At 69.6% G+C, this 56003-nt stretch carries 56 protein-coding genes and 1 rRNA gene (1 of these 57 running past the window's edge); 34 read left to right on the top strand and 23 right to left on the bottom strand.

The genetic code is table 11. From position 1 onward, the window contains the following. The 3 genes from ABGB14_RS47595 to ABGB14_RS47585 all read left to right on the top strand — a co-directional run. On the top strand, positions 1–882 hold the 3' portion of the coding sequence (locus ABGB14_RS47595; protein ID WP_347650498.1) for a hypothetical protein. Its footprint begins 648 nt before the window's first position; the window shows 882 of its 1530 coding nt (coding positions 649–1530); the start codon falls outside the window, past its left edge; it ends in the stop codon at positions 880–882. A gap of 433 nt (positions 883–1315) precedes the next feature. Next, on the top strand, positions 1316–2848 hold the full coding sequence (locus ABGB14_RS47590) for a hypothetical protein (protein ID WP_347650497.1): 1533 nt from the start codon (positions 1316–1318) through the stop codon (positions 2846–2848). Between the two features lie 174 nt (positions 2849–3022). Then, entirely contained in the window at positions 3023–4522 is a 1500-nt protein-coding gene (locus ABGB14_RS47585; RefSeq protein WP_347650496.1) for a hypothetical protein, read from the top strand. Positions 4523–4605: 83 nt separating this feature from the next. Here the strand turns inward: ABGB14_RS47585 and ABGB14_RS47580 are convergent, their stop codons facing one another. Next, positions 4606–5958, bottom strand: a complete 1353-nt coding sequence (locus tag ABGB14_RS47580; protein WP_347650495.1) for a hypothetical protein — start codon at positions 5956–5958, stop codon at positions 4606–4608. Between the two features lie 236 nt (positions 5959–6194). Beyond that, a complete protein-coding gene (locus ABGB14_RS47575) occupies positions 6195–7385 on the bottom strand; it encodes an NADP-dependent malic enzyme (RefSeq protein WP_347650494.1) in 1191 nt (396 codons plus the stop codon). Between the two features lie 272 nt (positions 7386–7657). On the opposite strand from ABGB14_RS47575, the gene ABGB14_RS47570 reads away from it, so the two are divergent. From ABGB14_RS47570 to ABGB14_RS47555, 4 genes are all read left to right on the top strand, one after another. Further along, positions 7658–8512 (top strand): ABC transporter substrate-binding protein, encoded by an 855-nt coding sequence (locus tag ABGB14_RS47570; protein ID WP_347650493.1) that lies wholly within the window; start codon positions 7658–7660, stop codon positions 8510–8512. Between the two features lie 3 nt (positions 8513–8515). Next, positions 8516–9343, top strand: coding sequence for an amino acid ABC transporter permease (locus ABGB14_RS47565; protein ID WP_347650492.1), 828 nt, complete (start codon positions 8516–8518; stop codon positions 9341–9343). Further along, on the top strand, positions 9340–10083 hold the full coding sequence (locus ABGB14_RS47560) for an amino acid ABC transporter ATP-binding protein (protein WP_347650491.1): 744 nt from the start codon (positions 9340–9342) through the stop codon (positions 10081–10083). The genes ABGB14_RS47565 and ABGB14_RS47560 overlap by 4 nt, the downstream gene beginning before the upstream one ends. A gap of 67 nt (positions 10084–10150) precedes the next feature. Then, entirely contained in the window at positions 10151–10576 is a 426-nt protein-coding gene (locus ABGB14_RS47555) for a CGNR zinc finger domain-containing protein (RefSeq protein WP_347650490.1), read from the top strand. A gap of 1 nt (position 10577) precedes the next feature. On the opposite strand, the gene ABGB14_RS47550 is transcribed toward ABGB14_RS47555, so the two are convergent. Next, positions 10578–10958: a S24 family peptidase gene (locus ABGB14_RS47550; RefSeq protein WP_347650489.1), complete on the bottom strand. Its 381-nt coding sequence runs from the start codon at positions 10956–10958 to the stop codon at positions 10578–10580. Between the two features lie 17 nt (positions 10959–10975). Here ABGB14_RS47550 and sodN point away from each other — a divergent pair, with 17 nt between their 5' ends. The 3 genes from sodN (at position 10976) to ABGB14_RS47535 (ending at position 12794) form a co-directional block, all read left to right on the top strand. After that, positions 10976–11377 (top strand): superoxide dismutase, Ni, encoded by a 402-nt coding sequence (gene sodN / locus ABGB14_RS47545; RefSeq protein ID WP_132331356.1) that lies wholly within the window; start codon positions 10976–10978, stop codon positions 11375–11377. A 173-nt stretch (positions 11378–11550) separates the two neighbouring features. Then, positions 11551–11997: an anti-sigma factor gene (locus ABGB14_RS47540; RefSeq protein ID WP_132510121.1), complete on the top strand. Its 447-nt coding sequence runs from the start codon at positions 11551–11553 to the stop codon at positions 11995–11997. Between the two features lie 17 nt (positions 11998–12014). Next, positions 12015–12794: an RNA polymerase sigma factor SigF gene (locus ABGB14_RS47535; RefSeq protein ID WP_171055307.1), complete on the top strand. Its 780-nt coding sequence runs from the start codon at positions 12015–12017 to the stop codon at positions 12792–12794. Here ABGB14_RS47535 and ABGB14_RS47530 read toward each other — a convergent pair. Then, complete coding sequence (locus ABGB14_RS47530; RefSeq protein ID WP_347650488.1) at positions 12791–13174, bottom strand: hypothetical protein; 384 nt, start codon at positions 13172–13174, stop codon at positions 12791–12793. The two genes, ABGB14_RS47535 and ABGB14_RS47530, sit on opposite strands and share 4 nt — an antisense overlap. Positions 13175–13263: 89 nt before the next feature. Between ABGB14_RS47530 and ABGB14_RS47525 the strand changes: the two genes are divergently transcribed. Both ABGB14_RS47525 and ABGB14_RS47520 read left to right on the top strand, forming a co-directional pair. Continuing rightward, on the top strand, positions 13264–14223 hold the full coding sequence (locus tag ABGB14_RS47525; RefSeq protein ID WP_347650487.1) for a diacylglycerol kinase family protein: 960 nt from the start codon (positions 13264–13266) through the stop codon (positions 14221–14223). Positions 14224–14499: 276 nt separating this feature from the next. Beyond that, positions 14500–14754, top strand: a complete 255-nt coding sequence (locus ABGB14_RS47520; protein ID WP_347624499.1) for a WhiB family transcriptional regulator — start codon at positions 14500–14502, stop codon at positions 14752–14754. A gap of 77 nt (positions 14755–14831) precedes the next feature. Here ABGB14_RS47520 and ABGB14_RS47515 read toward each other — a convergent pair whose 3' ends face one another. Then, a complete protein-coding gene (locus ABGB14_RS47515) occupies positions 14832–16301 on the bottom strand; it encodes a histidine kinase N-terminal domain-containing protein (protein WP_347650486.1) in 1470 nt (489 codons plus the stop codon). A gap of 508 nt (positions 16302–16809) precedes the next feature. On the opposite strand from ABGB14_RS47515, the gene ABGB14_RS47510 reads away from it, so the two are divergent. The 6 genes from ABGB14_RS47510 (at position 16810) to ABGB14_RS47485 (ending at position 22764) form a co-directional block, all read left to right on the top strand. Further along, positions 16810–17529, top strand: coding sequence for a GntR family transcriptional regulator (locus tag ABGB14_RS47510; RefSeq protein ID WP_347624501.1), 720 nt, complete (start codon positions 16810–16812; stop codon positions 17527–17529). A 150-nt stretch (positions 17530–17679) separates the two neighbouring features. Beyond that, the gene (gene bioD, locus ABGB14_RS47505; protein ID WP_347650485.1) at positions 17680–18393 is read left to right on the top strand and encodes a dethiobiotin synthase; all 714 of its coding nucleotides are present in this window, start codon (positions 17680–17682) and stop codon (positions 18391–18393) included. Between the two features lie 80 nt (positions 18394–18473). Then, complete coding sequence (locus tag ABGB14_RS47500) at positions 18474–19634, top strand: histidine kinase (RefSeq protein WP_347650484.1); 1161 nt, start codon at positions 18474–18476, stop codon at positions 19632–19634. Further along, positions 19625–20281 carry a response regulator transcription factor gene (locus tag ABGB14_RS47495; protein WP_347624504.1) on the top strand — a complete coding sequence of 219 codons (657 nt, stop codon included), beginning with the start codon at positions 19625–19627 and terminating at the stop codon, positions 20279–20281. Before ABGB14_RS47500 ends, ABGB14_RS47495 begins: the two co-directional genes overlap by 10 nt. Further along, positions 20278–21054 (top strand): hypothetical protein, encoded by a 777-nt coding sequence (locus ABGB14_RS47490; protein WP_347650483.1) that lies wholly within the window; start codon positions 20278–20280, stop codon positions 21052–21054. Before ABGB14_RS47495 ends, ABGB14_RS47490 begins: the two co-directional genes overlap by 4 nt. Before the next feature lie 63 nt (positions 21055–21117). After that, positions 21118–22764: an acetolactate synthase gene (locus ABGB14_RS47485; RefSeq protein ID WP_347650482.1), complete on the top strand. Its 1647-nt coding sequence runs from the start codon at positions 21118–21120 to the stop codon at positions 22762–22764. A 2-nt stretch (positions 22765–22766) separates the two neighbouring features. Here the strand turns inward: ABGB14_RS47485 and ABGB14_RS47480 are convergent, their stop codons facing one another. Then, positions 22767–24284 carry a serine/threonine protein kinase gene (locus ABGB14_RS47480; protein WP_347650481.1) on the bottom strand — a complete coding sequence of 506 codons (1518 nt, stop codon included), beginning with the start codon at positions 24282–24284 and terminating at the stop codon, positions 22767–22769. A gap of 274 nt (positions 24285–24558) precedes the next feature. Between ABGB14_RS47480 and ABGB14_RS47475 the strand changes: the two genes are divergently transcribed. Further along, positions 24559–24948 carry a hotdog domain-containing protein gene (locus tag ABGB14_RS47475; RefSeq protein ID WP_347624508.1) on the top strand — a complete coding sequence of 130 codons (390 nt, stop codon included), beginning with the start codon at positions 24559–24561 and terminating at the stop codon, positions 24946–24948. Between the two features lie 6 nt (positions 24949–24954). On the opposite strand, the gene ABGB14_RS47470 is transcribed toward ABGB14_RS47475, so the two are convergent. The 8 genes from ABGB14_RS47470 to ABGB14_RS47435 all read right to left on the bottom strand — a co-directional run bounded on the left by ABGB14_RS47470 (position 24955) and on the right by ABGB14_RS47435 (position 31411). Then, a complete protein-coding gene (locus ABGB14_RS47470; RefSeq protein ID WP_132336371.1) occupies positions 24955–25170 on the bottom strand; it encodes a biotin/lipoyl-binding carrier protein in 216 nt (71 codons plus the stop codon). Between the two features lie 40 nt (positions 25171–25210). Further along, entirely contained in the window at positions 25211–26575 is a 1365-nt protein-coding gene (locus ABGB14_RS47465) for a biotin carboxylase N-terminal domain-containing protein (RefSeq protein WP_347650480.1), read from the bottom strand. 132 nt (positions 26576–26707) lie between these two features. After that, entirely contained in the window at positions 26708–28003 is a 1296-nt protein-coding gene (locus tag ABGB14_RS47460) for an HD domain-containing phosphohydrolase (protein WP_347650479.1), read from the bottom strand. Continuing rightward, positions 28000–29355 carry an HD-GYP domain-containing protein gene (locus ABGB14_RS47455; RefSeq protein WP_347650478.1) on the bottom strand — a complete coding sequence of 452 codons (1356 nt, stop codon included), beginning with the start codon at positions 29353–29355 and terminating at the stop codon, positions 28000–28002. The genes ABGB14_RS47460 and ABGB14_RS47455 overlap by 4 nt, the downstream gene beginning before the upstream one ends. An 18-nt stretch (positions 29356–29373) precedes the next feature. Then, the gene (locus tag ABGB14_RS47450) at positions 29374–29496 is read right to left on the bottom strand and encodes a hypothetical protein (RefSeq protein ID WP_347650477.1); all 123 of its coding nucleotides are present in this window, start codon (positions 29494–29496) and stop codon (positions 29374–29376) included. 94 nt (positions 29497–29590) lie between these two features. Then, positions 29591–30532, bottom strand: a complete 942-nt coding sequence (locus ABGB14_RS47445) for an NAD-dependent epimerase/dehydratase family protein (RefSeq protein ID WP_347650476.1) — start codon at positions 30530–30532, stop codon at positions 29591–29593. Positions 30533–30542: 10 nt separating this feature from the next. Next, entirely contained in the window at positions 30543–30809 is a 267-nt protein-coding gene (gene rsrA, locus ABGB14_RS47440; RefSeq protein WP_132594015.1) for a mycothiol system anti-sigma-R factor, read from the bottom strand. Further along, positions 30806–31411: a sigma-70 family RNA polymerase sigma factor gene (locus ABGB14_RS47435; RefSeq protein WP_132630305.1), complete on the bottom strand. Its 606-nt coding sequence runs from the start codon at positions 31409–31411 to the stop codon at positions 30806–30808. Before ABGB14_RS47435 ends, rsrA begins: the two co-directional genes overlap by 4 nt. 234 nt (positions 31412–31645) lie before the next feature. On the opposite strand from ABGB14_RS47435, the gene ABGB14_RS47430 reads away from it, so the two are divergent. Next, entirely contained in the window at positions 31646–32386 is a 741-nt protein-coding gene (locus tag ABGB14_RS47430) for a methyltransferase domain-containing protein (protein WP_132336385.1), read from the top strand. A gap of 24 nt (positions 32387–32410) precedes the next feature. On the opposite strand, the gene ABGB14_RS47425 is transcribed toward ABGB14_RS47430, so the two are convergent. Both ABGB14_RS47425 and ABGB14_RS47420 read right to left on the bottom strand, forming a co-directional pair. After that, on the bottom strand, positions 32411–32743 hold the full coding sequence (locus tag ABGB14_RS47425) for a TraR/DksA C4-type zinc finger protein (RefSeq protein WP_347650475.1): 333 nt from the start codon (positions 32741–32743) through the stop codon (positions 32411–32413). Between the two features lie 157 nt (positions 32744–32900). Continuing rightward, the gene (locus tag ABGB14_RS47420) at positions 32901–33701 is read right to left on the bottom strand and encodes an SOS response-associated peptidase (protein ID WP_347650474.1); all 801 of its coding nucleotides are present in this window, start codon (positions 33699–33701) and stop codon (positions 32901–32903) included. A 97-nt stretch (positions 33702–33798) separates the two neighbouring features. Here ABGB14_RS47420 and aroA point away from each other — a divergent pair, with 97 nt between their 5' ends. The 3 genes from aroA to hisN all read left to right on the top strand — a co-directional run bounded on the left by aroA (position 33799) and on the right by hisN (position 37266). Continuing rightward, complete coding sequence (gene aroA / locus ABGB14_RS47415; RefSeq protein ID WP_347650473.1) at positions 33799–35070, top strand: 3-phosphoshikimate 1-carboxyvinyltransferase; 1272 nt, start codon at positions 33799–33801, stop codon at positions 35068–35070. 174 nt (positions 35071–35244) lie between these two features. Continuing rightward, complete coding sequence (rsgA, locus tag ABGB14_RS47410; protein WP_347650500.1) at positions 35245–36288, top strand: ribosome small subunit-dependent GTPase A; 1044 nt, start codon at positions 35245–35247, stop codon at positions 36286–36288. Positions 36289–36483: 195 nt separating this feature from the next. Then, positions 36484–37266, top strand: a complete 783-nt coding sequence (gene hisN, locus ABGB14_RS47405) for a histidinol-phosphatase (RefSeq protein ID WP_347650472.1) — start codon at positions 36484–36486, stop codon at positions 37264–37266. Here the strand turns inward: hisN and ABGB14_RS47400 are convergent. Further along, positions 37256–38962, bottom strand: coding sequence for a right-handed parallel beta-helix repeat-containing protein (locus ABGB14_RS47400; RefSeq protein ID WP_347650471.1), 1707 nt, complete (start codon positions 38960–38962; stop codon positions 37256–37258). The genes hisN and ABGB14_RS47400 overlap by 11 nt on opposite strands. 64 nt (positions 38963–39026) lie before the next feature. Between ABGB14_RS47400 and ABGB14_RS47395 the strand changes: the two genes are divergently transcribed. Continuing rightward, on the top strand, positions 39027–39869 hold the full coding sequence (locus ABGB14_RS47395) for a TetR/AcrR family transcriptional regulator (RefSeq protein ID WP_347650470.1): 843 nt from the start codon (positions 39027–39029) through the stop codon (positions 39867–39869). Here ABGB14_RS47395 and ABGB14_RS47390 read toward each other — a convergent pair. Together ABGB14_RS47390 and ABGB14_RS47385 are read right to left on the bottom strand one after the other, a co-directional pair. Next, the gene (locus ABGB14_RS47390) at positions 39866–40711 is read right to left on the bottom strand and encodes a fructosamine kinase family protein (protein ID WP_347650469.1); all 846 of its coding nucleotides are present in this window, start codon (positions 40709–40711) and stop codon (positions 39866–39868) included. The two genes, ABGB14_RS47395 and ABGB14_RS47390, sit on opposite strands and share 4 nt — an antisense overlap. Continuing rightward, on the bottom strand, positions 40698–41183 hold the full coding sequence (locus ABGB14_RS47385; protein ID WP_347650468.1) for a low molecular weight protein-tyrosine-phosphatase: 486 nt from the start codon (positions 41181–41183) through the stop codon (positions 40698–40700). The genes ABGB14_RS47390 and ABGB14_RS47385 overlap by 14 nt, the downstream gene beginning before the upstream one ends. A 120-nt stretch (positions 41184–41303) precedes the next feature. Between ABGB14_RS47385 and pstS the strand changes: the two genes are divergently transcribed. From pstS to ABGB14_RS47360, 5 genes are read left to right on the top strand one after another with little or no spacing between them, the layout of a single operon-like run. After that, positions 41304–42401 carry a phosphate ABC transporter substrate-binding protein PstS gene (gene pstS, locus ABGB14_RS47380; protein ID WP_347650467.1) on the top strand — a complete coding sequence of 366 codons (1098 nt, stop codon included), beginning with the start codon at positions 41304–41306 and terminating at the stop codon, positions 42399–42401. A 6-nt stretch (positions 42402–42407) separates the two neighbouring features. Next, a complete protein-coding gene (gene pstC / locus ABGB14_RS47375) occupies positions 42408–43388 on the top strand; it encodes a phosphate ABC transporter permease subunit PstC (RefSeq protein WP_347650466.1) in 981 nt (326 codons plus the stop codon). Continuing rightward, positions 43385–44260, top strand: coding sequence for a phosphate ABC transporter permease PstA (gene pstA / locus ABGB14_RS47370; protein ID WP_347650465.1), 876 nt, complete (start codon positions 43385–43387; stop codon positions 44258–44260). Before pstC ends, pstA begins: the two co-directional genes overlap by 4 nt. Positions 44261–44275: 15 nt before the next feature. Then, positions 44276–45052: a phosphate ABC transporter ATP-binding protein PstB gene (pstB, locus tag ABGB14_RS47365; RefSeq protein WP_347650464.1), complete on the top strand. Its 777-nt coding sequence runs from the start codon at positions 44276–44278 to the stop codon at positions 45050–45052. Continuing rightward, on the top strand, positions 45052–45777 hold the full coding sequence (locus tag ABGB14_RS47360; protein WP_347650463.1) for a response regulator transcription factor: 726 nt from the start codon (positions 45052–45054) through the stop codon (positions 45775–45777). The genes pstB and ABGB14_RS47360 overlap by 1 nt, the downstream gene beginning before the upstream one ends. On the opposite strand, the gene ABGB14_RS47355 is transcribed toward ABGB14_RS47360, so the two are convergent. Both ABGB14_RS47355 and ABGB14_RS47350 read right to left on the bottom strand, forming a co-directional pair. Next, positions 45746–46687, bottom strand: a complete 942-nt coding sequence (locus ABGB14_RS47355; protein WP_347650462.1) for a serine hydrolase — start codon at positions 46685–46687, stop codon at positions 45746–45748. The genes ABGB14_RS47360 and ABGB14_RS47355 overlap by 32 nt on opposite strands. A 145-nt stretch (positions 46688–46832) precedes the next feature. Continuing rightward, positions 46833–47987, bottom strand: coding sequence for an ROK family transcriptional regulator (locus ABGB14_RS47350; protein ID WP_347650461.1), 1155 nt, complete (start codon positions 47985–47987; stop codon positions 46833–46835). 243 nt (positions 47988–48230) lie between these two features. Between ABGB14_RS47350 and ABGB14_RS47345 the strand changes: the two genes are divergently transcribed. The 4 genes from ABGB14_RS47345 (at position 48231) to ABGB14_RS47330 (ending at position 53927) form a co-directional block, all read left to right on the top strand. Next, complete coding sequence (locus ABGB14_RS47345) at positions 48231–49844, top strand: beta-N-acetylhexosaminidase (RefSeq protein ID WP_347650460.1); 1614 nt, start codon at positions 48231–48233, stop codon at positions 49842–49844. Further along, positions 49841–51763, top strand: coding sequence for an ABC transporter permease subunit (locus ABGB14_RS47340; protein ID WP_347650459.1), 1923 nt, complete (start codon positions 49841–49843; stop codon positions 51761–51763). The genes ABGB14_RS47345 and ABGB14_RS47340 overlap by 4 nt, the downstream gene beginning before the upstream one ends. A gap of 22 nt (positions 51764–51785) precedes the next feature. After that, positions 51786–53048, top strand: a complete 1263-nt coding sequence (locus tag ABGB14_RS47335) for an extracellular solute-binding protein (RefSeq protein WP_347650458.1) — start codon at positions 51786–51788, stop codon at positions 53046–53048. 441 nt (positions 53049–53489) lie between these two features. Then, positions 53490–53927, top strand: coding sequence for an SRPBCC domain-containing protein (locus ABGB14_RS47330; RefSeq protein WP_347650457.1), 438 nt, complete (start codon positions 53490–53492; stop codon positions 53925–53927). A gap of 451 nt (positions 53928–54378) precedes the next feature. Here ABGB14_RS47330 and ABGB14_RS47325 read toward each other — a convergent pair whose 3' ends face one another. Further along, positions 54379–55266, bottom strand: coding sequence for a phenylalanine 4-monooxygenase (locus ABGB14_RS47325; protein ID WP_347650456.1), 888 nt, complete (start codon positions 55264–55266; stop codon positions 54379–54381). Positions 55267–55393: 127 nt separating this feature from the next. Here ABGB14_RS47325 and ABGB14_RS47320 point away from each other — a divergent pair, with 127 nt between their 5' ends. Beyond that, complete coding sequence (locus ABGB14_RS47320) at positions 55394–55852, top strand: Lrp/AsnC family transcriptional regulator (protein ID WP_347650455.1); 459 nt, start codon at positions 55394–55396, stop codon at positions 55850–55852. Positions 55853–55914: 62 nt separating this feature from the next. Here ABGB14_RS47320 and rrf read toward each other — a convergent pair. Then, positions 55915–56003, bottom strand: a 5S ribosomal RNA gene (gene rrf, locus ABGB14_RS47315); the annotation flags it as partial.

Raw genomic sequence — 56003 nt, 5'->3', positions numbered from 1 at the left:
GTGTCCAAGGCAGAGTGGGACAAGTACGAGGGCATCAAGGATGCCAAGGACGTCGAGGTCAGCCGGGAGGAGTTCCGCAAGGGCAAGCTCGACCCGAACACCTCTGACTACTACTGGCGGCAGAAGGGCAGCAAGGCCGAGCTCACCGGCCCTGACTACCCTGGCGCCGAGGTGTCCAAGGTCGAGGTTTCCCAGGAGCGCTACAAGGCCGCCCGGGTCGGCAAGGGCAACGGTCGCAAGTTCGGCGAGCCCATCGTCGAGAACGTGACCTACAACGAGGCCGCCGCCTACCTGAAGAACCAGAAGGCGAACCCGGACAAGTTCCCGGGCACCGTCAAGCTGGACAGGCGTGGCAACTCCACGATCACGCACTACTACGTGCAGGCGTGGTACAAGCCCGGCAAGGACGCCAAGTTCTTCAAGACCGTCTTCTACATCATCGAGGACTTCGCCAAGGACGCGGGTCGTCTCGGTGACAACGTCGGCGGTCAGGGCTTCGCGTGGAACCAGCCCACCGGCAAGGCCGTCCGCGTGTTCGGCTACCCGGCCGCTCCTCACCCCGACGGCAACAAGAACTACACCGGCATTACTCCGAAGTGGTGCTACGGCAAGACCACGAAGAAGCTGGTCGGTTCGAAGGCCAAGAAGATCGAGGAGCACGTCGCCCTCAAGTGCGCCATGACCGAGGGCGCCGACGGTGGCCCGTGGCTGTACAAGTACAGCAACGCCAAGCGTCTCGGCTACGTGAACGGTGTCATCAGCACCTTCAACGACCAGGACGGCAACGGCCGCGTTGACTACATCTCGTCGCCGTACTTCGACGGCGAGACCAACACCGTCTACAAGGCCGCTGCGGCCTCGTGGTCCGGCAAGGTCGTCTAGGTAACCCATAGCGACCGGCCATAAACCGTTCGTCAGGCGTTACAAGCAAGGGGCTCGGCATCTGCCGAGCCCTTCTGCTTTTCCGGCACAGAAGTGAAGGCGTTTGGACGCATGGGACCGCGAGATGGTGCCATACATGCGTTGTGATCTGTGTCACACAAGTCCGTTGGCCTTGATCCGCGCAGCCCTCGCGACTCGCTGGTCACACTGACAACGCACTCATGTTGATCAGGGCAAACGACAACAACATGAGCTTCGCTCAGCTCCTGCGACTCAGCCAGTTAAACATCACGAAACGATCACGCCCGACTTGTCGCAGCTTTTCCTAGCAAAGCGGCTACCGGTCATCAAGATCGACACTGTATGTTCCTGGCTATCCCTTTACTGACGCATGGGACGCAAGAGGCGTTCCACGACAGCGCAAGGAGTCATTGTGAAGCGCATCCTCATCCCGGCTGGTGGCGTGGTTCTGGCCACCGGTCTTCTGGCTGCCGGCCTGGCCGGCACCGCTCAGGCCGCCGACAAGACCGTCGCCAGCGACGCTCTTGCTGCGAACGCGCAGAAGGCGGCGGAGACGCTCGAGTTCTGGACCAAGTCCAACAACGCTGCCCTCAAGGGTGCCGTGGCGTTCAGCCCCGACGCTCTCGAGGTCAAGAAGATCCAGAGCAGCGGCGGTTATTCCGCGGACACCAAGCCCGGTTCGACCGCGCCGATCGGCGAGGAGAAGAAGTCCTCCTCCAAGACCCAGAACGTCAACTTCCCGAAGTCCATCGGTAAGGTGTTCTTCGAGGGTCGCGACGGCAAGCTGTACTGGTGCTCGGGCACCTCGATCCAGTCGAAGTACCGCAACCTGGTCGCCACGGCCGGTCACTGCGTGTACGACATCAAGGCCAACCAGGAGACCGTGTCTCGCTGGGTCTTCGTCCCGGGTTACTACCAGGGCAAGGCTCCTTGGGGCGTCTACGTGGGTAAGCAGGCCTTCACCCACTACGACTTCGACGTGTACGAGGACTTCGACCGCGACTACGCGTTCGTCACCGTCTACGACGGCATCGGCGGCACGCTGAACAAGCCGAAGCAGGTCACCAAGGCCGAGTTCGACGCCTACAAGGGCGAGAAGGAGGCCAAGGACGTCGAGGTCAGCAGGGACGAGTTCCGCAAGGGCAAGCTCGACCCGAAGACCTCCGACTACTACTGGCGTCAGAAGGGCACCGACGCCGAGCTCACCGGCCCCGACTTCCCTGGCGCGGAAGTTGCCAAGGTCGAGGTCAGCGAGGCTCGGTACAAGGCCGCCCGGGTCGGCAAGGGCAACGGTCGCAAGTTCGGCGAGCCCATCGTCGAGAACGTGACCTACAACGACGCCTTCGCCTACCTGCAGAACCAGAAGAAGGACCCGGCCAAGTTCCCCGGCACCGTCAAGCTGGACCGCCGTGGCAACTCCACGATCACGCACTACTACGTGCAGGCGTGGTACAAGCCCGGTGCGGAGAAGAAGTACTTCCGCACTGACTTCTTCATCATCGTTCACGAGGTGAAGAGCGTCGGCAAGCTCGGCGACAACGTCGGCGGCCAGGGCTTCGCGTGGAACCAGGCGCCCGGCCAGACGGTCCGGACCTTCGGTTACCCGCAGGGCGCGCACCCCGACGGCAACAAGGCCTACACGGGCGTTACGCCGAAGTGGTGCTACGGCAAGACCAGCAAGAACAGCTACAAGATCGCCCAGTACCGGGTCGAGGAGCAGGTGGCGCTGAAGTGCGCCGTCACCGGCGGCTACGCCGGTGGCCCGTGGCTGGCCAAGTACAGCAACGCGAAGCGTCTCGGCTACGTGAACGGTGTCACCAGCCTGATCGTCGACAGCGACGACAACAAGCGCTACGACACCATCACCTCGGCGTACTTCGACGGTGAGGCCAACACGGTCTACAAGGCCGCTGCGGCCGCGTGGTCCGGCAAGCTCATCCCGTAGTGAGCTGCGGTACCTGAGCGAGGACTTGTCTTCGTTCACCAGCACGACCAGAGGGCTCGGCATCCAGCCGGGCCCTTTGCCCTTTATTAGCGTGAAAACCGTGATTCCCCTTACAAGAGTGACTCAAGGGTCGATAGGGTTCTTACGCCCGTTTTGACAACTGTGGAGCCTCCCGTGAAGCGCCTGCTCATCCCCCTAGCCGCCGCCGGCCTGAGCGCCGTGACCCTTGCCGCGCCCGCCAGCGCCCAGCCGCACTGGGCGTCCGACGACCTCCAGCCCAAGCCCGCCGACGCCTACGGCGCCGCCTTCTTCTGGCTCGACTCCAACGGAGCCGCGCTGAAGAAGGCCACCCAGTACACCCTGGACACCAAGTCCGTGCCGAAGATGGTGACGTCGGGCGGCAGCGGCACCACGGACAACGGCAAGCCCGGGAGCACCGCCCCCACCGGCACGACCAAGAGTTCCGCCAAGGTCTCGAACGTCAACCTGCCCAAGACCGTCGGGAAGGTCTTCTTCCTCGACAAGGCCGGCCGCTACCGCTGGTGCACGGCCACGTCCATCCAGTCCAGGAACCGCAACCTGGTCGCCACCGCCGGGCACTGCGTGTTCGAGAACGGCAAGGACGACGTCTACGACAAGTGGATCTTCGTCCCGGGCTACTACCAGGGCAAGGCTCCCTGGGGCGTCTACGTCGGCGCGTACGCCTACACCGCGTACGACCTGGACACCTACGACGACTACGACGGCGACTACGCCTTCGTCGCCGTGCACAACGGCTTCTCCCTGGGCCCGGACAAGGCCGTCTCCTTCAAGGAGTTCAAGGCCTGGGCCGGCGACAAGTGGGTCAAGCCGCGCGAGATCAGCCGCGAGGAGTACCTCAAGTGCGTGCTGAACCTCGGCGAGTGCTGGTCCGAGGGCAAGACCACGCCCGCCGACCTGGTCGGCCCCGACTACCCCGGCGCCGTCCTCGAGAAGGTGGAGGTCAGCGCGGCCAAGTACAAGGCTGCCAGGGTCGGCAAGGGTCAGGGCTTCAAGTTCGGTGAGCCCGTCGTCGAGCACGTCACCAAGCCCAAGTGGGCCGCCTACAACGGCCCCGGCGACAAGGGCAAGGGCCCCGACGCCCTCGGCAACTACAAGATCACCCACTACTACGTGCAGAAGTGGGTCAAGCCCGGCACGTCCCGTAAGTACTACGAGGCGCAGTTCATCATCGGCATCGCCAGGGACATGGGCCGGCTCGGCGACACCGTCGGCGGTCAGGGCTTCGCCTGGAACCAGCCGCTGAACCAGAAGGTCATGGCCTTCGGCTACCCCTCCGCCCCGCACCCCGACGGCGACAAGCCCTTCACGGGTGTGACGCCGAAGCACTGCTACGGCAAGACCGGCACCAAGACGACCCAGGTCAACATGTTCAGGGTCGACACGCACCAGACGCTCAAGTGCTCGATGACCCCCGGCGCCGACGGCGGCCCGTGGCTCATGAAGTACAGCAACGCCAAGCGCGTGGGCTACGTCAACGGCGTGACGAGCATGTTCCACGACACCGACAAGAACGGCCGGATCGACCACATCAGCTCGGCCCTCTTCGACAGCGAGACGGCCGACGTGTACAACAAGGCCAACTACGCGACCACCAAGAAGATCGTCGGCCCGAACGGCGAGCTTCTCAAGTAAGAGGTCCAGCGCGACGGCCCGGATCGCCCGTGAGGGCGGTCCGGGCCGTTCCGTGTCCGGACGGCACTGTGAGAACGGCGGGTCTAGACGGCGGTGGACAGCTCGCGCTCGCGCAGCGCCCGCACGGGCCGCTCGTTGCGGTGGGGCTTCAGGCGCCGCCGGAGGTCGCCGGCGTAGGAACGGGACCTGGCCGACTGCAGCTCGCCCGACAACGCCAGCGCGCTGGACGCGACCTTGCAGGCCTCCTCCAGCTCGCCCGACTGCAGCAGCCCGGCGGCCAGCAGCGACAGGTTGAACATCCGCCCTCGCACGTAGCGGGAGTCCATGTCGAGCGAGCGGTGCGCGTGGCGGACGACCTGCTCGCCCTCTCCCAGGTCGCGAAAGCAGTGGGCGAACTTGGCCGACAGGTAGGCCTCGTCGAAGTAGCTCAGCCACGGGGGCTCGTCGGCGGGCCTGCGGGCGTCGAAGGCCCGCTCCGCCTCGTTGAGCGAGGCGGAGCAGGAGCGGGTGTCGCCCATGCCGGCGTGGGCGTGGGCCTCCAGGACCTGGGAGGAGGCCAGCAGGGTTTTGACGCCGGCGTCGCGAGCCGCCATCTGGGCGGCCCTGGCCAGGTCGAGTGCGTGCGCCGGCTGGCCCATGTAGATGGCCTGGTGGGCCATGCCGGCCAGGATCTCGCCGCCCAGGGTCTGGTCGTCGGCTCCCCTGGCCAGGCGCAGGGCCTGGATGAGGTAGCGCTGGGCGAGGCCGTGCTGCTCCATGTCGTAGGCCATCCACCCGGCCAGCCGGGTCAGCTCGGCGGCCGCGGAGGCCAGCTGCTTGCCGGTGGCGTCGTCGTAGGAGCCGTCCTTGAGCAGCGGCGAGACGGCGTTGTCGAGGTATCTCACCACGGACGAGCGGACGCGGCCGCTGCCGAAGCGGTTGTCGAGCTCACCGAACGATCGGGTGACCTCGCGGATGGCGACGATGTCCGCGCGGCCCACCCGCCGCGCGCCCATGCCGCTCGGGCGCCCCTCGGTGGGGGACGTCAGCCAGCGTATGGCTCCTACGGAGCCGGCTCCGATCGCGAATGTCGAGTCGATCAGGAACCTTCGTCGCTCTACATCGGCACGCCATAGCGCCGTCACGGTCGCGACCCCCTCCTGCCAGGTGTGCGTGAACTCCTGTCCGAGATCGAGGGGGGAGATGGCCGGCATGCCCAGGTCGTCAGAGGTGACCCGCCTGCCCAGCCGTAGCGCGAAGATCTCGGTGAGCAGACTCGGCACGGGATCGCGCGGCTTCTGGCCGCTGATCCAGCGCAGCACGGAACTGTGGTCGTACTTGAGGCCTGGTGTCCCGCGCGCGGCTCCCAGATCGTTGAGACGTCTGGCCAGTCCCTTATGGGAGAACCCCGCCTCCGCGATGAGTTGCTGCAGCAGACGGTTAGGCTCGCGTTCCATCGCTCTCCTCGTTGCAGGAGCCGGCGCCCACAATCTTTACAGAGAGCTACAGTTATAGCACCTAGCGTAAAGATTTTATGGAAGTTCGCTGACCTCGACCAGACTCCGTCCCGCACCCGGCCGTCGGCGATCCCCCCTCATGGAGAAGATCCGCCGCTACCCGCCGTCGCAGGAGACAACCGTGGCAAGAAGAGAGCGAGGGCCGTCGGGCCCCCGCTCTCAGGAGTTGCCGCAGGTCAGGCGCGGGCGACGCCGTCGGCGCGGGCCTGGGCGGCCACGGCGGCCGTCACGGCGGGCGCTACCCGGTCGTCGAACGGGCTCGGGATGACGTACGTCGCCGACAGGTCGTCACTGACGACGGTCGCGAGCGCGGTGGCCGCGGCCACCTTCATGTTCTCCGTGATGGTCGTGGCCCGCACGTCGAGGGCGCCGCGGAAGACGCCGGGGAAGGCCAGCACGTTGTTGATCTGGTTGGGGTGGTCGGAGCGCCCGGTGGCGACGACGGCGACGTGTTTGGCGGCCACGTCGGGCTCGACCTCGGGCGTCGGGTTGGACAGGGCGAACACGACGGCCTCGGGAGCCATGGACGCGATGGCCTGCTCCGGCACCGTCGACCCCGACAGCCCGATGAACACGTCGGCGCCCGCGAGGGCGTCCTCCGTCGACCCGGCGTGCCCGGCCCGGTTGGTCTGGCGGGCGAGCGCCTCCTTGACCGGGTTGAGGCCCTCCCGGCCCTCGTAGATCATGCCCTTGGAGTCGGCGACGGCGATGTCACCGACACCCGCCTCCAGGAGGATCTTGGTGACCGCGACGCCGGAGGCGCCCGCGCCGGCCACCACGGCGCGCAGGTCGCCGAGCGCGCGGCCGGTCAGGCGGGCGGCGTTCTGGAGCGCGGCGAGCACCACGATGGCGGTGCCGTGCTGGTCGTCGTGGAAGACGGGGATGTCGAGCAGGTCGCGCAGCCGGTCTTCGACCTCGAAGCAGCGCGGGGCGCTGATGTCCTCGAGGTTGATGCCGCCGAACGAGGGCGCGAGCCGCACGACGGTCTCGACCAGCGCGTCGACGTCGGTGCAGTCGAGGCAGATCGGCACGGCGTCGACGCCGGCGAACTCCTTGAACAGCAGGGCCTTGCCCTCCATGACCGGCATGGCGGCCGAGGGGCCGATGTCGCCCAGGCCGAGCACGGCGGTGCCGTCGGAGACGACGGCGACCACGTTGGGGACCCAGGTGTAGTCGTCGGCCAGCGCGGGATTCTCGGCGATCGCGGTGCAGACCCGGGCGACGCCGGGCGTGTAGGCCAGCGACAGGTCGTCGGCGTCACGGACGGGAACGGTGGAACGGACCTCGAGCTTGCCCCCGCGATGCAGCGCGAAAGCAGGATCGGCGTCGAGCGTGTCAAGTGAAGAAGAAGCGGGCTTGGCAGCCACAACGACCCCTGTGTGATCGGTAGCGGAAGAGACCTTCGGCGGACGAGCGCGAGCGGGCTGGCCTCGGTAGCTGCCAGGATCCCCTCGTCGGTCGTCTCGGAGGGGGTACGGGGGTCACCCGTGTGCCCATCTTGCCACATGGTGAGATGGTGTCGGCGCCGACGCCGTTCCGTTGACGCATTGTTAAATCACAGATGACGTACCTGCACAAAACCCCATTTAAACTGCACAAAACGCAAGTTTCGTGGCTTTTCACTCCTAGGAGGCCGTTCATGGCCCTCAGCCTCAGAGGCCGCCGTGGCTACGCCGCCGGCGCGCTCGCCCTGACCGCCGCTCTCGTGCTGACAGCGTGCGGCAGCGAATCCGGCTCGAGCTCCGGCACCACGAGCGCCAGCGCCTCCGCAGCCGGTGGCGCCCAGCTCGTCCAGCCGGGCAAGCTCACCGTCTGCACCAACATCCCGTACGAACCCTTCCAGTTCAAGGACGACACCGGCAAGATCGTCGGGTTCGACGTGGACATCGTCGACCTCGCCGCGAAGAAGCTCGGCGTGGAGCAGAACATCGTCGACATCGACTTCGCGGTGATCAAGAGCGGCGCCGCCATGGCCGCCAAGAAGTGCGACGTGGCCGCCGCCGGCATGACCATCACCCCGGAGCGCCAGCAGAACATCACCTTCTCCGACCCTTACTTCGACGCCACGCAGGCGCTGCTGGCCAAGAAGGGCACGGGCGCCACGTCGCTGGAGGACGTCAAGGCCAAGGGGCTCAAGCTGGGCGCGCAGGCCAGCACCACCGGCCTCGACTACGTCAAGACGCACGGCCACAACCCGACCGAGTACGCCGACTCGTCCAAGGAACTGCTCGCCCTGCAGGCCGGCCAGGCCGACGTGATCGTCCAGGACCTGCCCGTCGTGCTCACCTGGCTGAAGAAGCCCGAGATCGCGGCCAAGTTCGAGATGATCGCCAGCCTCGACACCGGCGAGCAGTACGGCATCGGCCTGAAGAAGGACGCCGACCCGGTGCTCCTCAAGACGATCAATGAAGAGATCGCCAAGGCCAAGCAGGACGGCACGTACGAGAAGATCTTCGTGAAGTGGTTCGACAAGAAGCCGGGCGAGCTGAGCTGATCCATGGCCGACCAGCCGACGACGGCTGAGCCTGTCCGCGCCAGGTTCAGCCCCCGGAAAAAACAGCAGATCAGCCGCGGCGTCCAGTACGCCATCCTGGTCGTGGCGCTCGTCGCCGTGGCGCTGTACGCCGACTGGGGCAGCCTCGCCGAGAACTTCGCCAAGGTTCAGGTGGCCGAGCAGGCGCTGCCAGACCTCTTCACCATCGCGCTGCGCAACACGATCATCTACGCCGTCGGAGGGTTCGTCTTCGCGTTCGTGCTGGGCCTGGTGCTCGCGCTCATGCGCCTCTCCCAGGTCAAGCCCTACCGGTGGATCGCGATCCTCTACATCGAGATCTTCCGCGGCCTGCCCGCGCTGCTGATCTTCCTGATGATCACCTTCCTGCCGCTGGCGCTGCCCGGGTTCGAGGTGCCGTTCGGCACCTACGGCCAGGGCATCCTCGGGCTCGGCCTGGTCGGCGCCGCCTACCAGGCGGAGGTGTTCCGCGCCGGGCTGCAGGCCGTGCCCAAGGGCCAGACCGAGGCCGCCAGGTCGCTCGGCATGTCGGCGACCAGGGCACAGGTCACGGTGGTGATCCCCCAGGCCGTGCGCATGGTCATCCCGCCGACGACCAACCAGTTCGTCTCCCTGCTCAAGGACTCGTCGCTGGTGTTGTTCCTGGGCGTCTCCGGCGAATATGTCGAGCTGGCCAAGTTCGGCAACGACCTGGCCTCCCAGTACGCCAACGCCACGCCCATCATGGTGGCGGGCGTGACGTACCTGATCGTCACGATCCCGCTGGGATACCTCGCGTCCCGGCTGGAGGGACGTAAGGGGAGGAACCGATGACGCACGCCATCGAGCTCAAGGACCTGCACAAATACTTCGGCAAGAACGAAGTGCTCAAGGGCATCGACATGACGGTCGAGCCCGGGCAGGTGGTCTGCGTGATCGGCCCCTCGGGATCGGGCAAGTCCACCCTGCTGCGCTGCGTCAACCTGCTGGAGCAGCCCACCAAGGGCAAGGTGCTCGTGGAGGGCACCGAGGTCACCGACCCCGACGTCGACATCGACGCCGTACGCCGCCGCATCGGCATGGTCTTCCAGCAGTTCAACCTCTTCCCCCACATGACCGCGCTGCAGAACGTGATGATCGCCCAGCAGCGGGTGCTGAAGCGCGGCAAGCGCGAGGCCGAGGTCGCCGCCAGGGAGAACCTCGACAAGGTCGGCGTCGGCGAGAAGTGCGACTCGCTGCCCGGCCAGCTCTCGGGCGGGCAGCAGCAGCGGGTGGCCATCGCGAGGGCGCTGGCCATGGACCCCAGCCTGATGTTGTTCGACGAGCCGACCTCGGCGCTCGACCCCGAGCTGGTCGGCGACGTGCTGACCGTCATGCGCAAGCTGGCCGAGGAGGGGATGACCATGCTCGTGGTCACCCACGAGATGGGCTTCGCCCGCGAGGTGGCCGACCGGGTGGTGTTCATGGACGGCGGCGTGGTCGTCGAGGACGGCCCTCCGTCCCAGGTCATCGGCGACCCGCGGCACGAGCGCACCAAGGCGTTCCTGCACCGGGTGCTGCACCCCGAGGGATAGCCGCGGCCGGCGGGGCGTCTCCCCGAGCCGCCCCGCCGCACCGGCGGCCATGGTGTAATGAACCAGAATGGACCTGACCTCTTACGCCGAGTGGGCTGTCCGGCTGGCCGACGATCCCGCCCCGCCGCCCGACCTCGCTCGCCTGCGCGACGAGCTGGCCGCCGTGTTCGACGCGGCCGGCGACGACCGGCGGGTGGTCGCGCTGCTCAACACCCTGCTCGTGCACTATCCCGTACGCCCTCAGCTCTCCGACCACGACGGCCGGCCCTGGCATCTCCACCTGGCCGACGACTACGCCGCCTGCGCCGTGATGGGCCTGGCCGCGGTCGTGGCCGAGCTGGGCGTCGACCGGCTCGGCCGGTGCCTCGACCCGCGCTGCGGCAAGGCGTTCCTCGACACCTCGTCCAACCGCTCGCGCCGCTACTGCTCGGCCCGCTGCGCCAGCCGCGCGAACGTGGCCGCCTTCCGCGCCCGCCGCAAGAACGCCTCCTGACTCACCGCACCGGCGAGCGTGCCCGGCGCACCAGTGGCCAGTAGCGCAGCACCACCCGGCCGACGATGTCGTGGACGGGGCCGAAGTCCCAGCTGTCGCGCCGGCCGCCGGCCCGCTGGTTGTCGCTCTCCAGCCACCACCCGTCCGCCCCGTGCCACCGCGCCCGTTTCACGATGAGGCGTTCGGGGTCGCCGGGGAGCCTGGCCACCACGAGGTCCCCCGGGCGCACGGTCGCGCCGCGCCGGACGAGAAGCCAGTCTCCCGGCGCCAGCGCCGGACGCATCGAATCGCCTTCGACACGCACTCTCATGGGCTGCGACCCCCTACTCCACGGGCACTGGGACCCGAGTAAGGTCGGTTGTGGACCAAGCTGATTCAGCATCAAGGAAGGACTTTCCGATGCTCGCACGACTGCTACGACCCAAGCATGTCGCATCCGCACACTGCGACCTGCCCTGCGGGGTCTACGACCCCGCTCAGGCCCGCATCGAGGCCGAGTCGGTCAAGGCGATCATGGAGAAGTACGCGGCCAACGAGGACCCGGTCTTCCGGGCCCGCGCGGTGACCATCAAGGAGGAGCGCGCCGAGCTGGTCAAGCACCACCTCTGGGTGCTCTGGACCGACTACTTCAAGCCGCCGCACCTCGAGCAGTACCCGCAGCTTCACCAGCTGTTCTGGGACGCGACAAAGCTCGCGGGCGCCGCCGGCGCCAAGGGCACGGTCGACGTCGGCAAGGCCGAGGATCTGCTGGGCAAGATCGACGAGATCTCGAAGATCTTCTGGGAGACCAAGGCCGCCTAAAACGGCACCTAAGGCTCTGCGCGGTCAGCGGCCGCGCAGAGCCTTTTCCATTGATGGCGAGTCTGAAGCGTCCAAGCACCGCTCAGGGACGGTAAGTTGCAGTTGGCGTCGGATACGGTGGGTCGCGGTCAGCGGCCCGCCACGTGGCGGTTCCCACGTACGCGAGGAGGAACGTGACCGAGGAAACCGAGACCCGCGCGGAGGGCGTGGCCGGCATTCGCGACGTGGTGAGCATCAGGCTCCCCGCCGCCAGTGCCTACTTGTCCGTGCTGCGCACGGCCACCGCCGGGCTCGCGGCGCGGCTCGACTTCACGCTGGACGAGATCGAGGATCTGCGGATCGCGGTCGACGAGGCGTGCGCCATGCTGCTGAGCGAGGCGGTGCCCGGCACCGACCTGACCGCCGAGTTCGAGCTGACCGGCCAGGAGATGCAGGTCAGGGTCGAGGTGGCGACCGTCGGCAGCTCCGCTCCCAAGCGTGACGACTTCGCCTGGATGGTGCTGACGGCCCTGGCCGATGACGTGGACGCCGTGGCACCTTCCCAGGGCTTCCCCGATCGCATGGCGATCGTCCTGCGTAAGCGCCGAGGCGCGGCCCAGAGAACGGCGGGGCCGGCGTGACGGAAAGGACTGGAGCCATGGCCACCAGCGAACACGCCGTGCCCGACAGGGTCCGTGCCCGCAGGCTCTTCGCCGAGCTGGCCGAGCTGGGTCCTGAGGAGCCGCGCCGCCAGCGCATCAGGGATGAGCTGGTCGAGCTCCACCTTCCTCTGGTGGAATACCTGGCGCGCCGCTTCCGCAACAGGGGCGAGTGGCTCGACGACCTCACCCAGGTCGCCACCATCGGCCTGATCAAGTCGATCGACCGGTTCGACCTCAACCGGGGCGTCGAGTTCTCCACCTACGCGACGCCCACGATCGTCGGCGAGATCAAGCGGCACTTCCGCGACAAGGGCTGGGCGGTGCGCGTGCCGCGCCGCCTGCAGGAGCTGAAGCTCTCGCTCACCAAGGCCATCAGCGATCTGTCGCAGCGCGAGGGCCGGGCGCCGACGGTGTCCGAGCTGGCCTCCTACCTGAAGATGACCGAGGAGGAGGTGCTCGAGGGCCTCGAGTCGGCCAACGCCTACTCGACCGTGTCGCTCGACGCCCCCGACTCCGGCGACGACGACGCTCCCGCGGTGTCCGACTCCCTCGGCATCGTCGACGAGTCGCTGGAGGGCGTCGAATATCGCGAGTCGCTCAAACCACTGCTGGAGCGGCTGCCGCCGCGGGAAAAACGTATCCTGCTGCTGCGCTTCTTCGGCAACATGACGCAGTCGCAGATCGCGACCGAGCTGGGCATCTCGCAGATGCACGTCTCGCGCCTGCTCGCCCGCACGCTGGCCCAGCTGCGCGAGGGCCTGACCGCCGACGACTAACCGTCTCCGTAGAGAGCGTGGGTGGTGGGGGGCGCCAGCAGGGTCACGAGCCCTGTCACGGCGACCACGATCAGCGGGATGCCGAGCTGCGGCTGGTCCGACTGGATGAGCGTGACGGCGATGACCAGCATGAAGATCTGCGTCAGCACGGCCGGTGACCTCCCCCACCGCTCCATCCTGAACAGACCGCCCAGGGCCACCCAGAGCAGCCCGGCGGCCACCAGCAGCGCGAACCCCGACTCCGCCAGGGCCGTCGTCACGTTGGCCGGCGCTCCCGTCAGCGTCTGCACCGCGACGAGCACGCCGAGCCCCAGTGCGACGAGCCCTTCCAGGGCGACGACGGCGGCGGCGATGAGAAGGGTAAGCGGGCGACCGTTCACGTCCGTACCCTACCGCCAGGGCCGTACGGTCCGAGAAATAGGACGTTAGGCCCACAAAGCGGACGAGCTTAACCGGCTACGCTGGCGATATGCGCGCCATGCTGCTGGTCAACCCCAAGGCCACCACCACCAACGCTCGCACGCGTGACGTGCTGATCCGCGCGCTCGGCGCGGCCGTCGACCTCGCTGTCGAGGAGACCCGCTACCGCGGTCACGCGGCTTCGCTGGCGTCCACGGCACGGGCCAAGGGCTACGACCTGGTGGCGGTGCTCGGAGGCGACGGCACGATCAACGAGACCGTCAACGGCCTGCTGAACCCGGTGGACGGCGAGCCGGCGGCGGACGACCCCAGCACCGGCCGCCCCGGCCTGATCGTCATCCCCGGCGGCAGCGCGAACGTCTTCGCCCGTGCCCTGGGGCTGCCGAACGATCCGGTCGAGTCGACGGGCGCGGTGCTGGAGGCGCTCAGGGAGGGGCGGCGCAGGACCGTGGGGCTCGGGCAGGCCCTCTGGGAGGGGCAGAGCCGCTACTTCACCTTCTGCTCGGGCATGGGATACGACGCGGAGGTTGTGCGGGCCGTGGAGGGCCTGAGAGGCGCCGGGAGGAAGGCTACCCCCACGCGGTATGTGAACACGGCTCTGCGGCACTATCTGGCCACGGACAAGCGGCATCCCGCGATGACGCTGACCGGCCCCGGCATCCCTGCCACCGAGGGAGTGTTCATGGCGATCATCTCCAACACCTCGCCGTGGACGTACGTCGGCACGCGACCCGTGACGCCCACCCCGTGGGCCTCCTTCGAGACCGGGCTCGATCTGCTCGGGCTGCGGCGCATGAGCCCGATCGCGCTCGCGCCGGTGATCCGGCATATCCTCACGGAGAGTGACGTCCTACCGTCGGGCCGGCACCTCGTCCAGCTGCACGACGAGCCCGAGTTCACGCTCACCGCGGGCCGCCCGGTGGCCTTCGAGCTGGACGGCGACTACCTGGGCGAACGCGAAACCGTGACGTTCCGGTCCACGCCGAACGCATTACAGGTTCTGGTCTAGTTGGTTACATTCGGTCATTGTGTGACGCATCCGACATCCATAACAGCCAAAACTTCGCGTCAACCCTCTTGCGTGCACTGAAAGTGACTGAAAGGCTCAACACTGACGTCGGAACGTAGGACCTTTCGCAACCCAGAGGCCCTCCAGGCGTCAAGCGGGCGGCCCCCGGTCCTCAACAGGATCCCGGGTGATCGTTCGCGCGAGTTAGTGAAACTCTTCACAAAGTAGTAGCCGCACGGAGCCGACCTAGAGGCTCCATCTACTAAGGAGTGACGCATGGACTGGCGCCACCGAGCTGCCTGCCGTGACGTGGACCCCGAGCTCTTCTTCCCGATCGGCAACACCGGCCCCGCCCTCCTGCAGATCGAGGAGGCCAAGCAGGTCTGCCGGTCCTGCCCCGCCGTCGAGGCCTGCCTGAAGTGGGCGCTGGAGTCCGGACAGGACGCCGGCGTCTGGGGCGGACTGAGCGAGGACGAGCGCCGCGCCCTCAAGCGCCGCTCCGCCCGCGCCCGCGCCCGGCTCTCCGCCTGACCCGATCACACCCCCCCTGCTCCGGTGCGTCCGCACAGGATGTGCCCGCCGGCAGCTCGGACGCGGATTCGCCCGGGTCAGCTCGGCGGGAGCGGGATCGACATCACCACCTCCGTGCCGCCTTCCAGCCGTGGCTGGATCGACAGCCGGCCCGACAGCTCCCCCACCACGAGCGTGCGTACGATCTGCAGCCCCAGGCTGGTGGAGCTGTCGAGGTCGAAACCGCTGGGCAGCCCGCCCCCGTCGTCCCAGACCGTGAGATTGAGCCGGTCGTGCTCCGGCTCCACCACCACCTCCAGCCGCTTGGGCCTCCCGTGTTGCAACGCGTTCTGCAACAGCTCGGTCAGCGCCATGGCCAGCGGCGTGGCGATGAGCGACGGCAGCACGCCGAAACCTCCGACGCGCCGCGGTGTCACGGCCGCCTCCGCCGCCGACACCTCACCCGCCATCGCGATCACCCGGTCGGCGATCTCGTCGAAGTCGACGAACTCCTCCGGCGCATGAGAAAGCGTCTCGTGCACGATCGCGATCGACCCGACCCTGCGTACCGCCTCCTCGAGCGCCTCCCTGCCCTCCGGCACCTGCAGCCGCCTGGCCTGCAGCCGGAGCAGGGCGGCGACGGTCTGCAGGTTGTTCTTCACCCGGTGGTGGATCTCGCGGATCGTGGCGTCCTTGGTCATCAGCTCGCGCTCGCGCCGGCGCAGCTCCGTGACGTCCCTGATGAGCACCAGCGCGCCGATGCGGCCGCCGCCCACGATCAGCGGGATGGCCCTGAGCTGCACGATCGTGCCGCCGGACTCGACCTCGGTGCCCTTCGCCGCCCGCCCGCTGGCCACGATCATGAGGTCTTCGTTGATGGGCTCGTCGGAGTAGCACAACTGCGCGGTGACCCGCCCCAGCTCCGCCCCCACCAGATCGGCGTGCAGGCCCAGCCGCCGGTAGGCGGACAGGGCGTTGGGCGAGGCGTACGTGACGCGCCCCGCCCGGTCGAGCCGGAGCAGGCCGTCGCCCACGCGCGGCGAGCGGACCAGGATCGGCTCGTCGCCGGAGAACGGGAACCGGCCCTCCGCCACCATCTGCGCCAGGTCGGAGGCGCTCTGGAGGTAGGTCAGCTCCAGCCGGGAGGGCGTGCGGGCGGAGGAGAGGTTGGTGGAGCGCTGGATCACCGCGAGGAAGCGGGCCTCGCCGCCCTCGACGGCGCGCCGCACGGGGATCGTCTCCTCCCTGACGGGCACGCCGGTGGACCAGTCGGGATCTCCCTCGCGGCAGATGCGGCGTTCGTTCCAGGCGGTGTCGATGAGGTAGCGCTCGCCCTTGGCCGCCACGGTGCCGACGATGTCGTCGTGGTAGACGGTCGGGCCGGTCGTCGGCCGCATCTGGGCGATCGCGATCCAGCCGTTCTCCCCCAGCAGCGGCGCCCACAGGACGAGGTCGGCGAAGGACAGGTCGGCCAGCAACTGCCAGTCGGAGACCAGCGAGTGCAGCCAGTCGAGATCCGCCTCGTCCAGCGCTGTGTGGCGGGCTACGAGGTCGCTCAGTGTCGGCACGAGTGCATCATGCGTGCTTTCCCCCGCAACAGCCAAACCGGCCGTCGGGCGGCGGGCCCGCTGAGGTGGGCATTTGACCGCATAGCCGGTACTCGGGCACAACCCCGTACGAGTGCGGGCGTACCGCGCCATCCTCGTACAGTGCTGACACCGTGCCCCCTGGTGACCGTTTCGTGAAATCTCACATGGTGAGAAGCATCACACCGCCGCCACCGCTCAGCTGCAGGAAAAGGGCTGCGCGCCACCAGCCGGAGGTGATCCGCACGGGCGGGTGGTTCCTCCGCGACACGGCTGGTGGACCGGCCTCGGTTGCGATCGCGCACATCGCTGTGGATATCCTTCACCATCAACCTGAGCAGCCCGGATCCGTGCGTGCCAGCTGTCGTACGCGCTCGGCGCCGGTCGGCGGCTCCGGCCCGCGGTTGACCGCTCGGGCCGAAGTGAGTTCCGATGATCTCGCGGTGACCAGACACGCCCTCACCGCCGTGGCAGAAGTGAAGGTGAGAGCGTGACTGACGACAGCCCCCGCGTTCCGAAGTACTACGACGTGAAACGGAGCCTGCTCGAGCTCACCAAGAGCCTCTCGCCGGGCACGGCGCTGCCGCCCGAGCGCACGCTCGCCGTACGCTTCGAGACCTCCCGCACCACGGTCCGGCAGGCGCTGACCGAGCTGGTGGTGGAGGGCAGGCTGCTGCGCATCCAGGGCAAGGGCACGTTCGTGGCCCAGCCGAAGGTGGCCCAGGTGCTCCAGCTCACCTCCTACATCGGCGACCTGCGCACGGCCGGTCTGGAGCCGGACACCAAGATCCTGGAGATCGGCTACATCACCGCCGACGAGGCCCTGGCCCGGCGCCTGGCCATCAACCCCGGCGGGCGCGTGCTGCGCATCCACCGCCTCAGGCTGGCCAACGGCGAGCCGGTCTCCATCGACACGACCCACCTGTCCGCCCGCCGCTTCCCCCGGCTGCGGCGCGAGCTGGAGGTGCACGCGTCGCTGTACGAGACCCTGCACAACGCCTACAACGTGCGGCTCACCGACGCCGAGGAGATCATCGAGACGGTGCTGGCCACCCCCTACGACGCCAAGGCCCTGGGCGTCGACGTCGGCCTGCCGATGCTGCTGCTCACGCGCCACGCCTTCGACGCCGACGGCAACCCCGTCGAGTGGGCCCAGTCGCTCTATCGCGGCGACCGGTACAAGTTCGTCACGCGCCTGCGCCGTCCGTGAAGAACCTCATGCGTTACGGCAGGCCACCCTGCCCGGACCCGCCGACGCCGGCTCGCCTCCGTCGAGCGCCGGTCGTGAAGGCTCACGGGGCACTCGCCGTGACGAGCGCGCCGCGGGCCGTGTTCTTCGCTGACTCCTAGGCTGACGTCCATGAGCATTCTCGTCGTCACCGGCACCGGCGCCGGGGTGGGCAAGACCGTGGTGACGGCGGCCGTGGCCGTGTTGTCGCTGGCGCGCGGGGCGGCGACCGCCGTGGTCAAGCCCGCCCAGACCGGCGTGGCCCCCGGTGAGCCGGGCGACGTCGACCACGTGATCCGGCTGTCCGGGGTGGCCACCACCTTCGAGCTGCGCCGGTTCACCGACCCGCTCTCCCCCGCCGCCGCGGCGAGGGCGGCGGGCATGCCGCCCGTGTCGCTGGCCGGGGCCGCCACGCTGGTGCGGGAGCTGGGTGAGAGCAACCGGCTGGTGGTCGTGGAGGGCACCGGAGGGCTGCTGGAGCGCTTCGACGAGGACGGCGCCACCGTCGCCGACCTCGCGCGCTCCCTCAACGCGCAGGTGCTCGTCGTGGCCGGGGCCGGGGGCGCCGCGGTCAACCACACCGCGCTCACCCTGGAGGCGCTGGCCCACCGCGGGCTCGACCTGGCCGGCCTGGTCATCGGCCGGTGGCCGCGGCGGCCGGGGACCGCCGCGCGCAGCGGCGTGGCCGACCTCGAGATGCTGGCCGCGCGGCCACTGGCCGGGGCGCTGCCCGACGGCGCGGGCGACCTGGACAGGCAGGCGTTCGCCGAGGTGGCGCGCAAAGGGCTGGGCGCCACGCTGGGCGGCACGTTCGACCCCGCGGCCTTCCGGCGGCGGGTCCTCTGACAAGGGTGGGGCTAGCCCCACCACGCACCAGCACACCAGGCCCATTTCGCGGCTTCCCCGCCGGTCAATACCGTTGGGGCATGACAGTCCCCCGTCCGTGGTCGGCACGGGCCTGGCTCGACACGGCTCACGTCATGACCGGCCTGCCGGTCGCCGTGCTGCTCGGCGGGCTGACCGTCCTGCTGGCCGTGGTCCCTCGCCTGCTGTGGCAGGCCCTGCCGTGGTTCACCCGGGTGCAGTGCTCCCGGTTCGCGGCGTTCCAGGGGGTGCGCATCCCGCCCACACCGCCCCTGGCGGGATGGCGGAGCCCCACAGCGTGGCGGCAGATCGCCTACCACCTGCTGTCGCCGTTCGTGGGCGCCGCCGCGGCGTTCCTGGTGGCCGTGGTGTGGGGCGGATCGTTCGTGGGGCTGCTGTCGTTCCTGCCGCCGCGGCTGGTGCCCGCGCCCATGGTGTTCGAGTTCAACCTGCGCGACGGGCGCGTGCTGGGGATCTTCATGGGGGTGGGGCTCGCGCTGCTCGTCCTCGCTCCCTTCCTGGCACGCGGCATGGCGGCGCTCGACCTGGTGGTGGCGCGTACGCTTCTCGGGCCCAGCCGCTCGGAGCTGGGGCAGCGGATCGAGACGCTGACCGAGAGCCGGGCCGGCGTCATCGACGCGGCCGACGCCGAACGCCGCAGGATCGAGCGTGACCTGCACGACGGCGCGCAGCAGCGGCTCGTCTCGCTCGCCATGAACCTCGGCCTGGCCAGGGCCACCCTGACCGACCTGCCCGAGCCGGCCCGCCAGGCGATCGAGCAGGCTCACGAGGAGGCCAAGCAGGCGCTCAAGGAGCTGCGCGACTTCGTCAGGGGCCTGCACCCTGCCGTGCTCAACGACCAGGGCCTGGACGCGGCGCTGTCCGGAGTCGCCGCCCGAGCGCCCGTGCCGGTCAAACTCCGGGTCGACATCGAGCGGCGTACGAGTCCGACCATCGAGGCGGTGGCATTCTTCATCGTGTCCGAAGCACTGACCAACATCGCCAAACACGCCTCGGCCACCAAGGCCGAGGTGAACGTGCGGCGTGAGCGCGACCGCCTGCACGTGGAGGTCTACGATGACGGTTGCGGCGGCGCCACGCTGGACGGAGGCACCGGGCTGCGCGGCCTGGCCCAGCGGATCGACGCGGTCGACGGCTCGCTCCGGTTGTCCAGCCCGCTGGGCGGCCCGACGACGATCGAGGTGGAACTGCCGTGCGAGTAGTGCTGGCCGAAGACTCCGTGCTGCTGCGGGAGGGCCTGATCCGGCTCCTCGACGCCTCCGGCATGGACGTGGTGGCGGCCGTGGACGAGGCCGAGGGGCTGCTGCGGGCGGCCGAGGAACACCGGCCCGAGCTGGTCATCACCGACGTCAGGATGCCGCCCACGCACACCGACGAGGGGCTGCGGGCCGCACTCCTGCTGCGCCGCCAGCAGCCGGGCCTCGCGGTCCTCGTGCTCTCCCAGTACGTCGAGGAGCGCTACGCCGCCCAGCTGCTGGCCTCGGCCGCGACCGGCGGCGTCGGCTACCTCCTCAAGGACCGGGTGGCCGACGTGGCCGAGTTCATCGACGCGCTGCGCAGGGTGGCCTCCGGCGGCACCGCCCTCGACCCCGAGGTGGTCGCCCAGCTGCTGCTACGTGGCAACAGCGACCCGCTGGAGCGCCTGACGCCGCGCGAGCACGAGGTGCTGCAGTTGATGGCGGAAGGCCGGTCGAACGCGGGCATCGGCCAGGCGCTGGTGCTCAGTGAAGGGGCGGTCGGCAAGCACATCGGCAACATCTTCACCAAGCTCGACCTGTCACCCGCCGAGGGCGACCACCGGCGAGTGCTCGCCGTGCTGCGCTTCCTCAGGATCAGGAGCCTGCCATGAGAGCGGCCTGGCTGATCGTGGGCGCGCTGACGACCACGGTGGCGCTGCTGGTGTCCACGGCGGGGCTCTGGCACGTGTTCGCCAAGGCCAGGATGCCCGAGGACGTCAAGCTACGGTCCATCCCGTTCACGGAGAGCAGGATCCAGATCAACGCCGCCAGGGGCGACGTGCACGTGTCCATCCTGCCGGGCGACGCCGGCGAGGTGTTCATCCACAGGTCCCTGCGGTGGACGCGTGACCGGCCCGCCGTCACGGAGGACTGGGACGCGCGTACGAGCACCCTGCGGCTCGAGGCGGCCTGCCCCGGCGCCGACCAGCCGGACGGGCCCCTCTGCATGGCCGACTACGTGCTCTTCGTGCCGCCGGAGACCGACATCGAGGCCGGCACGACCGGTGGCCGGCTCAGCGTCGGCGACGTGTACGGCGACGTGCGCCTGACCTCCGTCACCGGCGACGTGCGCGTCGACGACGTCGCCGGCTCCCTCTGGGCCAGGGTCGGCACCGGCAGCGTGCACGCCGACGCGCTCAACTCCGAGGAGACCGATGTGGAGGTCGGGGCGGGAAACGTGAGCCTGTCGTTCGTCAACCCTCCGGCGACCGTGAAGGCCGTCGTCAGGACGTCCGGCGACGTGCAGGTGCACGTGCGCGAGGGCTCGTACGACGTCTCGGTGGTCGCCCGCAACAGCACCCTGAACATCGGCAAGGACCCCAGCTCGCCGCGGAAGATCAGCGCGAGGGCGCCGGACGGCAACGTCACCCTGTGCTGCCGCTGAAGATCACCCGTGTCCGGGCCTTAAGGTCTGTTTACTCTTGTGACTGGTTGGTAAGTTCCCGGCATGGAGTCTGCGAAGCACGCCGGTGACGCCGCCGTCGCCGTGTCCAAGGCCTATGGCGTCGAGACCATGTTCACCCTGTCGGGAGGGCACGTCTTTCCGCTCTACGACGGCGCCGTGCACGAGGAGATGCGCATCCTCGACGTACGCCACGAGCAGAGCGCGGTCTTCGCCGCGGAAGCGACGGCCCGGCTGACCAGGAAGCCCGGGCTGGCCGTGCTGACCGCCGGCCCCGGCATCACCAACGGCGTCAGCGGCGTCGCGACCGCCCACTTCAACGGCTCCCCCGTGGTCGTCATGGGCGGCCGGGCGCCCCAGTCGCGCTGGGGCAGCGGCGCGCTGCAGGAGATGGACCACCCGCCGCTGCTCGACCCGATCACCAAGCTGTCGTTCACGGCGAGCGGCGCCGAGTCGGTCGGCCACGAGGTCGAGATGGCCTTCCGCACGGCGGTCGCCTCCCATCGCGGCCCGGTGTTCCTCGACTTCTACATGGACCACCTGTTCTCTCCGTCGCCGGTGCACGACGTGCAGACGCAGACGCCGTCGCCGCTGGAGCCCGACCCCGGCGACCTGGCCGGCATCGCACGGCTGCTGGCCGAGGCCGAGCGGCCCGTGCTGGTGTACGGGTCCGACGTGTGGATGGAGCGCGCCGAGGAGGCCGCCCGCGACTTCGCCGAGACGTGGCGGCTGCCGGTCATCCCCAACGGCCAGGGCCGCGGCATCCTGCCGTCCGGGCACGAGCTGCTCGTCACCCGGGCGCGCGGGCTCGCCTTCTCCCAGGCCGACCTGGTGATCGTGGTCGGCACCCCGCTCGACTTCCGCCTCGGCTACGGGTGGTTCGGCGGCAAGGACGGCGCGCCGCTGGCCCGCGTGGTCCACATCGCCGACGCGCCGTCGCAACTGGCCACGCACATGCAGCCGGCCGCGTCCTCCGCGGGCGACCTGTCGGTGGTGTTCTGGGGCCTCGGCGCCGCCTGTGGCGACGCGGGCGTCAAACCCGACGCCTACGCCCCCTGGGTGACGAGGTTGTCCGACACGGCCGCCGCGGCCATCGCCGGCGACGCCGAGTTGCTGGCCTCCGACTCCGACCCGATCCACCCCATGCGCATCTACGGCGAGCTGGGCAAGATCCTCGCCGACGACGCCGTGGTCATCGGCGACGGCGGCGACTTCGTCTCCTACGCGGGCAAATACGTCGAGCCCCGGCAGCCGGGCAACTGGCTCGACCCGGGCCCGTACGGCTGTCTCGGCACCGGCCTCGGCTACTCCATCGCCGCCCGCCTGGCCAGGCCGTCCTCACAGGTGGTGCTGCTGCTCGGCGACGGCGCCGCCGGGTTCTCCCTGATGGACGTCGACACCCTCGTACGCCACCGGCTGCCGGTCGTCATGGTCTGCGGCAACAACGGCATCTGGGGCCTGGAGAAGCACCCCATGCAGATGTTGTACGGCTACGACGTGGCGGCCGAGCTGCAACCCCAGTGCCGCTACGACCAGGTCGTGACCGCACTCGGCGGCGGCGGCGAGCTCGTCACCAAGCCGTCCGAGATCGGCCCCGCGCTGCGCAGGGCGTTCGACTCGGGCATCCCCTACATGGTGAACATCGCCACCGACCCGCAGATCGCCTACCCGCGCAACACGACGGGGGTGTGACGCTACTGCTTCGGGCTGGCCGACGGGGTGGGGTTCGGGCTGCCGGTCGTGCAGGGGCTGTCGACGACGACCAGCGTGATCTTCGCCCCTTCGTCCGCCTGGGTGCCGCCCTTGGGGTTCATGGCCTTGACGGTGCCGCAGCGCAGGCCGGCGGTGGTGGTGGTCTGGTCGTCGAGGTCCACCTCGAAGCCCATCGCCAGGAGGATGTCCTGCGCCTCGAGGAACCTCATCCCGACCACCTTGGGCACGCGCTTCTTGCCGGCGGTGGGCGTGGGAGAGCCCGACGGCGTCGTGGTGGGCGTCGGCGTGCGGGTGGGGGTCCTGGTCGGCTTGGGCTCCGGGGTCGTCGGGTCGGGCCTGGGCGGCCTGGTGGTCGGCTTGGGCTCCGGGGTCGTCGGGTCGGGCCTCGGCGGCCTGGTGGTCTTCGTCTCGCGAGGGGGCTGGATGGACGACGTGTCGCCCCGCGGAACAGCGGTCTCGGTGATCTGCGGCTCGCCGGGGGTCATGCCCGTCAGAGCGACCGCGCCGGCCCCCGCGCCGAGCACCACCGCGACCGCGATGCCCGTGATCAGGCCGGTCCTGCGCGGCGCCTTCGCCGCCCGCCGGCTGCCGCCACGGCGCTCGGACACGTTCGTGTCCTGGGATGCCTGCTGGTGCGCACCGGTCTGGTACGCCTCCATCGGCGGAGCGGCCGTGCCCGTCCCGGTGGGGGGCGCGTGAACCGGCTCCGGCACAGGCGAGGGCTGCCCGTTGGCGGCCGCGTGGGCCGCCTCGCTCATGGCTTTGGCCGACGGGTAGCGCCTGGCCGGGTCCTTCGACAGCGCGACCTCGACCAGCGTGCGCACCGCCTGGGGGATCTCGGCGGGGAGCGGCGGCGGGGCCTCGCGGATGTGCTTGAGCGCGATCGTGACCGCGCTGTCACCGTCGAACGGACGCTGCCCCATCAGGCACTCGTACGCGACCACGCCGAGCGCGTAGATGTCGACCGCGGGCGTGACGGGCGCACCCTCGGCCTGCTCGGGGGCGCAGTAGGCGGCCGTGCCCAGCACCATGCCGGCGTCGGTGAGCCGGTTGGCCAGATCGGACCTGGCGATGCCGAAGTCGGTCAGCACGAGCGTGCCGTCGCGCTGCACGAGCAGGTTGCCCGGCTTGACGTCGCGGTGCACGATGCCCTGGTCGTGCACGGCCTGCAACGCCGAGGCGGCCTGGGCGATCAGGTCCATGGCCTGCTGCGGCGCGATCCGGCCCAGCCTGGACAGTAAGCGGTCGAGCGGCTCGCCGTCGACGAACTTCATGACCAGGTAGACGGTGTCGCCGCTGACGCCGTAGTCGTAGACGTCGACCACGCCGCTGTGGTTGATCGTGGCCATCGCCCGCGCCTCCCCCTGGAAGCGAGCGACGAACCCCGGGTCCTCCATACGGCCTGGCAGCAGCACTTTGACGGCGACGGTGCGGGCCAGGACGATATCCTCGCCCCGCCACACCTCGCCCATGCCGCCGGCGCCGATGCGGGTATCCAATCGATACCGCCCCGCCAGCGTCGTCCCTTGTGCCACCATGACGCCCCCGTTACCCCCCTACTTCAGTAACCTCTCCCACCCCGCGAGTCTCCAACAAAGCGAACTTTCATCGCGGTAAGGTAACACAGTGGTCACGGAAGTCAGAGAGTGTACGACTCACCTGTCCCACATGCCACTCAAATGCCTCAAGCCGTACAAACTCTATCCTGCGGCCTCACGACGGGCCTTGTCCGCGTTTCGCGGAACTCAACGGCCGGATCGCTAGGCTGATCCCATGACGCTCGCACCTGGCCTTCGCGCCCAGTCGCTCATCGTGGTCGAGATGGACGACACCGCCAAGAGCGTGGGCAGCGGAGACGTGCCCGTGCTGGCCACGCCCCGGCTGCTCGCGCTGGCCGAGGCGGCGACCGTGCGCGCCGTCGAGCGGCACCTCGCGCCGGGCCAGACGTCCGTCGGCACCCGGGTCGAGCTGGAACACGTGGCCGCCAGCCCGCTCGGCACGCGCGTGCAACTCGGCGTCGAGCTGACGCGGGTCGACGGCCGTCGCCTGACCTTCGCCTTCGAGGCCCACGACGAGCACTCCGTCGTGGGCAAGGGCACGATCGAGCGCGTCCTCGTCGACCGCGCCAGATTCCTGGCCGCGAGCGAACGGCGCACGACGTGAGGGGCGCTAGTCGTCGATGACGGCGATCAGGTCGCCTTCCTGGATCACGTCGCCCTCGGCCACCTTGAGCTGGGCCACCGTGCCGTCGTCCTCGGCGAGCACCGGGATCTCCATCTTCATCGACTCGAGAATGACGAGCGTGTCACCTTCGGAGACGGTGTCGCCCTCGCGGACGACGACCTTCCACACGTTGGCCACCATCTCGGCGCGTACCTCAGCCACCGCGACTCCCCTCTTTCCATGATCCGATAATGTTCACGACCTAGGCGCGCATGCGCGCGACCAGGCCGGTGTCGTAGTCGCCGGCGACGAACTCCGCGTTCTCCAGCAGCTCCGCACAGAATGGCAGATTGTTCTTCGGTCCCTCTACGGTGAACGCCGCCACCGCCTTGCGGCCCTTCTCCAGCGCGTCGGCGCGGCTCTCGCCGCGGACGCAGAGCTTGGCCATCAGCGGGTCGTAGAACGGGGTGACCGTGTTGCCCATCTCATAGCCGGAGTCGACCCGCACGCCGTCGGCGACCGGCTCCTCCCACGCCGAGATCGTGCCAGGACCGGGGAAGAACCGCTTCGGGTCCTCCGCGTAGACGCGGAACTCTATCGCGTGCCCGGTCGGCTCGGCCGGCACCTCGGGGCTCTCGCCCGCCGCGACACGCAGCTGCAGCTCGACCAGGTCGACACCGGTGACCAGCTCGGTGACCGGGTGCTCCACCTGCAGCCTGGTGTTCATCTCCAGGAACACGAAATCCTGCCGGTCGGCGTCGACCAGGCACTCGACGGTGCCCGCACCGGCATAGCCGACGGCCTCGCCGGCCCGCACGGCGGCGGCGAGCATGCGCTCGCGCAACTCCGGCGTGATGCCGGGGGACGGCGACTCCTCGACGACCTTCTGGTGGCGGCGCTGCACCGAGCAGTCGCGCTCGCCCAGCGCCACGACCCGGCCGTCGGGCAGGCCGAAGATCTGCACCTCGACGTGGCGGGCCCGCTCGATATAGCGCTCGAGCAGGACGGCGGGCCCGTCGAGCGCGTCGCCCGCGCTCCCGGCGAACCTCGCCGCCGCCCTGGCCGCCTGGTCGTACGCCTTGCTCAGGCCCTCGTCGTCGTAGGCCACGCTCATGCCGATGCCACCGCCTCCGGCCGCGGTCTTGACCATGACCGGATAGCCGATGGACTCCGCGGCCCGCAGCGCCAGCGACAGGTCGGTGACCGGCTCGCGGGTGCCCGCGGCGACGGGAACGCCCGCGGCCTCCATGAGGTTCCTGGCGTTGATCTTGTCGCCCATCCGGTCGATGGCCTCGGGCGCGGGCCCGATCCACACCATCCCCGCCTCGATCACGGCCCTGGCGAACGCGGCGTTCTCGGCGAGGAACCCGTAGCCCGGGTGCACGGACCGCGCGCCCGTCGCCCGCGCCGCCTCCAGCACCTTGCCGGCGTCGAGGTAGCTCTGCGCGGGGTTGGCCGGGCCGATCAGCACCGCCTCGTCGGCCTCGCGGACGAACGGCAGGTCGGCGTCGGCCTCGGAGTGCACGGCGACGGCACGCAGGCCCATCCGTCTGACCGTGCGGATGATCCGCCGCGCGATCTCACCTCGGTTGGCGACCAGAACGGGTCCGAGCGTCTCAGTAAGCACGCCGACCACCTTATGGCCGTCACAGGCTTGACCCCTTTCCCCCGAAACCACCGAAGCGGCCAGCACGATCTGTAGGAACCCCACAATCAGGAGCGCTCCACGGGCCGGTGGCTGCGTGCGGGCGACAACAGCTTAGACGCGGCCGCGGTCGATCACACGCCCTAGCGCCTCGATCGCGTGGGGGTCGTAGGAGCCGCCAGGGGACTGCCGGACGCGCTCCAGCGCCGCCCCGGCGCGGTCGCGGTCGGTGGAGGGCCCCACCAGGTCGTCGTAGGCGTTGGCGACCTTGATGATGCGGCTCGACAGCGGCGGGTCCTCGGTGATCGGGTCGCACTGCCGTCTGACCACCTCCGCCACGCGGTCGAGCACGCCCGTCTGCCGGATCACCTCGGCGCCCAGCTCGGCGATGCGGCGGGCCTGCTCGGGCTCGGTGAGCACGGTGGCGCCGCCGGGGATGGGATCGCTCAGCGACAGCTGGCCGATGTCGTGCATCAGCGCCGCGTATTCCAGCTCCAGCAGCTCGGGCTCGGCCATGCCCAGCTCTCTGCCGATGGCCACGGCCAGCCGGCTCACCCGGCGCGAATGCCCGGGCTCGACGTAGCCGCCGACCTCCGTCACCCGGGACAGGGCACGCACGGTCTGCAGATAGGTGGCGCGGATGCCGGCGTATTTCCTGAAAGCGACCTGGGTGACCAGCAGCGGGGCGGCGAACACCAGCAGCGCCACCAGGTCCATGCTGTGTGTGGCCAGCGCCAGCAGCACGCCCGACGAGCCCACGGCGGCGCCCAGCGGGAACGCCATGTTGATCTCGTCGCGCACCGCCACCCGGAACGCGGTGCGCACCTGCTCCGCCCTGAGCAGGGCCGCGATCAGCACGTCGATCAGCAAGGTGATCGTGATGAGCGTGGCCATCGCCGCAAGCGCCGGCCACCACGTGCTGGTCGGCGGCTTGGTGAGCTCGTGGAGCGGGTCGGCCAGCGGCCGGAACGCGAACGCCGGCAACGCGCCGATGAGCAGCCGCCTGGCCATCGCGTCGAGCCGCGGCGGGCGGCCGACGGCCAGGTGCGGCAGCGCTCCCGCCGTCATGCCGACCGCGATCACGGCGACCACCTGCAGCGCGGGATGGCGCAGCGGGTTCTGGCTGAGGTCGAGCAGCAACGTGTAGCCGAGCGCCGCGGCGGCCCCGATGGGCGCGACCTCCCTGTTGCCCGGCATGGTGAGCCTGGCCAGCTCGCCGACCGCGATCAGCGCGCCGAACCCGACCGCGACCTCCGGGCGTTCGAGCCCGGCGGCGGCGGTGTAGCCGACCCCCGCCACCGCGACCAGCCCGGCCACGCAGATGAGCAGGAGCTGCCCCGAGTCGAGCCGGCGCAGCACCGTGCCCACGGACCGCTCGGCCCGCCGCCGGGGACGTGCTGTGGTGATCATTGACCGGTCACGACCTCGATGGGCATGGTCGGGTCGTCGTGGTCCTTGATCGGGGACCCGGCGGCCTCGGGGGGCGGCGGGTCGACGCGGCGCGGCGGCTGCCACGGCTCGCGGTCGAGCGCTCTGATGAAGGCCGCGACCATGACCGGGTCGAAATGGCTGCCGGCGCATTTGCGCAGCTCTTCCACGGCCACCGGCACCGGCCTGGCGCCGCGGTAGGAACGGTCGGAGGTCATCGAGTCGAACGCGTCGGCCACCGCGATGACCTTCGCGAACTCGGGGATCTCGTCACCGGCCAGCCCCATCGGGTAGCCGGTGCCGTCGTGGCGCTCGTGGTGGTGCATGATGCCGGCGTAGGCCTCGTCGAGGAACCCGATGCCGCGCACGATCTCCAGCCCGCGCATCGGATGCAGCTGGATCGCGGCGAACTCCTCCTCGGTGAGCGGCCCGTCCTTCTGCAGCACCTTGGTGGGCACGCCGAGTTTGCCCACGTCGTGGAGCATGCCGGCGTAGCGGATCGCCCGCACCCGCTCGACCCCCATGCCGATCTCCTGGGCGATCATCGAGGAGGCGTGCGAGACCCGCGTGCAGTGGCCGCGCGTGTAATAGTCCTTCGTCTCCACCGCCTGGCAGAGCGCGGCGATGGTGGCGTCGTAGGAGCGCTGCTGCGCGTGATACTGGCCGAACGCCCACCGCGCCACGAAGAGCGGCACCAGCACCAGCACCGCCGAGATCGACGCCACGGTGGCCCACAGCCCCGCCACCAGCAGCCCGAACGTGCCGTAGCCCAGATAGGACAGCAGGAACTGGACCATGCCGCGCATCGGCACCTCGGTGGCGCGCGACCCCGTGGCCAGCGCGATCACGGTGAGGGTGAGGACGATGTTGAGCGGCACGAAGACCGCCGTGGCCGCGACGTAGGGGCCGATCAGGTCGTCGAACGCGTTGACCTGAGGCACGCCGACCTGCCCGTCGAGCGCGACGTAGAGCCACCCGGCAGCGAAGCCGCAGATGGCGAACTGGGCACCGTTGAACAGACGTTTGATCAACGGCAGCCCCGGCCGCACGCTCACGATCGCGGTCAGCCCCACCAGCGCCGCCCCCTCGGGACCGAGCAGCACCACGGCGGCCAGCGAGGCCGAGAAGCTCACCGAGACGGCGAACTGCTCCACGTTGAGCAGCGTCGGCATCGACTCGCACACCAGGAACAGCAGCGCGAGCACGAGCAGGATGTCGAGGTCCTCCGGAGCCACGGGGGCGCCGGAGACCACGACGCCGCGAACGATGAGAGCGGCCGCCACCCCGATCACAGCGACCAGATAGGCCCTCGCGGGCCACGGCAGATCACGCATTGCGGCCCCCCACGGCGGTCAGGTCCAGGAAACCCCGGGTGGGATCGCTCCCTCGAACACGCCCCCGAACACCATGACCATCGGAGCGGCCAGCACGGCGGCCATGAACAGCCGGGCGACCATAGCCTTCAACATACGCATGCCTCCACGGTCGACTTGTGGAGTTTCACGCTACAGAAGAGGGCGTGGTCGCACCGCCCGAGTGTGAAATAGCAAGCAAAGCGTAATCAAGCCACTACGAGACGCGATGTGCGGCGGCCCACTCCACGGTCTTCTTCACGCCGGTCGACAGGTCGGTGCGCGGCTGCCAGCCGAGCCCGTCGTGGGCCGGCACCGGGTCGACCGCCATCGCCGGCAGGTCGCCCACGCGCGGCTGCGCGAACCCCGGCTTGTCCTGGGCGCCCGCCGCGTCGGCGATGAGCGAGTGCAGCCGGCGGTCGCTGGTCTGGATGCCGGTGCCGAGGTTGAACCTGCGGCCGTTGCCCTCCGCCCCGCACGCCCTGACGAAGCCGTCGACCACGTCGTCGACGTAGATGTAGTCGCGGGTCTGGGTGCCGTCGCCGTAGAGGACCGTGGGCGTGCCCGACAGCAGGGCGTCGGTGAAGATGGCGACCACGCCGGCCTCGCCCTCGGGCGACTGGCGCGGACCGTAGACGTTGGAGAGCACCAGCGTGGTGTATTCGAGACCGTAGAGGGCCCGGAACGTGGCGAGGTAGGTCTCGCCGCTCAGCTTGGACGCGGCGTAAGGGGAACGCGGGTCGGTCGGCGCGTCGCCGGGCACCGGGATCGCCGACGGCCTGCCGTAGACCGCCACCGACGAGGCGAACACCACCTTGCGGGTGCGGCCCTCGTGGGCCGCGGCCAGCACGGACGCCGTGCCCGCGACGTTGACGCCCGCGTCGTGCACCGGGTCGGCGACGCTCTTGCGAACGCTGATCTGCGCGGCGAGGTGGCAGATGACCTCGGGTTGCAGGTCGGCGACCAGGGCGATCAGCGCGGGATCGCGCACGTCGATCTGGTGCAGCCGGAAGCGGTCGCTCCCGCTCGCCTGCGCCAGGTTGTCCCGGCGCCCTGAGGACAGGTCGTCGACGACGTCGACCTCGTGCCCGTCGCCCAGCAGACGATCGACGAGATTCGAACCGATGAACCCGGCACCCCCGGTGACCAACGCGCGCATGCGGTCGATCCTAGTCGGCCAGCTCCGACCTCACTTGCGCGATGCGGGCCAGGACCTTGGATCGCAGGTCTGCCGGGACCGGATCGCAGCCGCAGTGTTTGTGCACAAGCGCCTTGACCGCTTTGTCCAGATCATATTCCTGCAGGCACGGGCTGCACTCGTCGAGATGCACGCGGATGTCGGCGACGTCGCTCTCGGTCAGCTCGCCGTCGAGATAGGCGTAAACCTTGTCGAGCACCTCGCGACAGTCGGTGTCATGCGGGTTGCCACAGCTCATTTCGATCCCTCCGCCGGGACCAGGCCACGCTCGCGAGCATAGTCCTCAAGGAGGCCCCGCAACTGCCTGCGTCCCCTGTGCAGCCTCGACATCACGGTGCCGATCGGAGTGCCCATGATGTCGGCGATCTCCTTGTAGGGGAAGCCCTCGACATCAGCCAGGTAGACGGCGATCCTGAACTCCTCGGGCAGGGCCGCCAGCGCCTCCTTGATGTCGCCGTCGGGCAGGTGCTCGAGCGCCTCGACCTCGGCCGACTTCAGCCCGCTCGACGTGTGCGACTCGGCCCGCGCGAGCTGCCAGTCCTCGATCTCCTCGGCGCCCGACTGCTTCGGCTCGCGCTGCTTCTTGCGGTAACTGTTGATGAAGGTGTTGGTCAGGATCCGGTAGAGCCACGCCTTGAGGTTGGTGCCCTGCTGGAACTGGTGGAACGACGCGAACGCCTTGGCGAAGGTCTCCTGCAGCAGGTCCTCCGCGTCCGCGGGATTTCGGGTCATCCGGAGCGCCGCGGAGTAGAGCTGCTCGAGATACGGCATGACATCGCGCTCGAATCGCTCGCTCCGCTGCTCCAGCGTCTCCGCGCCTGTCGCGGGCACCGGACCCACCCCCCTAAGATCACCGGTGGCCGATCGTGGCGGAACACCGTACTCAGGGGAGGATACCCGCTGGCCCGTGACCTCCTGGTCAGCGGGTTGGGGGCTGAGCAATGTGAGCATGCTCGTCGCAACACACCCGCGCCCTCGTCTGTTCCCGCAAGATAGAAGGTACGAAGGACCCGGTGCGGGGAACGTCATAACGTACCGGCTGGTAGCCCTTTTTCCGTAACCCAGGAGTCGCGTGTGCTGCCCATTCCGGCCGAGGAACTGAACGGCTCAGGGACGCTCGGGCCGTACTGGACCTTCTATCGCGCCGTCGCCGCCGAGCAACTGAACCGATGGCTTCCCAGCCAGCCCTCCGTGATCCTCGACCTGTCCGGCGGCCGCGGCCGGTGGTCCGGCCAGGCGGCCAGGGCCGGGCACCGGGTGATCGAGGTGCTCGACTTCCGCCGCACGGTCGACGCGCAGTCCCGATTGCGCGACGCCGACCGCGTCCGCCACGTGCGCGCAGACGATCTGTCGTTCCTGCCCGACGAGAGCGTGGACGCCGTCCTCGCAGAAGAGCGCGCGATGTCGGTCGAGCTGATGGCCGAGTCGGCGATGAGCGACGTGGCCAGGGTGTTGCGCCCCGGCGGCCGGGCGCTGGTGTGCGTCGACTCGCTCGTGCTGGGCATGGCGATCCTGGCCGAGCAGGGCCAGTGGCAGCACCTGCGCCAGACCGGCGAGGTCATGCTCGTGCCGTGGCCCGACGGCAGCATCACGCGCTGCTTCAGCAGCGGGCAGCTGCGCGAGTTGCTGGCGGGCACCGGGCTGGAGGTGGAGTGGATGCGGCCGCGCACGGTGTTGTCGCCGTCCACGGTCGACCACGTGCTCTCGTCCGACGCGCGCGCCCTGTCCTATCTGGTGCGTACGGAGCTCGAGGCCCATCCCGACGACGACGACACCGTCGGCATCCACCTGGTGGCCAGCGCCCGCAAGCGCTGAGCGCCTGCCGGCGGCCCGGCGCGGTCAGCGGCGGCGCTCCCGCTTCCCCTGGCACTGCACGCACCGCGCGGCCTCCGGGCGGGCCTCCAGCCGGCCCTCCGGCACGGGCTTGCCGCAGTCGACGCACCTGCCGTAGACGCCTTCGTCGATGCGCCCGATCGCCTCCACCACCGCGCGGCGCTGCGCGGTGGCCACGGTCAGCATGGCCTGCGCGCGGTCGGCGTCGGTCAGGTCGGAGCCCGCGTCGGCCGCGGAGTATTCCCGCACCGCGACGGGGTCGCCTCTGAGGACCCCGATCGAGCGGTCCAGTTCGGCGAGCATGTCCTTCAGCCGCTCACGAGCGGTCGTGACGTCCACGAATCCGCACCTCCGGGTGAATGAGGGAAGCCTGCGGCCAGGACTCCCCGGATGTCCCCGCCGGCGCGATCAATGGGGGCCTATGTGGCGGTGACACCGAGTGAACGGTTGCATCGCTTTCCTCACCGAATGCCCACTTACCGCGCTTCTTACACCTTTAGAACAGCGCGGACTCCCCCGCCTCGGGGAGCGGTTCGATGAGGTGGGGGCCGTTGTTCCTGACGTTGTTCACGTCCGTGGCGACCGCGTACGCCGTGAGCCGCCCCGACTCGGCGGGCACCAGCAACTCGGAGGCCCGCCCGGTGTCGGTGAGTTCGGGGTCGAGCCATTCGGCCCAGCGGTCGCGCTCGATCATCATGGGCATCCTGTCGTGGATGCGGCCGAGGTGGTCTTCGGCGTCGGTCGTGATGACGGTGCAGCTGACGAGCCACTGGAGCGGGTCGTCGTCGGCGCGCGACGGATCCTTCCAGAACTCGTACAGGCCGGCCATGGCCAGCACCCCGCCGTCCGCGGGATGGATGAAGTACGGCTGTTTCTTCTTCCCCTGCTTTTGGCCGCGCCCGCTTCGGCCCTCGCTCTCTCCGTCCGGGCTCGTGCGGTCCGGCTCGACCGGCATCCACTCGAAATAGCCGTCGGCCGGGAGCAGGCATCTGCGCTTGGCGAACGCCCGGCGGTAGGACGGCTTCTCCGCCAGCGTCTCGGCCCTGGCGTTGATCAGCCGCGAGCCGATCGACGGGTCCTTCGCCCAGGCGGGGACCAGGCCCCACTTGAGGATCCTCAGCTGGCGGACCGCCCGCTCGGCCTCGTGGGGCACGCGGCTCAGGACGGCGTAGACGTTCTTGGTCGGCGCCACGTTGTAGTCGGGGCCGAGCTCCTTGTCGGGGTCGCCGTCCTGCTCGATCTGGAACTCCTCGAGCAGCTCGTGCTTCTTGCGCGCCGAGGCATATCTACCGCACATGACACCACACTGCCATGTCCTTCCCCCACTCGCGTGTCCGCCCGGCGGCGGCGCGCGGACTTCGACCGCGTAGCGCCACTCCCAGTACTCTTTGACCATGCCCGCTCCGCTCTGGCCCGCACCGACGGCGACGACCCCCGTCAGCGCCACCGTCTCGCTGCCCGGCTCCAAGTCGGTGACCAACCGCGCGCTCCTGCTCGCCGCGCTCGCCGACGGCCCCGGCGTCGTGCGTGGTGCGCTGCGCAGCCGCGACGCGGACCTGATGGCGGCCGCGCTGCGGGCGCTCGGCACCACGCTGGTGGCCGGAGGTGAGAGCGCCGCGGGGGTCGACTGGCACGTGACGCCGGGCCCGGTCCGCGGCGGCGTGAGCATCGACGCCGGCCTGGCGGGCACGGTCATGCGGTTCGTCCCACCGATGGCCGCGCTGGCCGACGGCCCGGTCCACTTCGACGGCGACCCGCACGCGCGCAAGCGCCCGATGGGGCCCATCCTCGACGCGCTGCGCTCGCTGGACGCGCGGGTCGACAACGACGCACTGCCGTTCACGATCATCGGGCCCGTCACGGGCGGCGAGGTGACGCTGGACGCGTCGGGCTCCTCCCAGTTCGTCTCGGGGTTGCTGCTGGCGGCCGCGCGCTTCGAGAAGGGCGTCACGATCCGCCACGTGGGCCCGCCCGTGCCCTCGCAGCCGCACATCGAGATGACGGTGCAGATGCTCAGGGCGGCCGGCGTCACGGTCGACGACGGCGAGCGCCACGTGTGGCGCGTCGAGCCGGGCCCGATCGCGGCGAGAGACGTCACGGTCGAGCCCGACCTGTCCAACGCGGCCCCGTTCCTGGCCGCCGCACTGGTCACGGGCGGCACGGTCACCATCCCGGCATGGCCCGCCGAGACCACCCAGCCCGGCGACGCCCTGCGCGGTCTGCTCACCTCCATGGGCGCCACGGTCACCCGCACGGCCGACCTGGTCGTCACGGGCACGGGCGAGATCACCGGCATCGACGCGGACCTGCACGAGGTCGGCGAGCTGACCCCGACGATCGCCGCGCTGGCCGCGCTCGCGCGCACCCCGAGCCGCATCCGGGGTGTGAGCCACCTGCGCGGCCACGAGACCGACCGCCTGGCCGCGCTGGCCACCGAGATCAACCGCCTCGGCGGCGACGCCGAGGAGACGGACGACGGCCTGGTCATCCGACCCCGCCCGCTGCGCGGCGGCACCTTCCACAGCTACGACGACCACCGCATGGCCACCGCTGGAGCGGTGATCGGGCTCGCGGTCCCGGGAGTGCGGGTGGAGAACATCGCGACGACCGCCAAGACCCTGCCGGAGTTCGTCCAGATGTGGGCGGCGATGCTGGACTCCCGATGACGACGGCCTTCCGGCCGCTGCCCGCCGCTGGTTTCATGGGGGAAGCCCCGGGCACGTCGGAGAAGGGCGAGACGTGACCGCGCGCTGCCCGCACCCACCCGCCGCACCCGGCCCGCGTCACCGAGCACCCTGTCACCGACCGCAGAGGGGAAGCGAGCGTATGGGAGCGGACCGCTGAGAAAGCGGGAGTACGACGAGGACGACGTACGGGTCAGGCCGGGCAAGGGGTCACGGCCGCGCACCCGGATCCGTCCTGCGCACGAGGACGCCGTCGGAGGGTTCGTGGTGGCCGTCGACCGGGGCCGCTACACCGTCCTGGTCGAGCCGGAACGCCCGAAGGGGTCGGCCCAGAAACGCAGGCACCAGCCTCAGCGCCGCCTGGTGGTCGCCATGAAGGCCCGCGAGCTCGGCCGCAAGGGCATCGTCGTGGGCGACCGGGTCGCCCTGGTCGGCGACGTCTCCGGCCGTCCCGACACCCTGGCGAGGGTCGTCCGCGTGGAGCCGCGCAGCTCGATGTTGCGCCGCTCGGCCGACGACACCGATGACACCGACGGCATCGAACGCCCGGTCGTCGCCAACGCCGACCAGCTCGTCATCGTGACCGCCCTGGCCGATCCGCCGCCCCGCCCTCGCATGATCGACCGCATGCTGGTGGCCGCGTTCGACGCCGAGATCGAGGCTCTGCTCTGCCTCACCAAGTCGGATCTCGCCCCGCCCGACTCCCTGGTCGCCCTGTACGAACCGCTGGGCGTCTCGCACGTCGTCGTGCGCAAGGGCGGCTCGCTCGACGAGCTGCGCGACCACCTGACCGGGCGCATCAGCGTTCTGGTCGGCCACTCGGGCGTCGGCAAGTCCACCCTGGTCAACGCCCTGGTCCCCGACGCCAACCGCGCGGTCTCCCAGGTCAACGCCGTCACGGGCCGCGGCCGCCACACCTCCACCTCGGCCGTCGCCCTGGAGCTGCCGGAGGGCGGCTGGATCATCGACACCCCAGGAGTGCGCAGTTTCGGCCTGGCCCACGTGTCGGTGGAGACGGTGCTGGCCGGGTTCCCCGACCTGGTGGAGGGCACGGTCGACTGCCCGAAGGGCTGCACACACCTGGGCGACGGTTGCGCCCTGGACGCGTGGGTGGCCGCCGGCAATGCCGACCCCGCCCGCCTGGAGTCGCTCCGTCGCCTCCTGTCCAGCCGCGAGGGCTCACCCGACGACGCTCCCTGACCCTTTTCACGTGCCCTTGCATGCTGCCTTTTCGGCGGTCAATGGACGGGCAAAAAGGACGGATTGCCAGGGAAGATCAGCGATATCTCTCGACATGACGTACTTACCGCTGACAGGGAAAAGGGATACCGGTTACCAGAAAAGAGACGTTGGTGACTGATGTTCGGTATACGACTCACGGTAGCGTGGGCGACCGTGCAGGGTTACAACGATGATCTTCGCCTCGCGCATGTCATGGCGGACGCCGCCGATGACCTGACCATGCGGCGGTTCAAGGCGGTCGATCTGAGGGTCGACACCAAGCCCGATCTGACGCCGGTCAGCGACGCCGACCGCGCCGTGGAGGAGACCATCCGGGGCACGCTGCGCCGTGCCAGGCCGCGCGACGCGGTCGTGGGAGAGGAGTTCGGCAAGACCGGGTGGGGCGCCCGGTCGTGGATCATCGACCCCATCGACGGCACCAAGAACTACGTGCGGGGCGTGCCCGTGTGGGCGACCCTGATCGCGCTCATGGAGTACGGCGAGGTCGTCGTCGGCCTCGTGTCGGCCCCCGCCCTCGGCAGACGCTGGTGGGCGGCCGCCGGGGGCGGCGCGTGGACCGGCAAGAGCCTGACCAAGGCGTCCAGGATGACCGTGTCGTCGGTCTCGACCCTGGAGGACGCGTCGTTCTCCTACTCCAGCTTCGGCGGCTGGGAGAAGACGGGCCGGCTCGACAACTTCCTCGACCTCGGCCGCGCCTGCTGGCGTACGAGGGCGTACGGCGACTTCTGGTCACACATGATGGTCGCGGAGGGTTCGGTGGACGTGTCCGCGGAGCCCGAGTTGTCGCCGTGGGACATGGCGGCGCTCACCGTGATCGTCGAGGAGGCCGGCGGCGTGTGGACCGACGTGGCGGGCGTGAAGGGCCTGGAGGGCGGGAGCCTCGTCTGCACGAACGGCACCCTCCACGACGAGGTCGTGCGCCGGCTCAACGCCTAGGACCGGCCTCGGACTGGATGCCGGCGGTTGCGGCATTCAGCTCCCGTTCATCCTTGTACGTCACATTTCCGCCATACGTGACACCGCTGGGCGGATTGTCATGTCCCAGCGGATCCTGGTCCCAGAAGTTCCCCCGGTAGACCACGTTCTCCAGCGGCGGCCCCACCACGAGGACGGCCGTGTTGTCCGCCCGCAGGACGACGTTGCCCTCCACCGTCACCCACGAGGCCCCGTAGTCGGTGTAGAGCCCGAAGTTGTACGGCGTGTGCGTGTCCTTGATGACGTTCCCCTGGACGAGCGCCTGGTTGTCCGGGGAGTCGCCCTGCGGCCCCGACAGGTAGACGCCGCCCCCGTCGGCCAGCACCTCCATGGTGTCCGCCACGAGGTTGCGCAGGATGCGGGCACCCTGCCCGGAACCCACGACGATCCCGCAGTGGGGCACGTGGGCCACCTCGTTGTGCGCGACCACGCAGTCGCGCGTGCCCGACACGGAGATGCCCGGCGCGCCGCTGAACTCGAGCCCGACGTGGTGCACGCGGTTGTCCTCGATCGAGGTGGCCCGGCTGCCGGAGACCTCGACGCCGGCGCCGGACAACGTGTCGAACGCGCAGCGGCGCACCGCGAGACCGGCGCCGCCGGTGACGCCCAGCCCGGAGGCGCCGAGCCGGGTGAACCGGCACCCCTCGATCGCCACGTTCTCGGTGGCGTCGAAGGTGACGCAGGCGGGGATCGTGACGGAAGCCGCGGGATACGTCACGGACGCCCCTTCCCCGATGACCGCCGTCTCGACGCCGCCGCCCTCGTAGTAGCCGGTGCCGTGGTAGTGCAGGAACCCCTCGGCCGCACTCGGGCGCAGCCAGGTGGCCTCGGCGAACACCAGGCCCCTGAACGACACGTCCCGCGCTCCTGCGACGCTCACCAGGCGCTCCAGGACGGGTGCGACGACCCGCGTACGGGAGGGGTGCTCCCCGGGGCGGGGCAGGTACATCAGCACGTGCCGCCCCGGACGCGACCGGTCGAGCACGAAGGTGCCCGGCTCGGCCAGGAAGGCGGCGTCGTTCTCGATGCGGGTGGGCAGGCCGGGCCCGCTCGACGACTGACCCTCCCACGTCGAGTTGTACAGCTCGCCGGCCCATCCGAAGGCGGGCTGTGCCATGGTGATCACCGTCTCGTCCCCGTCGCCGGAGACTCCCGCGACCCCGCAGCGGGCCTCCGTCCAGGGGTAGACGCCACGGAAGACGAACTCGACGTCCGCGGGGCTGCGCCAGCCGAGCGGCTCGCCGCCGCCGGTGACGTAGCCGGTGGCGGTCACGCGGACCTCGCCGGGCAGCCCGGGGAGGGCGGCCCGCTCGGCCCTGCGCCCGTCGACGTAGAGCTGGCGGCTGTCGAGCTCGCCGACCTCGGCCACCCAGACGCCGTCGCGTTCCTGCCAACCCGTGATGACCCGGCCGCCGCTGATCACGGGCTCCTCCTGCTCGGGGGTGCCGTAGCCGTACGCCTGGAAGGTGATCCCCGAGTCGGCACCGGTGAGCTCGAGCGGCCGCGCGAGCGTGTGCACGCCACCCTTAAGGTGTACGACGGCGTCGCCGCCGGCCTCGCGGGCCGCGGCCCTGGCGCGGTCGAGGGTGGCGAAGGGGCGCTCCGCCGATCCGGGCCAGGAGTCGTCGCCGGAGGGCGCGACATGGAACTGGAACATCTGAACCACCTTTGCTGTTTATGCCGTACACGAAGTATTACACCATAAACGAGGGAGGGCGCACATGGCGAGGGGCAGGGCCGACGACCCCGACCACGGTGTCGAGCTGCTGTGGCGGGCCGGCGACCGCGAGCCGAGGCAGGGCCTCAGCCTGCCCAGAATCGTGCGCGCCGCCGTCGAGCTCGCCGACGAGGAAGGCCTGGCGGGCCTGTCGATGCGGAAGGTCGCCGACCGGCTCGGCTTCACGACCATGTCGCTCTACCGCCACGTGCCCGGCCGCGGCCAGCTCGTCGACCTGATGCTCGACGAGGTTCTCGGCGAGCACCCGCAGCCCATGGAGGCGGGCGGCTGGCGGGCCCGACTGGAGGCCGTGGCCAGGCACGCGTGGGAGATCCGCAAGCGGCACCCGTGGCTGGCCGAGGTGCGCGGCAGCCGCCACGTCCCCGGTCCCAACGCCGTCGCCCACTACGACTACATGCTGAGCACGCTCGCCGGCACGGCGCTGCGCCCCTCGGAGGTCATCGCGGTCGTGGGCATGGTCGGCCGGTTCGTCGACGCCGAGGCCCTCGTCCTGGTCGAGACCCGGCGGGAGGAGCGGCGCAGCGGGGTGTCGGAGGAGGAGTGGTGGGGCTCGCGCGACTCGCTCTACGAACGCCTCGACCGCTATCCGACGCTCTCCCACCTGTGGACCGCGGGCGGCTGGGACCACCCCGAGGACTCCTTCGACTTCGGCCTGCGCCGCCTGCTCGATGGCGTCGAGGTTCTCGTCCGGAAGCGTGATGAAATGCGTGATGGAATGTGTACGGAATGCGGCGGCCCTCTGGAGCCGGCCCCGTCCGGCCGCCCCCGCGTCTACTGCTCACGCGCCTGCCAACAGCGCGCCTACCGCAGACGCAGGAGCGGTTAGAGCGCCAGCACCCACCGCGCCGCGTCCATCAGGGCGTCCCGGTAGCCGCCCCCGAAGAGCACCACGTGCACGAGCAGCGGATGCATCTGGTGCAGCGGCACCCGATCCCGCCACCCCTCCGCGAGCGGCCACTCCTCCCGGTAGGCCCCCAGCACCCGGTCGAGGTACGGCAGCCCGAACAGGTCGAGCATGGCCAGATCGGTCTCCCTGTGCCCGCCATGGGCGGCCGGATCGACCAGCACCCCCGACCCGCCCGACCACAACACGTTCCCGCTCCACAGGTCACCGTGGATGCGCGCGGGCGGCCCGGCCGGCCCCGCCACCTCGGCGAACCGGTCCACCGCCCGCTCGACCAGGCGGACGTCCCGCGCCGGCAGCCGGGCCCGCCGCAGGAACGGCAGCACCCGCCGCGAGGCGTAGAACGACGGCCAGTCGGCCGCGGGGGTGTTGTCCATCGGCAACTCGGCGATGAATCCCGGCCACGGCGCCCCGAAATTGTCCGCGCCCTCGCGGTGCAGCCGGGCCAGCTCACGCCCGAACCGCTCGGCCGCCGCGGCGCCGGGCGGCTCCTGTCGCACCCATGACAACACGAGCCGGTCCGGCCCGGCCTCGATCACCTCGGGCACCGCGATCGCCTCGCCCAGCCAGCGCAGCCCGGCGGCCTCGGAGGTGAACACCTCGGAGCGGCGCCGTCCGTCCTGGCCGCCCTGGCCGCCCTGGCCGCCCGCCACGGAAGCCTCGGAGATCGGGCCGCTCTTCACGAACACCTCGCGCCCGTCGTCCAGCACGCCCCGCTGGAGCCGCCAGCCGTGCGACGAGCCGAGGTCCTCAGCCAGTCTCATCGCCGAGCTCATCGGCGATGTGCTTGGCCACGCCCTCGGATGCCGCCTTGACCAGCGCGAGCACCTCCTCGAACCCCTCGGTGCCCCCGTAGTACGGATCGGGCACCTCGGCACCCTCCGGCGCGGCGGGGTCAAAGGAACGGAACAACCGCACCTCCACCTCGTACGGCGCCATCCGCCGCAAAGTGGACAGGTTGTCCCGATCCATGGCCAGAACCAGGTCATAACGGGCGAACCAGTCGCCCGCGAACTGCCGCGCCCGGTGCACCGAGCCGTCGTACCCGTGCCGCGCCAGGAGGTCGAGTGCCCGCTCATCCATGGGATCCCCCACGTGCCACTCGCCGGTCCCGGCGCTGTCGACGGTGACCCGGTCCCCCAGCCCGCGACCGGCGAGCGTCTGGCGGAGCACCACCTCCGCCATCGGAGAGCGGCAGATGTTCCCCATGCACACGAGGCATACGCGATACGTCATAGCTCCCATCATGAGGGTGACCTGGTGCGTTCACCGAACGTTCACCCTTGCTAGGGGTCCGAGTCACCTTCGCTGCATAGCTTCATGGCGACTAAGGACCAAGTGGGAGGAAACCCAACCGTGAAGTATGCAGGCCGGCTCGCCGCCGTCGCCTTCGTCGGCGCGCTCTCGCTCGCTGCGTGCGGCACAGACAACAACACCGGGGCCACCGGCACCACCGCCGCCACCGAGGCCGCGGCTGACAGCGGTCTGAGCGGCACGATCAACGCCGCGGGCTCCTCTGCCCAGGCCAACGCGATCGACCAGTGGAAGAAGGAGTTCCAGGCCAAGAACTCCGGGGTGAGCATCAACTACCAGCCCAGCGGGTCCGGTGCCGGCATCCAGGCGTTCATCCAGGGCACGGTCGCGCTCGCGGGTTCCGACTCGGCCCTGAAGGACGACGAGCCCGCCAAGGCCGACGCCCGCTGCAAGACCGGCAAGGCCGTCAACATCCCCATGGTGACCGGCCCCGTCGCGGTCGTGTACAACCTGCCCGGCGTCGAGGGCCTGCAGCTGTCGCCCAAGACGCTCGGCGGCATCTTCAACAGCAAGATCACCAAGTGGGACGACCCGGCCATCAAGGCCGACAACCCCAATGCCACGCTCCCCTCCACGCCGATCCAGGCCTTCCACCGGGCCGACGAGTCGGGCACGAGCGACAACTTCACCAAGTTCCTCGAGGCCACCGCCGACTGGCCGTACGAGGCCGCCAAGGCCTGGCCCGCCGAGGCCAAGGGCCAGGGCGCCAAGGGCTCAGACGGCATCGCCTCCTCGGTCAAGGACACCGAGGGCGCGATCAGCTACGTCGAGATGTCGTACGCCGACAACTCCCAGCTCCAGAAGGCCAAGGTCGCCAACGGCTCCGGCGAGTTCGTCGAGCTGACCCCGGAGAGCGCGGCCAAGACCGTCGAGACCGCCGAGATCAAGGGCACCGGCAACGACCTCGCCCTGTCGATCGACTACGCCACCAAGACGCCGGGCGCCTACCCGATCGTGCTGGTGACGTACGAGATCACCTGCGAGAAGGGCCTGCCGGCCGAGGAGTCGAAGCTGGTCAAGTCGTTCCTCACCTACACCGCCAGCGACGAGGGCCAGGCGGCGCTGAAGGACCTGGGCTACGCCCCGCTGTCCGGCGAACTGCTCACCAAGGTCCGCTCCACTGTCGAGGCGATCTCCTAAGAGCTGATGACCACCAGAACGGAAATCCGTGAGGGCGGACCGGCCACGAGCCGGTCCGCCTCGCGGCGCAGCCATGGTGAAGCGCCCTTCCGCTTCCTGTCCACCGGGGCCGGCGTCCTCCTGCTGGGGATCATGGCGGCCATCGCCGTCTTCCTCATCGGGGAGGCCATCCCCGCGCTTCGGGCCGACAAGGGCAACTTCCTCACCGAGCTGACCTGGGACCCGAACAGCAGCCAGGTGTTCGGCATCGGCGCGCTGGCGTTCGGCACCGTGCTCAGCTCGGCACTCGCACTCGTCATCGCCATGCCCATCGCGGTGGGCGTGGCGCTGTTCATCTCCCACTACGCGCCGCGCCGCCTGGCCGGCCTGCTCGGTTACCTGATCGACCTGCTCGCCGCGGTGCCCAGCGTGATCTACGGCCTGTGGGGCGTGGCCTTCCTGGTGCCGCTGCTCAGGGAGCCGTCGCAGTGGCTGAACGAGCACTTCGGCTGGTTCCCGCTGTTCGCCGGCGAGGGCGCGATCGGCGGCAAGACCATGCTCGCCGGCGGCATCGTGCTCGCGATCATGATCCTGCCGATCATCGCGGCCATCTCGCGCGAGGTGTTCCTGCAGGTCCCGAGGATGAACGAGGAGGCCGCGCTGGCCCTCGGCGCCACCCGCTGGGAGATGATCCGCATGGCGGTGCTGCCGTTCGGCCGCCCCGGCGTGATCAGCGCCGCGATGCTCGGGCTGGGCCGGGCCATGGGCGAGACCATCGCGGTCGCGCTGATCTTCCCGGCGACGTTCGGCATCAGCTTCCAGATCCTCACTCCGCAGGGCAACAGCATCGCCGCCAACATCGCCAACGGGTTCGGCGAGGCCGGCGACATCGGCCGTGGCGCGCTGATCGCCTCAGGCCTGGTGCTGTTCGTCATCACCCTGCTCGTCAACATGGCCGCCCGCATGATCATCAACCGGCGCAAAGAGCTCATGAAGGCCGACACATGACCACCATCCAGCACATCTCGACCGGCCGCCGGCTCAAGGACCGCATCGTCCAGGTGCTGGTCTATCTGGCGTTCGCGCTGGCCGTGGTGCCGCTCGTGTCCGTGCTCTGGCTGGTGGTCTCCAACGGCCTGGCGCGCTTCGACATGACGTTCCTCACCCACTCGATGCGCGGAATCGGCGCGCGCGACGTGGGCGGCGGCGCCTACCACGCCATCATCGGCACCCTGGAACAGGTCCTGCTCGCCTCGCTCATCTCCGTCCCCATCGGGTTGCTCACCGCGATCTACCTGGTCGAGTACGGCAACGGCGGCCGGCTGAGCCGGGCCATCAGCTTCTTCGTCGACGTCATGACCGGCATCCCCTCGGTGGTCGCCGGCCTGTTCGTGCTGGCGTTCTGGATCCTGTTCCTGGGCATGCCCTACTCCGGCTTCGCCGGCGCCATGGCGCTGTCGATCCTCATGATGCCGACCGTGGTCAGGTCCGCCGAGGAGATGCTGCGGCTGGTGCCCGGCGACCTCCGTGAGGCTTCGTACGCGCTGGGCGTGGCCAAGTGGCGCACGATCCTCAAGGTCGTGCTGCCGACCGCGTTCACCGGCATCGTGACGGGCGTCATGCTGGCCGTGGCCAGGGTCGCGGGCGAGACGGCGCCGCTGCTCCTGACGGTGTTCTTCACCGACTCCATCAACAACGACCCGTTCAACGGGCCGCAGATGGGCCTGCCCCTCTACGTCTTCGACCAGGCGGCACGTCCCAACGACACCGCCATCGACCGGGCGTGGACCGGCGCCCTCACGCTCATCCTGATCGTCATGCTGCTCAACCTGGTGGCGCGTCTGATCGCCTGGTGGCGTTCACCCGCCAGGCGCCGATAGGGGGTAACCGCAGATATGTCCAAGCAGATCCAGGTCTCGGGCCTCGACGCGTACTACGGGTCGCACAAGGCGATCGAAGACGTGTCGATGACCATCGAGCCGCGCTCGATCACCGCGTTCATCGGCCCGTCCGGGTGCGGCAAGTCGACGTTCCTGCGCACGCTCAACCGCATGCACGAGGTGATCCCCGGCGCTCGGGTCGAGGGCAAGGTCCTGCTCGACGGCGACGACCTGTACAGCAGCAACGTCGAACCCGTCTCCGTACGCCGGATGATCGGCATGGTCTTCCAGCGCCCCAACCCGTTCCCCACGATGTCGATCTACGACAACGTCGCCGCCGGCCTCCGCCTCAACGGCCGCGTCAGCAAGGCGCACCTCGACGACACCGTGGAGGAGTCGCTGAAGGGCGCCAACCTCTGGAACGAGGTCAAGGACCGCCTCAGCAAACCCGGCGCCGGCCTGTCCGGCGGGCAGCAGCAGCGGCTCTGCATCGCGCGGGCCATCGCGGTCAAACCACAGGTGCTGCTGATGGACGAGCCGTGCTCGGCGCTCGACCCCATCTCGACGCTGGCCATCGAAGACCTCATGGCCAAGCTGAAGGACGAGTACACGATCGTCATCGTCACCCACAACATGCAGCAGGCCGCCCGGGTCAGCGACAGGACCGCCTTCTTCAACCTGGCCGAGCAGGGCAAGCCCGGCAAGGTCATCGAGATGGACGAGACGTCCCGCATGTTCACCAATCCGTCCCAGAAGGCCACCGAGGACTACATCACGGGACGCTTCGGTTGATGAACCGACAGCAGACGGCATCCACGATGAACGGGGACACGAGGACCAAACCCGTACTGCTCATCGCCGACCCTGACGGCGCCGTCGTGGACGCCCTGGCGGCCGCCCTCGAACGTGAGGGCGTGGCCGTCACGGGCGCGCCTGACGGCGCCCAGGGGCTGCTGCAGGCCGGTGCCCTGCAGCCTGACGTGGTGCTCGTCTCGGCCACGCTGCCGGTCATCGACGCCGTGGACTTCGTTCGCGCCGTACGCCTCGCGCGGGCCGTACCGGTGCTGCTCGGCGTCGGCGAGGGGCACGCCGAGCAGGCCGTACGCGCGCTCGCGGCCGGGGCGGCCGCCTGCGTGGCCAGACCCTACCGGGTGCCCGAACTGCTGCCGTTCATCCAGGCCGCCTCCCCCGATTCGCACAAGGTGCTGGCGGTGGGTGGGGTCGAGCTGGACGTACAGGCCTACCAGGTGCGCGTGGCCGGACGCACCGTGCACCTGCCGCTGCGGGAGTTCGAGCTGCTGCAGTATCTGATGCGCAACGCCGACCGTACGGTCACCCGCGAGCAGATCATGCGTCACGTGTGGAACGCCGCGGCGTCCACGTCGACCAACACGATCGCCGTGCACGTCAAACGCCTGCGTGCGCGCCTGGGTGACGAGGACGACCAGCTCATCCAGACCGTACGCGGCGTGGGCTACCGCCTCGTCACTCCGAGCATCTCCGGAAATCCCGCATGATGCGCTCGGTGACGCCTTCGACGGTCGCGATGCCGTGCCACACCTCCGGACTCCCCTCGGTGAGCACGGCAACGGCGTAGTCGCGGCCGTCACCCCTGATCAGCCCCACGCTGATCGTGGCCCAGCGCTTGGTCGACACGCGCCTGAGCCACCCGTTCTTCAGCGCCGCGCGCTCACCCTCGCACGTCGCGGCGCTGATCCCCCAGGCCTGGCCGTCGACGACCCGGCCCATAAGGTCGAGCACCTGCTTCCGGTCCTTGGCCCTGAGCGGGCTCTTGCCGGACACCAGTGCCTGCATGAGGCGGATCTGGTCCGCAACGGACGTTCGGGTGATTCCCCAGCAATAGAGGTCGAGGCAGTCCCCCGGAACTCCCTGCGTGTGTTTCAGCCCCAGCTTCTCTCCCGCCCTGGTGAACCCGGGCGCTCCGCCGATGCGCAGCCAGAGGCGGTCGGCGGCGTGGTTGTCGCTGTAGCGGATCATCAGTTCGGCGTCGTGCCTGACGGCCGCGGGGAGCTTCGTCCAGGGGGTGTCGAGCAGGAGCGCCATGAGGATCTGGACCTTGGCGGTGCTCGCCGTGATCAGCCGCTCGCCGGGACGGTAGCGGTAGACCCGCCCGGTCTCCAGCTCCTTGACCATGGCCGTGACCGGTCCCGGACGGCCCCGCAGATAACGGTCGAGACGTTCGGTGATCTCCTTGGCCGGAATCGGCGGCAGCGCCTCCTCGCGCGCGCTCCGCTCGAACCTTCCCCGCGCTTCCCGGTGCACCTCGGAGGACGTGGTCACGTCCAGCACGGCCGGCAGGGCGGCGTGCATCCTCGCGGGCACGGGCCAGGGCATCGGGACCAGCGGCAGGAGCAGGGCGAGAATGATGACCAGTCGTGGTATCGCTCTCACACCAAGCGCGATCATCCGAGCATTATCACGACATATCACAACACGCCGCTAGACCTGCTACGAGCGGGTCGCGCGCCGGGAACAGGACGGCACCTGAGCCCGGCTACTGGTCCGGCTGGCCGAAGACTCCGCCCAGGAGGCCCGTGCCGGAGATCCGTGGTCAGCGCGAGGTGGGCAGGGGGACGTCCGGGGTGAAGTGCAGGTCGTCGATGTGGGCGACGGCGTAGTCGATGGCGCCCATGACCACGCACTCGTCCCCCAGCGTCGAGGCGCGCAGCTCCGGCGGGCGGATGCAGGCGCGCTCCAGGCGTTCGCGCAACCTGGGCAGCAGGACGTCGGCCGAGCGGGAGAAGCCGCCGCCGAGCACGACGACCTGCGGGTCGAGCAGCAGGACCATCGCGCTGGTGCCCACGGCCAGGTCGTCCACGTACCGTTCGACCGCCGCGAGCGCCACCGGGTCGCCGGCGCGGGCGGCGGCCAGGGTGAAGCCGGCGGCGTCCGCCGGAGAGGTGTCCTCGGGGATGACCGGGCAGTTCTGCAGGTGCTCCGAGGCGTCGAACAGTTGCGCCTGCGGCAGCATCGCGATCTCCCCGGCCGCGGCGCCGAAGCCGCGGTGGACCTTGCCGTCGATGATGACCGCCGCTCCCATCCGCCGGCCGACGTGCAGGAACACCACGTCGCTCGCGTCCCGCGCGGCGCCGCGCACGGCCTCGGACTTGGCGGCCAGGCGGCTGTCGTTCTCGACGAGGACCTCGCAGGGGAACATCCCGCGCAGGTGCCCGGCCAGGTCGAGCCCGGTCCAGGCGGGGATCGCGGCGCAGTAGCGGATGCGTCCCTTGGGGGTGACCACGCCGATGGTGCCCGCCGCGACGATCCACACGTCGTCGATCGTCTTGCCGCCCAGCGCCAGGCAGCTCGCGACCGTCCGCTCGATGGCGGCCAGCCGCTCGTCCAGGGGGGTGTCCGGCTGTACGGGCTGGCGGGTCTCGGCGAGGATCTCGCCGTTCAGGTCGGACAGGGCGGCGCGGATGTTGTGGCCGCCTATGTCGAGCCCCACAAGGTGACCGCTCGTCGCACGGAAGCGGTAGCGGCGGGCGGGCCGGCCGATCGTGCCCTGGGCGGGCGGGGTCTCCTCGACCCAACCGAGCCGCATGAGCTCGTCCACGACCTCCTTCGTGGAGGGACGCGACAGGCCGGTGCGCTCGGCCAGGGCCGACAGCGTCAGAGGGCCGGCGCCGCGCAGCGTTCCGATCGCGGCCAGGGCATTGAGCTGCCTGAGCCGTGACAGGTCGCCGCCGCGGAGTGTGGCTGCCATCGTCCGTCCTAACGCAGGTTTCCTGTGCAAGTCGCTTCATTATGCCAGCAGCCGAGTGCGCAAAGATGACCAGGATCGCAAGATCTGCGCAGGAATGAGCATTGACCCGCAATCTGGGCTGGTGCTAATAATGAAAGGCTCCTTCGTAAATATGTGAGAGGTGGAGCCGATGCCGTTCGTGCACGTGGGGAAGGCGGGAAGCGCCCGCGTCCCGGCGCTGGTCCGTTCCGAGGGGACCGGTCGATGATCGTCCCCAAGCCCTTGCGGTACGAGCCGCGTCCCGGCCGTTTCGTCATCGACAGGGAGACCGCGCTTACCGCCGACCCGGTGCTCGGCCCGGTCGCGGCGTGGCTGCGCGGTGAACTCGCCCCGGTGACCGGAGGCGAGCTGCTGCCGTCGAGCGGCCCGGGGCCGGCGATCAGGCTCGCTCTCGGCGACGGCCTGCCGCCGGAAGGCTACCGGCTCACCGTCGACCCTGGCGGGGTCACGCTCGACGGCGGATCGGCGGCCGGGGCCTTCTACGGGGCGCAGACCCTGCGCCAGCTCCTGCCGCCCCACGCCTTGCGCAGGTCAGGGACGGGCGAGGCGCTGGAGCTGCCCGCCGTGCACGTGGCCGACGAGCCCCGCTTCGCCTGGCGCGGCGCCATCCTCGACGTGGCCCGGCATTTCATGACCAAGGCAGACGTGCTGCGCTTCATCGACCTGATGGCCCTGCACAAGCTGAACGTCCTGCACCTGCACCTGACCGACGACCAGGGCTGGCGCATCGAGATCAAGCGCTACCCGCGCCTGACCGAGATCGGCTCCTGGCGCGAGGAGAGCCAGGTCGGCTGGATGGGCGAGATGGACGGCCGGCCGCACGGCGGCTTCTACACCCAGGACGACCTCAGGGAGATCGTCGCCTACGCCGCGCGCCGCCACATCTCGGTCGTGCCCGAGATCGACCTGCCCGGCCACACCCAGTCGGCCATCGCCGCTTACCCGGAGCTGGGCAACGTGGACACCCCGCTGGGCGTGGGCACCACGTGGGGGGTCGGCTCCAACGTGCTGAACGTCGAGGACGCCACGATCACGTTCTTCAAGAACGTCTTCGACGAGGTGCTGGAGCTGTTCCCCAGCCCGTACGTGTGCGTCGGCGGGGACGAGTGCCCCAAGGACCAGTGGCGGGCCAGCCCGTCGGCCCAGCGCCGGATCGCCGAGCTGGGGCTGCGCGACGAGGACGAGCTGCAGAGCTGGTTCATCCACCAGTTCGACGCCTACCTGGCCGAGCGCGGCCGGCGCCTGGTCGGCTGGGACGAGATCCTGGAGGGCGGGCTCGCGCCGGGCGCGGTGGTGGCCGCCTGGCGCGCCGACGTGGGCGCGGTGGCCGCCGCCCGGGCCGGTCACGACGTCATCAACTGCTCCAACACCGCCGTCTACCTCGACTACCGGCAGAGCCCACTGGAGGACGAGCCGCTGCCGTTCAGGACCGTGCTCACTCTTGAGGACGTCTACGCCTTCGAGCCCGTCCCCGCCGAGCTGCGCGGAGACCCGGCCGCGGGACGTGTCCTGGGCGCCCAGTGCGGGATCTGGACCGAGCTGATCGACTCCACCCGCCACGTCGACTACATGGCATTCCCCCGGTTGGCGGCCTTCGCGGAGACCGTCTGGTCGGGGCCCGAGCGGGACCTGGCCGACTTCCGCCGCCGCCTGGAGGCGCACCTGCCGCGCCTGGACGCGATCGGGGTCGAGTACCGGCGCGAGTCCGGCCCGCTGCCCTGGCAGCGTCGACCGGGGGTGCCCGGCAGGCCGGAGGAGCCCGCGGAGTGGCAGGCGACGCTGGACCGCTGGACCGCCAATCTCAGAAACCCCCGATGAGCACCCGGACGGCGGGTCCCCGCGCGGGCTCCGGCGCGGCCCCCGGACTGGCGGGCCGGGCCGCGGACCTGTGGCGGCGCACCGTGCCATGGCGCTGGCTGACGCCGAGCACGGTGCTCATCGCGGGGGTGATCGGATTCCCCGCCCTCTACATGGTCTGGATGTCCTTCCTCGACATCAGCAGGATCGGGCTGGTCACGGGGATGGCGGGGCTGGACAACTACGCCCGCCTGCTCGGCGAGGACGCCCTCGGCCTCGTCGTCGGCAACACGCTGCTGTGGCTGGTGGTCGTCGTTGGGCTGACCATGCTGCTCTCGCTCGCGCTGGCGCAGTTCCTGGCCAAGGACTTCTTCGGCCGCAAGTTCGTCCGGCTCGCGCTGGTGGTGCCGTGGGCGACCTCGCTGGTGATGACGGCGACCGTGTGGCGCTTCATCTACGAGGGCGGCAACGGCCTGCTCAACCGGATGCTGATGGACCTGTCGATCATCTCCGCGCCCGTCGACTGGTACAAGGATCCGGCCACGGCGCTGTACTCGGTGATGGCCGTGGGCATCATCACCTCGATGCCGTTCACCACGTACGTGCTGCTGTCCGGGTTGCAGACGGTGCCGCACGACGTGCTGGAGGCCGCGCGGATCGACGGCGCGAGCGCGTGGGCGACCTGGCGGCGGGTGACGCTGCCGATCCTGCGGCCGTCGATCATGATCGCGCTCGTCCTCAACATGCTGCACGTCTTCAACGCGTTCACCGTCATCTGGGTGATCATGGGCAAGACGGCCGGCAACCACGCCGACACGACCGTGACGTGGCTGTACAAGATCGCGTTCACCGCGCAGCTCGACGCCGGTGAGGCGGCGGCGCTCGGCGTGCTCAACGTCGCCTTCCTGCTGCTGCTCATCCTGGCCTTCGTGCTGGTGCTGCGGCCGCACCGCAGTCCCTCGGCGAGCAGCGCGCCCCCCGCTCCGTCGCCCGTCGTGCCGGAGCCTGCGCCGGTCGCTAGCCAGGCCGGTCCGCCCGCCGGGCTCCCCAGGAGCCCCGAGCCGGGGCGGCGGAGCGGACGGCCGGCGGCGCTCGCGCGGGCGGGGCGCGGGTGGCGGCGGATCCGTCCCGTCGTGCTCCCGTTGATCGGGTTCGCGGTGGCGCTGTTCTTCATCGCGCCCTACGCCGCGATGTTGTTCGGCTCGCTCAAGACCGACGCCGAACTGTTCGCCGTGCCGGCGAACTACCTGCCCGAGACCTGGGCGTGGTCCAACTACGCGGACGTGTGGCGGCGCATCCCGCTGGCGGACTTCTTCCGCGTCAGCCTGACGATCGCGCTGGCCTCCACGGCACTGGTGCTGGTCCTCGCCGCACCGGCGGCGTACGTGCTGGCCCGCATGAGGTTCAGGGGACGCACCGCGTTCCTCAGCGTGATCCTGGTGACGCAGATGTTCCCCGCCGTCGCGCTGCTCATCGGGCTGTACCGGCAGGCGGTGTTCGTCGACGGGATCAACAGCTACGGCGTGATCATCGCCATCAACTCTGCCTTCAACCTCGCCTTCGCCGTGTGGATCCTGCACGCCCACTTCAGCGCGATCCCCGTCGAGATCGACGAGGCCGCCATGATGGACGGTCTCGGCAAGTTCCGGATCATGCTGCGCATGATCCTCCCGCTGGCCGCACCCGGCCTCGTCACCGTGATGATCTTCACCTTCATCCAGGTGTGGAACGAGTTCGTCATCGCCCTGACGCTCTTCAACGACCCGGCCGGCGGGCGCGTGCCCCTCACGGTCGGCGTCCAGCAGTTCATCGGCCTGTACGAGACCAACTACCAGTATCTCTTCGCCGCGGCGCTGATGGCCATCGTGCCGGCGGTGATCCTGTTCGCGTTCATCGAGAAGCATCTGGTGAGCGGCCTGACCGCGGGCAGCACCAAGTGACAACGAGAAAGATCGGTGTGAGATGACCTCCAGAACCAGACCACGGCTCGGCGCTCTGGTCGCGCTCGCAGGTCTCGTGCTCGCGCTGGCCGGGTGCGGCGGCGGGCCGGGTGGCGCGGACGGCGGCTCCGGCGGCCAGAACTCCATCAAGCTGGTCGTCGCCCAGTACACCGAGGGCACCCGCCCCTACTGGGACAAGCTGATCGCCTCCTTCGAGGCGGCGCACCCGGGCAAGAACGTCGACCTGCAAGTGATCGACTGGGGAAACCTGCAGAGCCAGGTGAACACCATGGTGCAGACCAGGCAGTTCCCCGACATCCTGAACATCAACCTCTTCGCCGACTACGCGGAGGCCGGACTGCTGTACCGCGCCGAGGAGGTGGTCTCCAAGGAGGTTCTGTCGGACTTCCTGCCGTCCTTCGCCGAGAACGCCTCCTTCGACGGCGTCCAGTACGGCCTGCCGTTCGTCGCGACCGTCAACGGCCTGTACTACAACAAGAAGATCCTCAAGGAAGCCGGTCTCGACGAGCCCCCGGCCACGTGGGAGGAGTTCCGCGCTGCGGTCAAGACGATCAAGGCGCTACCCGGCGGCTACGTGCCGTACGCGATGGCGCTCGGCGCCGAGGCCGGCGACTACGAGTTCGGCACCTGGATGCGGGCCAACGGCGGCGACTGGCGTACCGGTGACCGGTGGACCGTCAACGACGAGCGCGCCGTCGAGACCCTGCAGTTCCTCAAGTCACTGACCCAGGACGGCTACACCCAGCCGAACCCCGGCCAGACCAACCGCCCCGACGGCACCTGGCCGCTGTTCGCCCAGGGCAAGGCGGCCATGGTGTACGCCTCCTTCGGCACCCGCGCCTTCCTCGACCAGGTGGAGAAGTCGGGCGTCGACTACGGCACCGCGACACATCCCACCAACCACGGCGCCGAGCCGGCCACCCACGGCATCCAGGACTACCTGATGGCCTTCAAGAAGGACGGCAACCAGCAGCTCGTCCGCGAGTTCCTCGACTACTTCTACCAGGCCGACAACTACGCCGAATACCTGAAGGTCGAGGGCCTGCTGCCGACCACGTCGTCCGCCTCGGCGATCATGCGCGAGGACCCGAAGGTCAGCCCCATCGTCGACATGGTGGCCAAGGCGCGCTTCGACCCGACCTCGCAGCCGGTGTGGGCCGAGCTGCGCGGCACGGTGGCCGCCGAACTGGGCACCGCCGTCGGCCCCAGCGGCGACCCTCGTGCGGTGCTCGACAAGTTCCAGCAGATCGTCGAGCCCTCATGAGCCGTTTCACCCGCTGATGGTAGGTATTCGCACTCGATATCCGCACCGCCAGGGCTGGACGCTGCACCAGGGCCCGCTCGGGTCCGTGCCTGGTGAGCTCGCCTCGCCCCGCGCCGAAGGGGGAACAGGCAGCGATGACGCCCAGCGTTTGAACCGCTCATAGCAGGTCTCCAAGGACCGTACCGCTCGAGGACGTCCCGCCGGTCCGCAACCGCCACAGGATAGTGTTGATCACTTCCCGGCGGTCCAGCCAGGGACATCCCCGCCTGGGCCACCTCGCAACCCGTTGGCGGCATGGGTGCGGGTTCCGCCCACACGACCGAAGAGTTACGCCTCGCCGCGTGGTCTGCCTGTAGGGAACGTCCCCATCCGCGGCCTGTGGGAGGCCGGGGACGGCAGGGAGCGTGCACACCATGGGTCAGCGCCACCCATACCGTCGCCGTGCCCGCCGCGAGGGTGTTCGCGGTGCTGGCGGACCCGGCGAGCCACGCCGCGATCGACGGCACCGGCTGGGTGCAGGAAGCCGTCAACCAGGCGCCGCTCGCCGAGGTGGGGCAGATCTTCCGGATGGACATGCATCACGCCGACCATCCGAATGGTGACTACCAGGTGGTCAACAAGGTCCAGGTGCTCGACCCGCCGCGCGCCATCGGCTGGCTGACGGGCTATGACAAGGGCGACGGTCAGCTGGAGTTCGGCGGCTGGATCTGGCGGTACGACCTCACGCCGCTCGGTCCGTCCAAGACCGAGGTCACGCTCACCTACGACTGGTCGGCGGTGCCCGACTCCATCCGGGCATACCTCCAGTTCCCGCCGTTCGGCCCCGACCATCTCGCCAACTCGCTGCACCACCTGGCCGAGCTCGTCTCCGACAGGTGACCGGCGAGCGACCACCCGCACCGGCGACCTTTACCACCCGCACCGGATGCGCCCACCAGCACCGGCGACCTTTACCGCCCGCACCGGATGGCTCGGACCGGCGATGGCCACCGGCACCTGAGACCCCGGACGCAGGCGACACCCTCTGGCTCCACCCCGCTCTGAACGACGCCGCGTGGTCGTGCCCGACCGGTGCGGGCCACCGGTTCACCCATGACGACATCTCACCGGCGGGAGACGTTGATCGCTGCACTCCGGCAGGACACGGCCCAGCCGTGCACATCGGCCGAGGCCGGACGGGCTACCCCTCCGGGCACCGTCCGCCACGCCGAACGCGCACCCCCGGCCCCGCAACACCAGCATCGATTGACGTCGCGCCGCCGGCAACGGAGCGAGGTCAACCATCGAAGCCTGACCACCACCCCAACCCGTTGATCATTCGGTCAGAGCGCTAGACGCGAGCGGCGACCAGCTTCGCGATGGAATCGTCGTCACACGTGTCCCAGAAGTCCCCGACGACGTCTTCCAAGTGCTGGACCGACTCGGCCCGGAACAAGACATCCTGATATTTCGTGATGTCGTAATGCGTGGTGCCCATGGCCGACAGGTCCAGCGGCCTGATGTCCATCCCGCGGAACTCCTCGATCTCCCCGTACGACGACAAGATGCCCGCCCCGTACGCCTTGAGCTCGCCGGTCTCCTGCATGACCCCGAACTCCATGGTGAACCAGAACACCTTCGACACGAACTCCAGCGCCTCCTCCCCCTCGACGCGCCGTGCGGCCTGGCCCGCCAGGCGGTAGAGGGCGGCGTACCTGGGGTGAGCGAGCGCATTGGCATGCCCGATCACCTCGTGGATGACGTCGGGCTCCGGCGTGTAGAAGGGCACGGAGTGATGCCTGATGTACTGCGTCGAGTGGAAGAACCCGTCCGCGAGCACTCCGTAGAAATCCCGCAGCGGCACCAGGCCGGCCGCAGGCAGATAGCGGAAACCGGTCAGCGGCTCCAGGAGCTGGGAGACCTCCTCCAGTTGCGGGATCCTCTCCTGAGGCAGCCCCAGCATGGCGGCGCCGTCGAGATATTCCGCCGTGGCGTACTTGGCGTGTTTGATCCCCAGTTCCCTGGTGACGGTCGCCCACACCTCGTGCTCCTGCTCGGTGTATTCGGCGATCGGGATGGGCGTGCCCGGCTGATAGTTGACCGCCAGCCCTGCGATGGCGTTGCGCCGCGACCGATACACCAGATCCGCGAACCCCGGATGCGAGGCGGACAACTCGACCACCACGGAGCCGTCCGCCTGAGCCGCAACTGGGGCGAAGTACTGCGCTTCCTCGAACATGCCCCACATGACAACAAGTCCCGCTTTCACTGGCAAGAGCGACCAACTTGACTGAGCGATACGCTAGTTCTCGCATGCCAGAACACGCATCTCCTGGACGAATCGCACAGCCGCGGAGGACGCCCTCGTGGACGGTCTAGACGCCCGCCTGCTCGTGACCATGCGAGCCCACCCTCGCATCGGCCTGACCGAACTCGCCCGCCTGCTCGGGGTGGCCAGGGGCACGGTCCAGGCCAGGGTCGAAAAGCTGACCGCCAGAGGCGTCATTGAGGACTTCGGCCCCACCGTCTCACCGGCCGACGCCGGCTATCCGATCCTGGCGTTCGTCTGGCTGCAGATCGCGCAAGGGCGCCTGGAGGAGGCGGTGGAAGCGCTGCGCGCCGTACCGCACATCCTGGAGGTGCACGGGACGAGCGGGCAACACGACCTGCTGTGCCGGGTCGTCGCCAGAACCACAGAACACCTGCAGGAGATCATCGCCCACATCCTGACGTCCCCCGCGGTGCAACGCACGGACTCCACCATCGCCCTGTCCACCCAGATTCCCCACCGGATCGAACCGCTCCTGGCAGACGCCGTCACCTGACGGAAAACACAAAAAGAGGGGTTTCCGACGCGCTCAGCGTCGGAACCCCCTCCACAAAGATTGTCCGGCGGTGACCTACTCTCCCACACCCTCCCGAGTGCAGTACCATCGGCGCAGAGAAGCTTAACTTCCGGGTTCGGAATGTAACCGG

It is taken from the genome of Nonomuraea sp. B10E15, assembly GCF_039871615.1.
GTDB lineage: Bacteria > Actinomycetota > Actinomycetes > Streptosporangiales > Streptosporangiaceae > Nonomuraea.
Note: the sequence above shows the minus strand (reverse complement) of the source record. Positions and strands in the feature narration are given on the sequence as shown.

Bases quoted from the DNA above. Each gene is read 5' to 3' on its own strand.
- ABGB14_RS47580 (WP_347650495.1), bottom strand. From the start codon at position 5,958: ATGGAACGCGAGCCTAACCGTCTGCTGCAGCAACTCATCGCGGAGGCG.
- ABGB14_RS47570 (WP_347650493.1), top strand. From the start codon at position 7,658: ATGGCCCTCAGCCTCAGAGGCCGCCGTGGCTACGCCGCCGGCGCGCTC.
- ABGB14_RS47565 (WP_347650492.1), top strand. From the start codon at position 8,516: ATGGCCGACCAGCCGACGACGGCTGAGCCTGTCCGCGCCAGGTTCAGC.
- ABGB14_RS47560 (WP_347650491.1), top strand. From the start codon at position 9,340: ATGACGCACGCCATCGAGCTCAAGGACCTGCACAAATACTTCGGCAAG.
- ABGB14_RS47555 (WP_347650490.1), top strand. From the start codon at position 10,151: ATGGACCTGACCTCTTACGCCGAGTGGGCTGTCCGGCTGGCCGACGAT.
- ABGB14_RS47550 (WP_347650489.1), bottom strand. From the start codon at position 10,958: ATGCTGAATCAGCTTGGTCCACAACCGACCTTACTCGGGTCCCAGTGC.
- sodN (WP_132331356.1), top strand. From the start codon at position 10,976: ATGCTCGCACGACTGCTACGACCCAAGCATGTCGCATCCGCACACTGC.
- ABGB14_RS47535 (WP_171055307.1), top strand. From the start codon at position 12,015: ATGGCCACCAGCGAACACGCCGTGCCCGACAGGGTCCGTGCCCGCAGG.
- ABGB14_RS47525 (WP_347650487.1), top strand. From the start codon at position 13,264: ATGCGCGCCATGCTGCTGGTCAACCCCAAGGCCACCACCACCAACGCT.
- ABGB14_RS47520 (WP_347624499.1), top strand. From the start codon at position 14,500: ATGGACTGGCGCCACCGAGCTGCCTGCCGTGACGTGGACCCCGAGCTC.
- bioD (WP_347650485.1), top strand. From the start codon at position 17,680: ATGAGCATTCTCGTCGTCACCGGCACCGGCGCCGGGGTGGGCAAGACC.
- ABGB14_RS47500 (WP_347650484.1), top strand. From the start codon at position 18,474: ATGACAGTCCCCCGTCCGTGGTCGGCACGGGCCTGGCTCGACACGGCT.
- ABGB14_RS47490 (WP_347650483.1), top strand. From the start codon at position 20,278: ATGAGAGCGGCCTGGCTGATCGTGGGCGCGCTGACGACCACGGTGGCG.
- ABGB14_RS47485 (WP_347650482.1), top strand. From the start codon at position 21,118: ATGGAGTCTGCGAAGCACGCCGGTGACGCCGCCGTCGCCGTGTCCAAG.
- ABGB14_RS47475 (WP_347624508.1), top strand. From the start codon at position 24,559: ATGACGCTCGCACCTGGCCTTCGCGCCCAGTCGCTCATCGTGGTCGAG.
- ABGB14_RS47460 (WP_347650479.1), bottom strand. From the start codon at position 28,003: ATGATCACCACAGCACGTCCCCGGCGGCGGGCCGAGCGGTCCGTGGGC.
- ABGB14_RS47455 (WP_347650478.1), bottom strand. From the start codon at position 29,355: ATGCGTGATCTGCCGTGGCCCGCGAGGGCCTATCTGGTCGCTGTGATC.
- ABGB14_RS47450 (WP_347650477.1), bottom strand. From the start codon at position 29,496: ATGCGTATGTTGAAGGCTATGGTCGCCCGGCTGTTCATGGCCGCCGTG.
- ABGB14_RS47445 (WP_347650476.1), bottom strand. From the start codon at position 30,532: ATGCGCGCGTTGGTCACCGGGGGTGCCGGGTTCATCGGTTCGAATCTC.
- rsrA (WP_132594015.1), bottom strand. From the start codon at position 30,809: ATGAGCTGTGGCAACCCGCATGACACCGACTGTCGCGAGGTGCTCGAC.
- ABGB14_RS47420 (WP_347650474.1), bottom strand. From the start codon at position 33,701: ATGTGCGGTAGATATGCCTCGGCGCGCAAGAAGCACGAGCTGCTCGAG.
- aroA (WP_347650473.1), top strand. From the start codon at position 33,799: ATGCCCGCTCCGCTCTGGCCCGCACCGACGGCGACGACCCCCGTCAGC.
- ABGB14_RS47400 (WP_347650471.1), bottom strand. From the start codon at position 38,962: ATGTTCCAGTTCCATGTCGCGCCCTCCGGCGACGACTCCTGGCCCGGA.
- ABGB14_RS47395 (WP_347650470.1), top strand. From the start codon at position 39,027: ATGGCGAGGGGCAGGGCCGACGACCCCGACCACGGTGTCGAGCTGCTG.
- ABGB14_RS47390 (WP_347650469.1), bottom strand. From the start codon at position 40,711: ATGAGACTGGCTGAGGACCTCGGCTCGTCGCACGGCTGGCGGCTCCAG.
- ABGB14_RS47385 (WP_347650468.1), bottom strand. From the start codon at position 41,183: ATGACGTATCGCGTATGCCTCGTGTGCATGGGGAACATCTGCCGCTCT.
- pstC (WP_347650466.1), top strand. From the start codon at position 42,408: ATGACCACCAGAACGGAAATCCGTGAGGGCGGACCGGCCACGAGCCGG.
- pstA (WP_347650465.1), top strand. From the start codon at position 43,385: ATGACCACCATCCAGCACATCTCGACCGGCCGCCGGCTCAAGGACCGC.
- pstB (WP_347650464.1), top strand. From the start codon at position 44,276: ATGTCCAAGCAGATCCAGGTCTCGGGCCTCGACGCGTACTACGGGTCG.
- ABGB14_RS47360 (WP_347650463.1), top strand. From the start codon at position 45,052: ATGAACCGACAGCAGACGGCATCCACGATGAACGGGGACACGAGGACC.
- ABGB14_RS47355 (WP_347650462.1), bottom strand. From the start codon at position 46,687: ATGATCGCGCTTGGTGTGAGAGCGATACCACGACTGGTCATCATTCTC.
- ABGB14_RS47350 (WP_347650461.1), bottom strand. From the start codon at position 47,987: ATGGCAGCCACACTCCGCGGCGGCGACCTGTCACGGCTCAGGCAGCTC.
- ABGB14_RS47345 (WP_347650460.1), top strand. From the start codon at position 48,231: ATGATCGTCCCCAAGCCCTTGCGGTACGAGCCGCGTCCCGGCCGTTTC.
- ABGB14_RS47340 (WP_347650459.1), top strand. From the start codon at position 49,841: ATGAGCACCCGGACGGCGGGTCCCCGCGCGGGCTCCGGCGCGGCCCCC.
- ABGB14_RS47335 (WP_347650458.1), top strand. From the start codon at position 51,786: ATGACCTCCAGAACCAGACCACGGCTCGGCGCTCTGGTCGCGCTCGCA.
- ABGB14_RS47325 (WP_347650456.1), bottom strand. From the start codon at position 55,266: ATGTTCGAGGAAGCGCAGTACTTCGCCCCAGTTGCGGCTCAGGCGGAC.